Source organism: Caulobacter endophyticus, assembly GCF_029543245.1.
Lineage (GTDB): Bacteria > Pseudomonadota > Alphaproteobacteria > Caulobacterales > Caulobacteraceae > Caulobacter > Caulobacter endophyticus_A.
Map to the genome: position 1 here is coordinate 112,294 of NZ_JARQWV010000002.1, position 57,486 is coordinate 169,779.

At 69.9% G+C, this 57,486-nt stretch carries 43 protein-coding genes and 2 pseudogenes (1 of these 45 only partly in view); 21 read left to right on the forward strand and 24 right to left on the reverse strand.

Annotated elements, in window-relative coordinates:
- On the reverse strand, positions 1-2,115 hold the 5' portion of the coding sequence (locus P7A99_RS02565) for a helicase-related protein (RefSeq protein WP_277792378.1). The gene continues 450 nt to the left of window position 1, outside the view; the window shows 2,115 of its 2,565 coding nt (coding positions 1-2,115); it begins with the start codon at positions 2,113-2,115; its stop codon lies beyond the left edge, outside the window.
- 140 nt (positions 2,116-2,255) lie between these two features.
- Between P7A99_RS02565 and P7A99_RS02570 the strand changes: the two genes are divergently transcribed.
- Positions 2,256-2,849, forward strand: a complete 594-nt coding sequence (locus tag P7A99_RS02570; protein WP_277792379.1) for a hypothetical protein — start codon at positions 2,256-2,258, stop codon at positions 2,847-2,849.
- Between the two features lie 138 nt (positions 2,850-2,987).
- Positions 2,988-5,243, forward strand: a complete 2,256-nt coding sequence (locus P7A99_RS02575; protein WP_277792380.1) for an ATP-binding protein — start codon at positions 2,988-2,990, stop codon at positions 5,241-5,243.
- Between the two features lie 46 nt (positions 5,244-5,289).
- Here the strand turns inward: P7A99_RS02575 and P7A99_RS02580 are convergent, their stop codons facing one another.
- Positions 5,290-6,924: an amidohydrolase gene (locus P7A99_RS02580; protein WP_277792381.1), complete on the reverse strand. Its 1,635-nt coding sequence runs from the start codon at positions 6,922-6,924 to the stop codon at positions 5,290-5,292.
- A gap of 78 nt (positions 6,925-7,002) precedes the next feature.
- Between P7A99_RS02580 and P7A99_RS02585 the strand changes: the two genes are divergently transcribed.
- Complete coding sequence (locus P7A99_RS02585) at positions 7,003-7,587, forward strand: methylated-DNA--[protein]-cysteine S-methyltransferase (protein ID WP_277792382.1); 585 nt, start codon at positions 7,003-7,005, stop codon at positions 7,585-7,587.
- Positions 7,588-7,638: 51 nt separating this feature from the next.
- Here P7A99_RS02585 and P7A99_RS02590 read toward each other — a convergent pair whose 3' ends face one another.
- The gene (locus P7A99_RS02590) at positions 7,639-9,582 is read right to left on the reverse strand and encodes an alpha/beta hydrolase family protein (protein ID WP_277792383.1); all 1,944 of its coding nucleotides are present in this window, start codon (positions 9,580-9,582) and stop codon (positions 7,639-7,641) included.
- 473 nt (positions 9,583-10,055) lie between these two features.
- Here P7A99_RS02590 and P7A99_RS02595 point away from each other — a divergent pair, with 473 nt between their 5' ends.
- Positions 10,056-13,109: a TonB-dependent receptor domain-containing protein gene (locus P7A99_RS02595; protein WP_277792384.1), complete on the forward strand. Its 3,054-nt coding sequence runs from the start codon at positions 10,056-10,058 to the stop codon at positions 13,107-13,109.
- A gap of 226 nt (positions 13,110-13,335) precedes the next feature.
- On the opposite strand, the gene P7A99_RS02600 is transcribed toward P7A99_RS02595, so the two are convergent.
- The 7 genes and pseudogenes from P7A99_RS02600 to P7A99_RS02630 form a co-directional block, all read right to left on the reverse strand.
- Positions 13,336-13,704, reverse strand: coding sequence for a response regulator (locus P7A99_RS02600; RefSeq protein WP_101714994.1), 369 nt, complete (start codon positions 13,702-13,704; stop codon positions 13,336-13,338).
- A gap of 5 nt (positions 13,705-13,709) precedes the next feature.
- A complete protein-coding gene (locus P7A99_RS02605) occupies positions 13,710-15,332 on the reverse strand; it encodes an HWE histidine kinase domain-containing protein (RefSeq protein WP_277792385.1) in 1,623 nt (540 codons plus the stop codon).
- A 159-nt stretch (positions 15,333-15,491) separates the two neighbouring features.
- Positions 15,492-16,607 carry a 3-dehydroquinate synthase gene (gene aroB / locus P7A99_RS02610; protein WP_277792386.1) on the reverse strand — a complete coding sequence of 372 codons (1,116 nt, stop codon included), beginning with the start codon at positions 16,605-16,607 and terminating at the stop codon, positions 15,492-15,494.
- 4 nt (positions 16,608-16,611) lie between these two features.
- A complete protein-coding gene (locus tag P7A99_RS02615; protein WP_277792387.1) occupies positions 16,612-17,187 on the reverse strand; it encodes a shikimate kinase in 576 nt (191 codons plus the stop codon).
- 141 nt (positions 17,188-17,328) lie between these two features.
- Positions 17,329-17,466 (reverse strand): annotated as a pseudogene (locus P7A99_RS02620) (hypothetical protein); the annotation flags it as partial.
- Positions 17,467-17,470: 4 nt separating this feature from the next.
- Complete coding sequence (locus tag P7A99_RS02625; RefSeq protein ID WP_277792388.1) at positions 17,471-18,727, reverse strand: carbohydrate porin; 1,257 nt, start codon at positions 18,725-18,727, stop codon at positions 17,471-17,473.
- Positions 18,724-21,162: a membrane-bound PQQ-dependent dehydrogenase, glucose/quinate/shikimate family gene (locus P7A99_RS02630; RefSeq protein WP_277792389.1), complete on the reverse strand. Its 2,439-nt coding sequence runs from the start codon at positions 21,160-21,162 to the stop codon at positions 18,724-18,726. Before P7A99_RS02630 ends, P7A99_RS02625 begins: the two co-directional genes overlap by 4 nt.
- A gap of 230 nt (positions 21,163-21,392) precedes the next feature.
- Here P7A99_RS02630 and P7A99_RS02635 point away from each other — a divergent pair, with 230 nt between their 5' ends.
- The 5 genes from P7A99_RS02635 (at position 21,393) to P7A99_RS02655 (ending at position 27,980) form a co-directional block, all read left to right on the forward strand.
- Positions 21,393-22,865, forward strand: a complete 1,473-nt coding sequence (locus P7A99_RS02635; RefSeq protein ID WP_277792390.1) for a hypothetical protein — start codon at positions 21,393-21,395, stop codon at positions 22,863-22,865.
- Positions 22,862-23,794, forward strand: a complete 933-nt coding sequence (locus P7A99_RS02640; RefSeq protein WP_277792391.1) for a site-specific tyrosine recombinase XerD — start codon at positions 22,862-22,864, stop codon at positions 23,792-23,794. Before P7A99_RS02635 ends, P7A99_RS02640 begins: the two co-directional genes overlap by 4 nt.
- 89 nt (positions 23,795-23,883) lie before the next feature.
- Complete coding sequence (locus P7A99_RS02645; RefSeq protein WP_277792392.1) at positions 23,884-25,302, forward strand: purple acid phosphatase family protein; 1,419 nt, start codon at positions 23,884-23,886, stop codon at positions 25,300-25,302.
- A gap of 92 nt (positions 25,303-25,394) precedes the next feature.
- Positions 25,395-25,616, forward strand: coding sequence for an alkylphosphonate utilization protein (locus tag P7A99_RS02650; protein ID WP_116487796.1), 222 nt, complete (start codon positions 25,395-25,397; stop codon positions 25,614-25,616).
- A 294-nt stretch (positions 25,617-25,910) separates the two neighbouring features.
- Positions 25,911-27,980: an ATP-binding protein gene (locus tag P7A99_RS02655; protein WP_277792393.1), complete on the forward strand. Its 2,070-nt coding sequence runs from the start codon at positions 25,911-25,913 to the stop codon at positions 27,978-27,980.
- Here P7A99_RS02655 and P7A99_RS02660 read toward each other — a convergent pair.
- The 5 genes from P7A99_RS02660 to P7A99_RS02680 all read right to left on the reverse strand — a co-directional run bounded on the left by P7A99_RS02660 (position 27,977) and on the right by P7A99_RS02680 (position 31,550).
- A complete protein-coding gene (locus tag P7A99_RS02660) occupies positions 27,977-28,627 on the reverse strand; it encodes a hypothetical protein (protein ID WP_277792394.1) in 651 nt (216 codons plus the stop codon). The two genes, P7A99_RS02655 and P7A99_RS02660, sit on opposite strands and share 4 nt — an antisense overlap.
- Positions 28,624-28,935, reverse strand: coding sequence for a PadR family transcriptional regulator (locus P7A99_RS02665; RefSeq protein ID WP_277792395.1), 312 nt, complete (start codon positions 28,933-28,935; stop codon positions 28,624-28,626). The genes P7A99_RS02660 and P7A99_RS02665 overlap by 4 nt, the downstream gene beginning before the upstream one ends.
- Positions 28,936-28,992: 57 nt before the next feature.
- Positions 28,993-29,940: a phosphotransferase gene (locus tag P7A99_RS02670; protein WP_277792396.1), complete on the reverse strand. Its 948-nt coding sequence runs from the start codon at positions 29,938-29,940 to the stop codon at positions 28,993-28,995.
- A gap of 77 nt (positions 29,941-30,017) precedes the next feature.
- Complete coding sequence (locus P7A99_RS02675; protein WP_277792397.1) at positions 30,018-30,503, reverse strand: VOC family protein; 486 nt, start codon at positions 30,501-30,503, stop codon at positions 30,018-30,020.
- Between the two features lie 159 nt (positions 30,504-30,662).
- Positions 30,663-31,550, reverse strand: coding sequence for a LysR family transcriptional regulator (locus P7A99_RS02680; RefSeq protein WP_277792398.1), 888 nt, complete (start codon positions 31,548-31,550; stop codon positions 30,663-30,665).
- Between the two features lie 120 nt (positions 31,551-31,670).
- On the opposite strand from P7A99_RS02680, the gene P7A99_RS02685 reads away from it, so the two are divergent.
- The 4 genes from P7A99_RS02685 (at position 31,671) to P7A99_RS02700 (ending at position 36,579) form a co-directional block, all read left to right on the forward strand.
- Positions 31,671-32,669 (forward strand): aldo/keto reductase, encoded by a 999-nt coding sequence (locus tag P7A99_RS02685; RefSeq protein WP_277792399.1) that lies wholly within the window; start codon positions 31,671-31,673, stop codon positions 32,667-32,669.
- Between the two features lie 212 nt (positions 32,670-32,881).
- Positions 32,882-33,904 carry a mechanosensitive ion channel family protein gene (locus P7A99_RS02690; RefSeq protein ID WP_277792400.1) on the forward strand — a complete coding sequence of 341 codons (1,023 nt, stop codon included), beginning with the start codon at positions 32,882-32,884 and terminating at the stop codon, positions 33,902-33,904.
- Between the two features lie 189 nt (positions 33,905-34,093).
- Positions 34,094-35,143: an HpcH/HpaI aldolase/citrate lyase family protein gene (locus tag P7A99_RS02695; protein WP_277792401.1), complete on the forward strand. Its 1,050-nt coding sequence runs from the start codon at positions 34,094-34,096 to the stop codon at positions 35,141-35,143.
- A 41-nt stretch (positions 35,144-35,184) separates the two neighbouring features.
- Positions 35,185-36,579 (forward strand): nicotinate phosphoribosyltransferase, encoded by a 1,395-nt coding sequence (locus P7A99_RS02700; RefSeq protein WP_277792402.1) that lies wholly within the window; start codon positions 35,185-35,187, stop codon positions 36,577-36,579.
- Between the two features lie 136 nt (positions 36,580-36,715).
- Here P7A99_RS02700 and argJ read toward each other — a convergent pair whose 3' ends face one another.
- Both argJ and P7A99_RS02710 read right to left on the reverse strand, forming a co-directional pair.
- Positions 36,716-37,927, reverse strand: a complete 1,212-nt coding sequence (argJ, locus tag P7A99_RS02705; RefSeq protein WP_431307637.1) for a bifunctional glutamate N-acetyltransferase/amino-acid acetyltransferase ArgJ — start codon at positions 37,925-37,927, stop codon at positions 36,716-36,718.
- A 308-nt stretch (positions 37,928-38,235) separates the two neighbouring features.
- Positions 38,236-39,216 (reverse strand): peptidylprolyl isomerase, encoded by a 981-nt coding sequence (locus P7A99_RS02710; protein WP_277792404.1) that lies wholly within the window; start codon positions 39,214-39,216, stop codon positions 38,236-38,238.
- 371 nt (positions 39,217-39,587) lie between these two features.
- Here P7A99_RS02710 and secA point away from each other — a divergent pair, with 371 nt between their 5' ends.
- Positions 39,588-42,353: a preprotein translocase subunit SecA gene (secA, locus tag P7A99_RS02715; RefSeq protein WP_277792405.1), complete on the forward strand. Its 2,766-nt coding sequence runs from the start codon at positions 39,588-39,590 to the stop codon at positions 42,351-42,353.
- A gap of 148 nt (positions 42,354-42,501) precedes the next feature.
- Here secA and P7A99_RS02720 read toward each other — a convergent pair whose 3' ends face one another.
- From P7A99_RS02720 to P7A99_RS02735, 4 genes are all read right to left on the reverse strand, one after another.
- Positions 42,502-42,804: a hypothetical protein gene (locus P7A99_RS02720; RefSeq protein WP_277792406.1), complete on the reverse strand. Its 303-nt coding sequence runs from the start codon at positions 42,802-42,804 to the stop codon at positions 42,502-42,504.
- Between the two features lie 64 nt (positions 42,805-42,868).
- Positions 42,869-43,300 carry a carboxymuconolactone decarboxylase family protein gene (locus P7A99_RS02725; protein WP_277792407.1) on the reverse strand — a complete coding sequence of 144 codons (432 nt, stop codon included), beginning with the start codon at positions 43,298-43,300 and terminating at the stop codon, positions 42,869-42,871.
- 108 nt (positions 43,301-43,408) lie between these two features.
- Entirely contained in the window at positions 43,409-43,615 is a 207-nt protein-coding gene (locus tag P7A99_RS02730) for a hypothetical protein (RefSeq protein ID WP_277792408.1), read from the reverse strand.
- 2 nt (positions 43,616-43,617) lie between these two features.
- Positions 43,618-44,580: an acetyl-CoA carboxylase carboxyltransferase subunit alpha gene (locus P7A99_RS02735; RefSeq protein ID WP_058350468.1), complete on the reverse strand. Its 963-nt coding sequence runs from the start codon at positions 44,578-44,580 to the stop codon at positions 43,618-43,620.
- Between the two features lie 284 nt (positions 44,581-44,864).
- Between P7A99_RS02735 and P7A99_RS02740 the strand changes: the two genes are divergently transcribed.
- The 4 genes from P7A99_RS02740 (at position 44,865) to P7A99_RS02755 (ending at position 47,916) form a co-directional block, all read left to right on the forward strand.
- Positions 44,865-45,059 (forward strand): hypothetical protein, encoded by a 195-nt coding sequence (locus P7A99_RS02740; RefSeq protein ID WP_101715015.1) that lies wholly within the window; start codon positions 44,865-44,867, stop codon positions 45,057-45,059.
- Between the two features lie 85 nt (positions 45,060-45,144).
- Positions 45,145-45,558, forward strand: coding sequence for an OsmC family protein (locus P7A99_RS02745; RefSeq protein ID WP_277792409.1), 414 nt, complete (start codon positions 45,145-45,147; stop codon positions 45,556-45,558).
- Between the two features lie 52 nt (positions 45,559-45,610).
- Entirely contained in the window at positions 45,611-46,369 is a 759-nt protein-coding gene (locus tag P7A99_RS02750) for an ABC transporter ATP-binding protein (RefSeq protein WP_277792410.1), read from the forward strand.
- Positions 46,366-47,916: a hypothetical protein gene (locus tag P7A99_RS02755; RefSeq protein ID WP_277792411.1), complete on the forward strand. Its 1,551-nt coding sequence runs from the start codon at positions 46,366-46,368 to the stop codon at positions 47,914-47,916. Before P7A99_RS02750 ends, P7A99_RS02755 begins: the two co-directional genes overlap by 4 nt.
- A gap of 194 nt (positions 47,917-48,110) precedes the next feature.
- On the opposite strand, the gene P7A99_RS02760 is transcribed toward P7A99_RS02755, so the two are convergent.
- From P7A99_RS02760 to P7A99_RS02770, 3 genes and pseudogenes are all read right to left on the reverse strand, one after another.
- Complete coding sequence (locus P7A99_RS02760; RefSeq protein ID WP_277792412.1) at positions 48,111-50,351, reverse strand: sensor histidine kinase; 2,241 nt, start codon at positions 50,349-50,351, stop codon at positions 48,111-48,113.
- Positions 50,352-50,619: 268 nt separating this feature from the next.
- Positions 50,620-52,077: a DEAD/DEAH box helicase gene (locus tag P7A99_RS02765; RefSeq protein ID WP_277792413.1), complete on the reverse strand. Its 1,458-nt coding sequence runs from the start codon at positions 52,075-52,077 to the stop codon at positions 50,620-50,622.
- A 386-nt stretch (positions 52,078-52,463) separates the two neighbouring features.
- Positions 52,464-54,640 (reverse strand): annotated as a pseudogene (locus P7A99_RS02770) (putative bifunctional diguanylate cyclase/phosphodiesterase); the annotation flags it as partial.
- Positions 54,641-54,884: 244 nt separating this feature from the next.
- Here P7A99_RS02770 and P7A99_RS02775 point away from each other — a divergent pair.
- The 3 genes from P7A99_RS02775 (at position 54,885) to P7A99_RS02785 (ending at position 57,362) form a co-directional block, all read left to right on the forward strand.
- Positions 54,885-55,781 carry an EamA family transporter gene (locus P7A99_RS02775; RefSeq protein WP_277792414.1) on the forward strand — a complete coding sequence of 299 codons (897 nt, stop codon included), beginning with the start codon at positions 54,885-54,887 and terminating at the stop codon, positions 55,779-55,781.
- Positions 55,782-55,811: 30 nt separating this feature from the next.
- Entirely contained in the window at positions 55,812-56,195 is a 384-nt protein-coding gene (locus P7A99_RS02780) for a hypothetical protein (protein ID WP_277792415.1), read from the forward strand.
- 126 nt (positions 56,196-56,321) lie between these two features.
- Entirely contained in the window at positions 56,322-57,362 is a 1,041-nt protein-coding gene (locus P7A99_RS02785; protein ID WP_277792416.1) for a beta-eliminating lyase-related protein, read from the forward strand.
- Positions 57,363-57,486 lie beyond the last annotated feature (124 nt).

Sequence of the window (57,486 nt, forward strand, 5' to 3'; positions counted from 1 at the left end):
CCAGCCGCCGGGGTCGAGCGCCCGGGCGCAGGCGATGGCCTCGGGCTTCAGCACGCCGGGGGCGTAGAGCGAGAAGGCGCCGATGCGCACGCCCAGACTTTTCAGCGTGCGGCGCTCGGCCTGGCTGAGCGCCTTCAGCTCGGGATCGAGCGGACGCTTGTCGAGCACGCCGCCGGCTTCCAGCAGACGGTGGGCGACGCCGCGCGGCAAGCCGCGCAGCTCGCCGCCGGCCAGGGCCGCCTGCAATTTGCGCAGGGGCGACAGATGGCGGTCGACCTCGGCGGCCAGGAAGGCGTCGAGGCGGCGTTCGGCCCGTTCACGGGCGGGCGCGGGGCCAAGCTCGCCCAGCAGCCGGGCGCGGGGCGACAGGAGGTCGCCGCCCGAGCGCACGGCGCCGGCCGCCTCGCCGCGCCAGAGGATCGCGCCGTCCGGGGTCAGGGCGAAAGCCTCGTCCGGCTCGGCGGCCAGCAGGCCCAGGCGCCGGGCGATTTCGGGCCCGACCGCGCGCTGGGCGGCGTTGCGCAGGGCGCGCTCCTCCAGCGGCGTCGAGGCCTTCTCGGGGATGAAGGTGACGCCGGTCAGCCGGCCGACGACCTGACCCTCGACGCTGACCTCGCCGTCCGGGGCGACCCCGGCCAGCAGCACCTCGCGCTCGCCCAGCTGCTTCATCAGCACGCTGGTGCGACGGTCGATGAACCGGGCCATCAGCTTTTCGTGCAGGGTGTCGCTTATCTTGTCTTCCAGCTCGCGGGTGCGGCCCTGCCAGTGGGCGGGGTTGGACAGCCAGTCGGGGCGGTTGGCGATGTAGGACAGGGTGCGCACGCCCGACAGCCGCGCGGCCAGGCTGTCGATCTCGCCGTCGGTGCGGTCCAGCGCCTTGAACTGGCCGTTTATCCAGTCTTCCGGCAGGCGCTTGCGGCCGGTGGTCAGGTCGTCGAACAGGGTCTTGACCATCCGCTGGTGGTCGTCGTCGGTGGTCTTGCGGAAGTCGGGGGTCTGGCAGACGTCCCACAGCTTCAAGAGGGCCGAGCGGTCGGTCTTGCAGCGGGCGACGACGTCCTCGTGGGCGGCCAGCTTGCGCAGGGTGCGCTCGTCCAGAGCCTCCTGCGAGAGGGTCAGGCCGGTGCGGTTGGGCGGTTCCGACAGCGAGCGCAGCAGGCCCTGGAGCGAGCCGAAGTCGAGGCGGGCGTTGCGCCACTCGGCGGCCCCCACCGGCTGGAAGCTGTGCTCCTCGACGGCCTGGACCAGGTCCTCGTCCATCTCCTCGCAGTCGCCCGTGACGCCGAAGGTGCCGTCGCGGGTGTAGCGGCCGGCGCGGCCGGCGATCTGGCCGACCTCCTGCGGGTGCAGCCAGCGGGTGCGGCGGCCGTCGAACTTGCGCAGGCCGGCGAAGGCCACGTGGTCGACGTCCATGTTCAGGCCCATGCCGATGGCGTCGGTGGCCACCAGGAAGTCGACCTCGCCGCTCTGGTAGAGGGCGACCTGGGCGTTGCGGGTGCGGGGCGAGAGGCTGCCCATGACCACGGCCGCGCCGCCCCTTTGACGGCGGATCAGCTCGGCGATCGCGTAGACGGCGTCGGTGGAGAAGGCGACGATCGCGGTGCGCCGGGGCAGGCGGGTCAGCTTCTTGGAGCCGGCGTAGGACAGGTTGGAGAACCGCTCGCGGCCGACGATCTCGGCGTCGGGCAGCAGGTGGCGGACCAGCGGGGCCATGGTGGCCGCGCCCAGCAGCATGGTCTCGAACCGGCCGCGGGCGTGCAGCAGGCGGTGGGTGAAGATGTGGCCGCGCTCGGGATCGGCGCACAGCTGGATCTCGTCGATGGCCACGAAGTCGACCTCGCGGCCCAGCGGCATGGCCTCGACGGTGCAGACGAAATAGGCCGCGCGCGGCGGGACGATCTTCTCCTCGCCGGTGATCAGGGCGACGGCCGCCTTGCCGCGCAGCTTGACGATGCGGTCGTAGATCTCGCGCGCCAGCAGGCGCAGCGGCAGGCCGATCATCCCCGAGCCGTGGCCGAGCATCCGCTCGACGGCCAGGTGGGTCTTGCCGGTGTTGGTGGGGCCCAGGACCGCGGTGAGCCGCGACGGGGCGAGGCCAGTGGAACGGTCGCTCATGACCCTCCGAAAGTGGGGCGGGAATCGTGGCGAGGCAAGCTCGGGCTTGGTGGGGGTGGCCGCCTTCGCCCAAAGGTTGCGTTGTCGGCGTAGTCGTGTGAAATGCATGTGAGTGAATGTTCACATTTTGAGGCGATGGAATGTCCGGTGCATCGGTCGGCGCGTCGATCGCGCTTCTGCTGGCGAGCGGCGGACAGCCGCTGTTTCCGCCGTCGCTCTCCCTGAAGGAGGACCGGGCGGATACTTCCTTCGCCTATGCGGCGACGGCCAGCACCGCCGTCGTCGGCGAGGCCTCGGGGCGCCGCTATGTCGACCACGTCGGCGACAACGATCTGCGGGCCGGCGCGCCTGCAGGCGGCTATCCGCTCTGCACGCCCGACACCCTGGCCCGGTTCGTGGGGGACCGGCGGGATTTCTGCATGGTGGCCAAAGGCAGCTGGGGTTTGGGCGACTGTCGCTGGCGGGCCTGGTGCGCACCGGTGATCGTGGCGCCCGAACTGGCCAGGGACCCCCGCTGGGGACCGGTGATCGAACATGCGCTGAGGAAGCCCTGCGCTGTCCTTTCGTCGCCCTACGAGATGACCAAGACCGAGCGGCGGCGCAAGGCCAGGGGTCTGATCTTCAGCCAGCTCGGGTTGTGGCGGGAGATGAAGTGCTCGCCCTTCCGGTCCCGCAGGATTGTCAGACTGGAGTACCAGGAGGCCTACTCGGCCTACTTCGTCCACTATCGCTGAAGCGGGGCGAGCTGTTGGTCTGGCCGGGCCCCAGGATGCGACGATCCGCCGCCCGGGCCGTAAACCATGCTGGACGGCGTGACCGGCTATGAGGACAGCAGAGTTCCTCCCGCTCGCGCTTATCCCGGCCAAGGACCCATGTTCGCCACGCTTCGGTGTTTGGATCAGCACGACCCGACGCTGGTGATATGGGCGCTTCTCGTCTGCCTGGCCTCGATGGCCGTGGGCGTGCACGCCTATCACCGGGGGGCGACGGCGGCGGGACCGGCCCGCATGGCGTGGGTCCTGCTGACGGGGCTGGTGCTGGGCAGCGGCGTCTGGGCCACGCACTTCATCGCCATGCTGGGCTTCCAGCCCGGACTGCGGCTCAGCTTCGACGAGCCGATGACGGCCCTGTCGTTCGTCGTGGCGCTGAGCGGCCTGGCGGGCGGCGCGGGCCTGGCCATGACCGCCACCGGGTGGGCGCGACGCCTGACCGGCGGGGCGATCTGCGGCGGGGCCATCGCGGCCATGCACTTCGTCGGCGTCTCGGCCATGCGGCTGCCGGCGCTGATGATCTGGCGGGCCGACCTGGTGGTCGCGGCGGTGCTGATCGCCGCGTTTTTCTCCGCCCTGGCCTTCGCCGGCCTGCGGCGCGAGAGCGGCCTGCGCGGGCGGGCGGCCTCGATCCTGCTGCTGGCGGCCGCCGTCTGCGGCCTGCACTTCGTGGGCATGGGCGCCGTCACCCTGCTGCCGATCGCCGACGTCGAGGCGGCGGGCCGGTTCACGCGCGATGAGCTGGCGCGCTCGGTCATCGCCATGGTGTCGATGATCGTGCTGGCCGGCGGCGGCATGCTGCTGACCCACCGCCTGGCCCATCGCTCGGCCTTCGCCACCCTGCGCTCGGCCCTCAATCGGGCGCCGATCGGCCTGGGCTATTTCGACCGCAACAACCTGCTGCAGGTGTGGAACGCCACCCTGGCCGACTTCGCGCGGCCCTATGGCCTGACCCTGGCGCAGGGCATGAGCCTCTCCGAGATCGCCGAGCGCACGGCGATGGACGCCAAGGCCCGGCAGGCGGCCAAGGCGGTGCTCGATGCGGTCGACGACCAGGTGGGCGAGTGGGTGTCGCCCGACACCTTCAGCTCGCCCGACGGCCGCTTCCAGTCGTTGAAGCTGACGCCGGCCGAGGACGGCGGCTTCCTGCTGATCATCACCGACATCACCGAGCACGTGACGGTGACCGAGCGCGAGATCGAAGCCCGGCGCCTGGCCGAGGGCGCCAGCCGGGCCAAGAGCGAGTTCCTGGCCAATATGAGCCACGAGATCCGCACGCCGCTGAACGGCATACTGGGCATGACCCAGGTGATGTCGCGCGAGGCCCTGGACGAGGCCCAGCGCGAGCGGCTGGAGATCATCGGGGCCTCGGGCGCGGCCCTGCTGGAGATCCTCAACGACGTTCTGGACCTGTCCAAGATCGAGGCGGGCCGGATGGAGCTGAACGAGGCCCCGTTCGACCTGGAGGAGACGGTGCGCCTGGCCCTGGCGCCGTACGCGCCGCTGGCCGCCGAGAAGGATCTGTCGCTGACCCTGACGGTGGACGAGGCCGCAGCGGGGGCGTGGCTGGGCGACGCGCCCCGCCTTCGCCAGATCCTCGGCAACCTGGTGGTCAATGCGGTGAAGTTCACCGACCAGGGCGGCGTGGCCGTGTCCGTCGAGCGGCGCGAGGCGGGCCTGCGCTTCATAGTGGTCGACACCGGCGAGGGGGTGTCGGAGGCCGACCGCGCGCGGATCTTCAAGGCCTTCACCCAGGCCGACGCCTCGGCCACCCGGCGCCATGGCGGCACCGGCCTTGGCCTGACCATCTCGCGCAGCCTGGCCGAGCGGATGGGCGGCGGGCTGTGGCTGGAGAGCCGCGAGGGCGAGGGGGCGACCTTCGGCGTCGACCTGCCCCTGGTCCCGCTGGCCAAGGCGGCGGCGACGCAGGTCGTCTCGTCCGCCGCCCCCGCGGTCCCGCAAGGCGCACTGCGCATCCTGGCGGCCGAGGACAATCCGGTGAACCAGACCGTGCTCCAGGCCCTGCTGGCGCCGTTCGAGGTCGAGCTGACCCTCGCCGCCGACGGCCGCCAGGCCGTGGCCGCCTACGAGGCCGATCCGGCCATCGACCTTGTGCTGATGGACATCCAGATGCCCGAGCTCAACGGCCTAGCCGCCGCCGAGGCCATCCGCGCGTTCGAGGCCGCGCACGGCCTGGCCGCCGTGCCTATCATCGCGGTGACCGCCAACGCCATGCCCCATCAGGTCGAGACCTATTTCGCCGCCGGCATGACCGGCTTCGTCGCCAAGCCGCTGAACCTCGCCGACCTGCTGGCGGCGATCGAACAGGCGACGAGCCCGAAGGCGGACGCGGCTTAGGGGGTCTATTACCCCTCCCCCTTGATGGGGGAAGGGAGAAGGCGCCCTACCGCCCGAAAACCACCTTGCCGTCGACCACCGTCAGGATCGGCTGGGCCTTCAGGATCTCGGCTTCCGGCACAGTCATCAGGTCGCGGTCGAAGGCGGTGAGGTCGGCGGCCTTGCCGGGCTCGAGCGTGCCGCGCTGCTGGTCGGTGAAGGCGGCATAGGCCGGGGCCCAGGTCAGCATGCGCAGGGCTTGCTGGCGGCTGACGGCCTCTTCGGGATGCCAGTCGGCGTTGGAGAAGCCGGTCAGGCTCTTGCGGGCGACGGCGGCGTAGAACTCGATGCGCGGATCGCCGACCTCCACGGGGGCGTCCGAGCCGGCGGCCACGACCGCGCCGCTGTTGAGCATGTCGGCCCAGGCATAGGCGCCCTTCAGGCGATCCTTGCCCAGGCGGGCGGGCGCGAAATAGAGGTCGCCGATGGCGTGGCTGGGTTGCATCGAGGCCACCACGCCCATCTTCGAGAAGCGCGGCAGGTCGGCGGCGTCGACCACCTGGGCGTGCTCGATGCGCCAGCGGCGGCCGGTGTCGGAGCCCAGCACCTCGCCGAACCAGTCCAGCACCATGCGGTTGCCGCGGTCGCCGATGGCGTGCATGGCGACCTGGGCGTTCACGGCCCGCGCCTTCTGCATCAGGGCCAGGCCCTGTGCATGCTCGGTGAGGACGAGGCCCAGGCCCTCGGCGTCGCTGTAGGGCGCCAGCAGGGCTGCGCCGCGCGAGCCCAGCGCGCCGTCCATGTATAGCTTGATCCCGCGCAGGCGGATCAGGCCGGTCGGATCGGCGCTGGGGCCGGTCTTCAGCACCTCCTCGGCGCCGGAGGGATCCATGTAGTTGTCGACCCGCAGGAAGAAGCGGCCCTCGGCGGCCAGCTGGCGCAGCTGGTCGAGGTCGGCGGCCTCGACGCTCATGTTGCCGAGGCCCGTCCAGCCGCGGCCGGCGTAGAGCTGGCCGGCCGTCTCCAGCGCCTGGCGCTTGAGGGCGGGGGAGGGCGGCGGGATGACGCCCTCGACCAGGGCCTGGGCGTGGTCGACCAGCAGGCCCGTGGGCTCGCCCGTCTCGTCGTGCAGGATCTGGCCGCCGGCCGGGGCCTTGGTGTCGCGGCTCACCCCGGCCTTGGCCAGGGCGGCGCTGGAGGCGACCGCGGCGTGGCCGTCGGCGCGGCCCAGGACGATGATCCGCCCCGGCGCGGCGCGGTCGAGGTCGGCGCGGGTGGGAAAGCGCTTCTCGGGCCAGTGGGTCTCGATCCAGCCGCGGCCGTAGATGGGGGCGTCGCCCGGATGGGCCTGGGCGTAGGCGCGGACGGCCGCGACCAGGGCCTCGACGGAGTCGGTCCTGTCGAGGTTGAGGGTCAGTTCGCGCAGACCGATGCCGGTCAGGTGGGCATGGGCGTCGACGAAGCCGGGATAGGCCGCGCCGCCCTTCAGGTCGATGTCGCGGACGTCCTTGGCGGCCTTGGCGCGGGCGGCCGCCAGCGGGCCGACGAAGGCGATGGTCTTGTCGCGGGTCAGTACCGCTTCGGCGGGCGGGGCGCCGGTCACGCCGGTATGGATCGGCCCGCCGTGGACCAGGATATCGCCGGCCAGGGCCGGAACGGCGGTCAGGGCGAGGATGGCGGCGAGAGGGGCGATGCGGCGCAAGGGCGGTCTCCGAACTTCAGCGTGGAAAGGTAGAAGGCGCCGCTCGCGTCCGGCAATAGCGGTGCTAATCTGTCGGGGATGGGACAGGGCTTCATGCTTTTCGAGACGGCGATCGGTCGCTGCGGCCTGGCATGGGGCGCGGGCGGGCTGATCGGCGTGCAGTTGCCCGAGGCCGCGCCCGGCGCGGCCTGGGCGCGGCTGCGCAAGCGCTATCCCGACGCCAAGGAGACCGCGCCGCCCCCCGAGGTGGACGAGGCGGCCGACCGCATCATCGACCTGCTGGCCGGCAATCCCGGCGGAGGGCGCGACGACCTGTCCGACGTGGCGCTGGATCTGACCGTGGTGCAGCCCTTCAATCGCCGGGTCTACGAGATCGCCCGCGCCATCCGCCCGGGCGAGACCTCGACCTACGGCCAGGTGGCCAAAGCGATGGGCGAGCCGGGCGCCATGCGGGCGGTGGGAAAGGCGCTGGGCGAGAACCCCTGGCCGATCGTGGTGCCCTGCCACCGGGTGCTGGGCGCCGACGGCAAGATTGGCGGCTTCAGCGCCGACGGCGGCGCGACCACAAAGGCCCGTCTGCTGACCATCGAGCGGGCCAGGGTCACCGACGTTCCGACCCTGTTCGACATGGACTTCTCGGTGGCCCCGCCCAAGGGGCGCTGAGCCAGGCGCGAAGAAAAAGGGCGGCTCCTTCGAGCCGCCCTTTCCGTTCGATCACTCGTCCGCGATGACGGCTCCGCCGAACTGGCACTGCTTCTGGAAGAACCGCTCGATCTCGGTCAGCTGAACCTCCATCATGTCGGGGGTCATGGTGATGTAGCCATGGCCCATGTCCTTGATCTCCATCCACTTGTAGGGCTTGCCGGCGTTCTTCAGCCCGTTGATGAAGCGCAGCGAGTCCTTGATGTCGACGTTCTCGTCGCGGTCGCCGTGATAGAGGAAGATCGGGATCTTGGCCTCGCCGGCGTTCTGGATGGCGTCGAGGCCGTCCACCGAGGGCTTCTGGCGCTCGCGCAGGATGCGGCTGTTGCCGGTGGCCTTCTTCATTTCCGACAGGCTGCCGCCGGCGCCCGAGACCGCGCACCGATAGATGCCGTTGGGCCGGATGGTGGCGGCCAGGGCCGCGTAGCCGCCGTAGGAATAGCCGAACATGGCGATGCGGGTGGGATCGGCCAGCTTCTGGTCGATCAGCCACTTGGCGCCGTCGTCCTTGTCGTCCTGCATCTTGCCGCCCCATTCCTTGTCGCCGGCGCGCCAGAGCTTTTCGCCCCAGCCCATCGAGCCGCGGAACTGGGGCTGCAGCACGACATAGCCGCGCGAGGCGAAGTACTGCACCCAGCCGGCGGGATCCCAGTCGAGCTGGTCGCGCGACCACGGCCCGCCGTGCGGATGGATGATCGTGGGGTGCGGGCCGGGGCCGAAGCTGGCCGGCGGCGTCGTCAGGAAGGCGGGAATGGGCAGGCCGTCGCGGGCGATGTACTGGACCAGCTTGGTCTGGCCCAGGCTGTCGGTCTTGACCCACGGGCGCGAGCTGCCCAGCAGGGTCAGCTTGCCGGTCTTGTCGAGCAGGTAGTACTCCGGCGGCAGTTTGGGACCCGAGCGCTCGACGATGACCACCTCGCCGTCGCGCGACCAGTCGACGATCGAGACGTCGAAATCGGACGAGGTGTTGAACCGCGTCTTCAGCTCGGTGTCGGGGTCGGTCCAGCTCACGGCCTCGGTCTTGACGCCCAGCGCGGTGCGGGCGGCCTTGAAGCGGGCGCCGATCTTTTCGTTGACCCAGTAGATGGCGCCGCGCGCGTCATTGTAGCCGACGCCGAGCAGCTCGCCGTCGTTGCTCAGGATCACGTTGCCGGCGTCGAACAGCTTGTGCTCGAACAGGGGCTCGACGACCTTCTTGGCCGCGATGTCGTAGACGTAGACGCCGCGCTTGCCGTTGTTCACGACCATCGACACGTAGGCGATGTTCGGGTCGTTGCTGAAGCCCAGCAGGTTGTTGAAGTTGCGGTCGCGGGCATAGGACCGGAAGTGGTCCTCCCAGGCGCCGGTGGTCGGGTTCTTGATCTGCTGGACGAAGTAGGCCTTGCCGCCATCGTAGCCGAGCTCGGTACGGCCGCGGATCTCGCCCTTGGCGTTGGTGATCAGCCCGTCATAGCGGAAGTAGTCGGTGTGATCGATGCGGCTGGGCGTGTTGGTGTAGATGTTGACCTTGTAGATATCGCCTTCCCGGCCCTTGCGGCGGTCGAGCACCAGAACGTTCTTGGGATCCTTCGGCAGGTCGTCGATGACCTCGGCGTTCTCCAGCGCCCGCACGACCTGGTCCGCCTCGCTCTTGGCCACGCCGGTCGTGCCCAGCGGATTGATCCACGACTTGCCTTCCAGGTCGGTGATGTAGGTCTTGCTGATGTGGCCGTAATAGGCGTCGAAGCCGGTCTCGGGGATCGCGCCGATGGTCAGGGTCTGCATGGCCATGACCCGCAGGCGGTCGTTCTTCACGAACTCCACGCTCTTGAAGGTCATGGCGGTCGATCCGATGATCGTCGGCGGCTGGTCCAGCGCGTCGGTCCGCCAGACCGAGATGTTGACCTTGACCCCGTCGCTGGAGGTGAGCGCGGCTATGTGCTTGCCATCGGGCGAAAGAACGACGTCCGATATCATAGCGTAACGGGTAAGATCTTTCGCGCTGGGCGCTTGGGCGGGAGCCGGCGCGGGAGCCGCGAGCGCCGCGACAGGACCCGCGGACAGGGCCGTGGCCCCCAGCACGGCGGCCATTGTAGAATTCATCAAACGCTTGGAAAGCAACAGGATTCCCCCGAATCTGCATGAGCGCGCGCAACAGACGCGCGCAGCGTGGGGTTGATGTTTGCAGCGTCTCCGCTTTCCCCTCAACCCCTGCAATTGCTTGGGGCGGCCAGCAGTTTCATCCAAGGATCATCGTTCTTCGAGGTCGCTTCCGCCGCCACTGTGGGCAAAACTGTGTCGTATTTGCTACGATCACGGACATCCGCGTCACAATTTGGCCAAGTCCGTTGAGGTGGGTCGCAAACCTGTTACGGTTTGCCCAACCGACGGTATGGGATGTGTCGTCGGCGAAAAGCAGTGCGGGGGCAGCCCGCGGGGGAATTTCATTGATGACGTTTGATAAGAGAAATCTGCTTGCGACCACGGTGATCGCGGGTATCGCGATGCTGGGCGCCGTTTCGGCCGCCTCGGCCCAGACCAGCGCGCCCAAGCCGGCCGAGCCGGCCGCCAACGAGGTCGAAGAGCTGATCGTCACCGGCTCGCGCATCAAGCGCTCTGAATTCAACAGCGCCTCGCCCGTGACCGTGATCACCAGCGAAAGCGCCGAACTGCAAGGCCAGGTCGACACCGCTTCGATCCTGCAGAGCTCGATCCTCGGCGCCACCGCCCAGCAGATCAACAACAACTTCACCGGTTTCGTCACCACCGGCGGCAACGGCGCCAACACCCTGTCGCTGCGCGGCCTGGGCGCCCAGCGCAGCCTGACCCTGATCAACGGCCGTCGCGCCGGTCCCGCCGGCATCGGCGGCACCGTCGGCCCGTTCGACCTGAACGTCATTCCGAGCTCGGTCGTCGACCGCACCGAAATCCTGACCGGCGGCGCCTCGTCGATCTACGGTTCGGACGCCATCGCCGGCGTCGTGAACATCATGACGAAGCGCAACAGCGACGAAGGCGAGATGGCGGTCTACGCCAACGTGCCGTTCAGCAAGGGCGGTGAAGTCTACCGCGCCAACATCTCCAAGGGCTGGACCTTCAGCCGCGGCTACGTGAACGTCGCCGGCGACTACTACCAGTCGAACGGTCTGCGCTTCAAAGACCGCGACTACCTGAACTGCCCGCAGGACTACACCTTCGATCCGACCACCGGCGCCCGTCGCGACCTCGTCATGCCCGACGGTTCGTACAAGTGCCTCAACACCCTGACCGGCATCTACATCCGCGGCACCGCCCGCTACATCCCGGACACCACCGCCGTCTCGAACGGCTGGGACCTGAACGGCTTCCGCCGCGTCAACGGCGGTCTGGCCGCCGTCACCGCCGACCTGCGTACGGATCTGGCCGGCGTCCAGTCGGCCTACTCGATCACCTGCGGCAGCAGCACGACCGGCAACTGCGCCAGCCCGCTGGCCTTCGCCCGCGCCAACCAGGCGCTGCAGACCACCGACTCGCCGCTGCAGGGCTACCGCCACGCCGTGTCGCCGGTGACCCGCAAGTCGATCTTCGTCTCGGGCGGCTTCGACCTGACCGAGAAGACAGAAGTCTACGGCGAACTGCTGCTGAACCGTCGTGAATCCGAGCAGCGCAGCATTCGCCAGATCGGTCCGACGATCAATGCGGCCAACCCGGGCAACCCGTTCAACATCGTCAACAACCCGAGCTACGTCGGTCCGACCGGCGCGCCGCTGGCGGCTTCGGCGTTCTCGCCGATCTTCGTGCTGCCGGTCACGCGTGACCAGAGCGTCGACTACGCCCGCGTCGTTCTCGGCGTCCGCGGCGTGCTGCCGGAATCGCTGCCGGTTCTCGGCAACTGGGACTGGGACATCTATGGCCAGTACTCCAAGTCGTCGGGCGACTACGGTCAGGACTTCATCTACAACGACCGCCTGCTGGCCGTTTCGGGCGCCGCCCGATGCAACCAGGCGCTGGTGACGATCTCGGCCAACATGCCGAACGCCACCTGCCCGACCAACGTCAACCTGGGCAAGGTCTCGACCGTCGCCGGCAGCTACCTGACGCCGGAAGAGTACGCCTTCCTGAACGGCTACGAGCAAGGCCACACCGAGTACGTCTACCAGTACGTGGAAGGCTCGATCAGCGGCGACCTGTTCAAGCTGCCCGCCGGCATGGTCGGCGCCGCCGTCGGCTTCCAGCTGCGCAAGGAAAGCCTGGACGACGTCCCGGGCTACAACAGCCGCAACAGCAACTACAACGGCGCCGCCGCCTCGGCCGAAACCCACGGTTCGGACGAAGTGAAGGAACTCTTCGGCGAACTCGAAGTGCCGCTGCTGAAGAACCTGCCGTTCATCGACAACCTGACGCTGAACTACTCGGCTCGCTACTCGGACTACAAGTCGTACGGCTCGAGCAGCACCTACAAGGCCGGCCTGAAGTGGAACATCAACTCCACCTGGGCCCTGCGCGCCAACAAGGGCACCTCGTTCCGCGCTCCGGCGCTGTACGAACTGTACCTCGGCTCGTCGACCAGCTTCCTGGCTCAGAGCACCGACCCCTGCTACCAGTACGGCACGACGGCGGGCGTCACCGACCGCCAGAAGACCAACTGCGCGGCTCTGGGCATCGCTCCGAACTCGACGCACGGCCTCGCCGGCTCCTACACCATCTTCGCCAAGGGCGGCGTTGGCTACCTGGAAGCCGAAGAGTCGGACAACAAGTCGATCGGCATCGTCTTCACGCCGAGCTTCATCGACCTGAACGTCTCGCTCGACTACTCGGAACTGACGGTCAACAATCAGGTGCAGCGCTACGGCGCTTCCAACATCCTGGACTCGTGCCTGGATGCGCCTGACTTCCCGACCAGCTCGTACTGCAGCCTGATCACCCGCAACACCGACGTCAATTCGGCCACCTTCGGCGCCGTTCTGACCGTGTCGGACGCGTACCTGAACGTGGCCAAGCAGTGGAACAACGCCATCGACCTGAGCGCGGTGTACCGTCACGAGCTGCCGCACGGCACCCTGACCGTCACGGGCCAGTTCACCTGGACCCTCGACTGGTACACCCAGCTGACGGGCGGCGCTCCGGCGTTCAAGAACCAGGGCTTCACGGGTTACCCCGACTTCGCGGGCCGCACCGGCGTCGCGTACAACCAGGGTGACTGGACCGTGACCTGGGCCACCCAGATGATCGGCAAGACCTCGGACGTCGACGACGCCATCAGCGGCTACGGCACGGACCTCATCGCGTACCGTGACCAGACCGCCTACGTGAAGCGTCACATCGAGTTCAACGCCACGCACGACATCTCGGTCCGTCGCAAGTTCGACGACATCACCGTGATCGCCGGCATCAACAACGTGTTCGACGAGCAACCGCCGTTCTACTCGACGTCGTCGGCGAGCCGCTTCTCGAACATGCGTCTGGCCTCGTCCTACGACATCCTCGGCCGTCGTATGTTCGTGAACGTCAGCAAGAAGTGGTAAGAAAACCAGTCCTCTAAGAGGGTCGGGAAGGGCGGCGAGGGCGACCTCGCCGCCCTTTTTCTTTGTCCGTTCGGGGCCTTGCCGCGCCCTCAATCCGTGCAGCCCCCCGCGAAGGCGGGGAAGCTCGGTGAAAGCTGCGCGCGAGGACTGATGCATGAACGAAAACAGCCGCCCGGGGCGACCCGGGCGGCTGTCTGTGTCTTGAAATCCGATGTGTGTCGGGCGGTCAGGCGACCTGGGCGGCCAGCCCTTCGAGCACGCGGCGCAGGTCGGCCTCGCGGAAGGGCTTCTGCAGCACCGCCGAACCCTTGTGCGGTTCGGTCAGGCCCGCCTCGCCGTAGCCGCTGGCGAAGGCGAAGGGCACGCCGCGGGCCTTCAGGGCGTCGGCGACCGGGAAGATCGGGCGGCCGCCCAGATTGACGTCGAGCAGGGCCGCGTCGATCTCGGCCGAGCCGGCCAGGCGCAGGGCCTCCTCGATCTCGGCGGCCGGGCCCACGACCTCGCAGCCGAGATCGCCGAGCATGTCCTCGACCAGCATCGAGACGAGGGCCTCGTCTTCGACCACCAGTACCTTCAGGGCGGCGAGGGTCTTCATCTGTTTCACGGCTCCAGGGCGGCGAGGGGCAGCGTCATGGCGCAGACCAGGCCGGATTGATCATAGGCGAGACGGACCACGCCGGACAACTCGCCGGCGAGGCCCTTCTCCAAAAGGCGGGCGCCGAAGCCGCGACGGCTCGGCGGGGTGACGCTTGGCCCGCCGCGTTCGGTCCAGCGCAGGACCAGGCGACCCGGCGCCTCGGGCGGGGCGATCGTCCAGGTGACGGCGACGCGGCCCTCGGGAGTCGACAGCGCGCCGTACTTGGCGGCGTTGGTCGCCAGTTCGTGCACGGCCATGCCGACGGCGACGGTGGCCTTGGGATTGAGCCGCAGGTCGCGGTCGTAGTCGAACTCCAGCCGTTCACGGCCGGCGAACGCCTCGAGCTCGGCGTCGACGATCTCGCGCAGGCTGGCGCCCTCCCAGTTCTGCTCGGTCAGCAGGTTGTGGGTCTGGGAGAGGGCGATCAGCCGGGCCTCGAAGGCCTCGCGGAAGGCGGGCAGGTCCTCTGCGGCGCGCAGGGTCTGGGCGGCCATCGACTGGACGGTGACCAGGGTGTTCTTGACCCGGTGATTGAGCTCGTTGAGCAGCAGCCGCTGGCGCTCCTCGGCCCGCTTGCGCTCGGTGACGTCCAGCGACACCCCGGCCATGCGCCGCACGCCGCCGCCGATCACCGGGGTCTCGTCGCGCACGGCGGCCCGGCCGCGGGCGTGCACCCAGCGCGTCTCGCCGCTGGGGATCACCACGCGGTACTCGATGTCATAGTCGCCGCCCGTGCGGATGGCCTCGTCCATGGCCGCCAGCATCCGTTCGCGGTCGCTGGCGTGGATGGTCGCCACCAGGTCGTCGAAGCCGAAGTTCTGGTCGGGCGTGCGGCCGTAATTCGACTTGCAGATGTCCGAAGCGTCGTAGGCGCGGGTCTCGACGTCGAGCTCCCAAGAGCCCAGCCGGCCGGAATCGAGGGCGAACTTCAGGCGCTCCTCGGTGCGCCGGCGCTCGGTGAGTTCGCGATCGCCCGCCTCGCCCGCGCGGCTCCATTCGATGGCGACGGCGGCCTGGGCGGCCAGGCCGACGATCACCGTCTCGGCTCGCGAGTCGAACCGGCCGGGATCGCGATGGCCGAAGAAGAGGCCGCCCAGCACCAGGCCGTCGGCGGTCTTGACCGGGGCGGCCAGATAGCTGCGCACCGGCAGGTGGCCCTCGGGCATGCCCTTGCGCGGAACGTTCTGGCCATAGCGCGGGTCGGCGGTGACGTCGTCCGAACGCACCACGCCCGTGCCGTCGAAGGTGGGGGCGAAGATCGCCGTCTTGCGGGGCATCGGGAAGTCGGCGAACGCCTCGGGCGGCGCGCCGGCCAGGCCGTAGAGCATGTAGCTCTCTCCGGCCTTGTCGACGACGTTATAGAAGAAGGCTCCGAACTGGGCGCCGATCAGCTCGACGCCGCCGTCGATCACCGCCTGGACAGTCTCGCCCAGGCTCTGGTGCGCGCCGATGGCCGCGGCGATGCGACTGAACGCCTGGTTACGGCGCACCTCGTCGGCATGCGCGGCCTGCGCTTCGGCCAGCCTTCGGCGGAGATCGGCAATCTCCTCCGTCGCGGACACGGCGTCGGCCTCCAAAACGGTCACCTAGGCTCCCCCCTAGACCCCTGCGCGGACACTCCGGCGCGTCGTCCTCAACGCGCCGGAACCGCAGCGGTTCCGCCGATCGTAAACAAGCTTGGCTTTTAGGGAAGCGGTGACGTGAAACGCTTGTCTCGCCCCGACGCGATAGGGAGGCGGATGGCCTCAGCCCGCCGCGCCCTCGGCCAGCAGGAAGGCGCGCAGCGGGGCCGGATCGACGCCCTTGGCGACGAAGGCCTCGCCGATCCTGCGCACCAGCACGAAGGTCAGGGCCCCGCCCTCGGCCTTCTTGTCCTGGCCCATGTGGGCGATCAGGGCGTCGGCGCCGAAGGGCTGGCTGCGCACCTCGGCCAGGGTGGTCGGCAGGCCCGAGGCCTTGATCGCGGCCACGGCGCGGACGGCGTCCTGGGCCGGGCACAGGCCTTGCGAGGCCGAGAAGCGGAAGGCCTGGGCCATGCCCACGCCGACGGCCTCGCCGTGCTTGAGCGCGTCGCCGAAGCCCATCTCGGCCTCGATCGCGTGGCCGAAGGTGTGGCCGAGGTTGAGGAGGGCGCGGCGGCCGGCCTCCTTCTCGTCCTCGGCGACGATTTCGGCCTTCATTTCGACGCTGCGGCCGACGGCGCGGACCAGGGCTTCCGTGTCGCGTTCGAGCACGGCGTGGACGTTCTTTTCCAGCCACTCGAAGAAGTCGAAGTCGCCCAGCAGGCCGTACTTGATCACCTCGGCATAGCCGCAGGTCAGCTCGCGGGCGGGCAGGGTGGCCAGCACGTCGAGATCGGCCAGAACGAGGCGCGGCTGGTGGAAGGCGCCGATCAGGTTCTTGCCGCGCGGGGTGTCGATGGCGGTCTTGCCGCCGACCGAGCTGTCGACCTGGGCCAGGAGGGTGGTGGGGATCTGGATGAAGTCGACGCCGCGCTTGTAGATCGCCGCCGCGAAGCCGGCCAGGTCGCCGATCACGCCGCCGCCGAAGGCCACGATCATGTCGCCGCGTTCCAGGTTCAGGGCCAGCAGCTGGTCCGACAGGTGGGCCAGGCCTTCGAAGCTCTTGGTCTCCTCGCCCGGCGGCAGCACGATGACGTCGACCGCGGCGCCGGCCTTCTCCAGCGACACCGACAGCCGCTCGACATGGTGCTCGCCGACATTGGCGTCGGTGACCACGGCGCAGCGCTTGCGCTTGGACAGGAACGGCAGCACGTGCTCGCCGGCCTTGTCGATCAGGCCCGTGCCGATGACGACGTCATAGGCGCGATCGCCCAGGCCCACGGGAACGGTGCGGATCACGGTCTTACTCTCCGGTGGCGGACGCGGCGGCGAGGCGGCCCTGCAGGGCGGCGATGACGGCTTCGACGGCCACCATGTGGGGCGTGTCGCCGGTCTCGACGGTCAGGTGGGCCTCGCCATAGGCGGGATAGCGGGTGACGGCCTGCTCGCGCAGGACGTCCATCGGGTCGCGGTTCTTCAGCAGGGGGCGGCCGTCCTTGCGGCCGACGCGGCGGGCCAGCAGCTCCAGGTCGGCCTTCAGCCAGATGGCGATGGCCTTGTCCTTGATCAGGGCGCGGGTCTCGGCGTTGACGAAGGCCCCGCCGCCGGTGGCCAGCACATGCGGCGGCTCGTCCAGCAGGCGGGCGATGACCCGGCGCTCGCCGTCGCGGAAGGCCTCCTCGCCCATCTCGGCGAAGATTTCGGGGATAGAGCGGCCGGCGGCGCGCTCGACCTCGTTGTCGGCGTCGCGAAACGGCAGGTCCAGGGTGTTGGCCAAGCGCCGGCCGACGCTGGACTTGCCCACGCCCATCAGCCCGACCAGCACGATGGTCCGGTCACGGAGGTCTGGATAGCGGGGCGGAGCGAGTTCGGCGGTCATGGTCGGCTTCCCCGATACACGACCCGCGCCCGCGCCGCCACGCTTGGGACTGCGGTTATTCCTGGGGCGGGCGTTAGTTTTGGGGGAGGGGGCGGTGCTGGGGAGGTCTACATTCCCTCGCCATGGCCGGGAAGGCGCGGCCCCTCTCCCATAGGGAGAGGGAGGGGCCCGCCGCGAAGCGGTGGGAGGGTGAGGGGTTACGAGGTCGGACGATGTGCCGGCGCTCCGTCGAACGCCGTAACCCCTCACCCCGACCCTCTCCCTATGGGAGAGGGAGATCCCTCTAGAACTGCGCCTTCACCTGCGCGCCTACGGCCAGGGCGTTGGGGGTGTCGCGATAGCCGAAGGCGCCGGGCTCGATGACGTACTGCACGTCGGGGCGGACGGTCAGCCAGCGAGTCGCCTGCCAGCCGTAGCTGAGCTCGATCGCGGTCTCGCCGACCGGTAGGGCGCCGTAGTCGACCGGCGTGGCGGCGGCGTCGACATAGGCCTGGCGCAGGCGTGGATTGAGCCGGGCATGGACCACGCCAAGGGCGATGGTGTCAGCGTCGCGGCCGCGGAAGGTTCCAGTCTTCACCAGGCCCGCCTCATACCAGCGGGTGATCGGGGCGGAGGCCTTGGGATTGCTGGTGAACTGGCCAAACAGCGACAGGCCCCGGTTTCCGCTTCCCTCGCGCCAGATCATCTGGTCGGCCAGCAGGTAGACGCCGTAGCGGCCCTTCACCGTTCCGGTCTCGCCCTGCCGCGTGACGCGCGAGCTGTCGTAATAGGCGCCCAGCTTGTAGTGGCCCGGCAGGCCGCCCTTTCCGCCGCGATCGTATTCGACCTCCAGCGGCAGCATGACGCCGGTCGAGCCCGAGGCGAACGGCCGCCAGGCGTTACGCTTGTCGTTGAGGGCCGGGTTCACCTGGTAGACGCCGGTGCGCACGAGGACGTCGGGACGCACGGCATAGCGCGCCGCCACGCCCCAGCGGGCGTTGGGATAGTTGTACCAGCCACTGTCGCCCGACATCGACAGCGGGTGGGCGCAGAAGGCGGCGTTGACCAGGTTGCAGCCGATGGCCATGCCGCCCAGGTCGTTGCCCATGGCGAAGAAGCCGGCCCGCAGGTCCAGCCGCCCGCCGTCCAACTGCTGCTCGATGGAGAGCTCGGTCAGGCGGGTGTACTGGCCGCCATAAGCCTCCTGGATCGGCAGCCGGTTGCCGACCACGTCGGACGATACGCCCTTGCCGCGCCGGTCGTTGAAGGTCAGGTGCAGGATCCCGCCCGACCAGCCGGCCAGCTTGTCGAGGTCGAAGTCGGCGCCGACCCGGATCTGCTGGGTGTAGCCGCCGCCGCGCCGCAGGCCGCCGTCCAGCACGCTGAAGGTCTCCGAGACGTAGTCGCCCCGGAAGATGATCCCGTCTTCGGCCAGGTCGGTGCGCTGCCCGCCCCAATCGCCGGTCAGGGTGGTGCGTTCGCCGGCGAGGGCGGGCGAAGCGCAGGCCAGGGCCGCCGCGAGGCCCGCGGCGGCGCCCAGCCGTTCGATCAACCCGCTCATTTCAGCGCGTAGGCGATGACGTAGTCGCCGCGATCGGGCGACTGGCGCGCGCCGCCGGCGGTGATCACCACGTACTGCTTGCCGGTCTTGGGCGAGCGATAGCTCATCGGCCCGCCCTGGCTGCCCACCGGCAGGCGGGCCTTCCACACTTCCTTGCCGGTGCCTGAGTCGAAGGCGCGCAGATAGTAGTCCTGCGTGCCGGCGAAGAAGACGAGGCCGCCTTGTGTCGCCAGGCTACCGCCCAGGGTGGGCAGGCCGATCGGCATGGGCAGGCCCATCTTGATCCCCAGTGGGCCGGTGTCGCGTACCGTGCCGACCGGCACCTGCCACTTGATCTTCTGGGTGGTCATGTCGATGGCGGTCATCGTGCCGTAGGGCGGGGCCTGGCAGGGAATGCCCAGCACCGACAGGAAGCGGTTCTTGTCGACCGAATAGGGCGTGCCCTTCAGCGGCACGGCGCCCATGCCGGTGTTGACCGCCTCGCCGCCGCCGGCGGCCGCGACCTTGCTGGTGTCCTGCGGGATCATCCGCACCCACAGGCCAAGGCGCATGTCGTTGACGAAGATGGTGTTGGTGGTCGGGTCGGTCGACAGGCCGCCCCAGTTCATGCCGCCCAGCGAGCCGGGGAAGCTCAGCGACTTGTCGGTGCCCGGCGCGGTGTAGAGGCCTTCGTAGCGCATGCCCTTGAAGGCGATGCGGCACAGAAGCTGGTCGAAGGGCGTGGCGCCCCACATGTCGGCTTCGGTCAGGGTCTGGGCGCCGATCTGCGGCATGCCGGTCGAGCGCGGCTGGCTCAGGGCATAGGGCTCGCCGGGGATGTCGGCGGCCTTGACCGGCGTGTTCTCGACCTTGGTCAGCGGCTGGCCGGTGGCCCGGTCGAGCACGTAGAGCTGGCCGGCCTTGGTGCCGAAGACGAGGGCGGGGGTGGTGCCGCCGCCGGCCTTGGGGAAGTCGATGAAGCTGGGCTGCATCGGCACGTCGAAGTCCCACAGGTCGTTATGGACGGTCTGGAAGACCCACTTCTCGCGGCCCGTGGTGGCGTCCAGCGCCAGCATCGAGGCGCCGTAACGGTGGTCGAGCGCGCTGCGGGTCTTGCCGTAGAGGTCGACCGAGGCGCTGCCCACCGGCATGAACACGGTGTTGGAGGCCGGATCGTACGACATCGACGACCAGACATTGGGGGTCGAGCGGGCATAGGTCTTGCCGGCCGGGGGCGCGCCGGTGATCGACGGATCGCCCGGATCGAAGGCCCAGCGCAGGGCGCCGGTGATCACGTCGAAGCCGCGCACCACGCCGCCGGGCATGTCGACCTGGACGTTGTCGGCGATGCGGCCGCCGACGACGATGGTCGTGCCGGCCAGGGTCGGGGCGGCGGTCAGCTGGTACTGCGGGTCGGGCGCGTCGCCCAGGCCCGCCTTCAGGTCGACGCGGCCGGCGGTCCCGAAGTCCTGGCAGGCCTTGCCGGTGTCGGCGTCGAAGGCCATCAGCACGGCATTGATGGTGTTCATCAGGATGCGGCGACGGCAGGGCGCGCCTTCGGGCACGGCCGCCGTCTGGACGGGCGTCGCGCCGGCGGCGGTCGGCTGGAGCAGCGGCGCGCCGGCGTCGAAATAGGCCAGGCCCCGGCAGCGCATCCAGACCGAGGCCTTGGCGTCGACGATGGTCTTCCACTTTTCGCGGCCGGTGTCGGCGTCCAGGGCGATGACGTTGTTGTGCGGGGTGCAGATGTAGACGGTGTCGCCGACCTGCAGCGGGGTGTCCTGGTCCTCGGCGCCGTTGCCGTCGCTGACCGCCACGTCGCCGGTGCGGTAGGTCCAGGCGACCTTCAGGCCCTTGACGTTATCGCGGGTGATCTCGTCCAGCGCCACGAAGCGGCTGGCGCCGGGGGTGTTGCCGTAGGCCTCCCAGTTCTTCTGGGCCTTGGCCGGGGCGACCGGGATCAGGCCGCCGGCCGTTCCGGCGAAGGCGACGGTGGGGTGGGGGAAGAACATGGCGGTGAAGCCGGCGCCCGCGCCCAGGGCCAGCACCGCGCCGGTCGCCAGGGCGGGAACGAGGGCCGAGGGCCTGCCGCTGGCCCGCGCCATCAGCGGATAGGAGAAGGCCACCACGGCCGCGCCGACGCTCAAAGCCAGCAGGCGCGAGATCAGCGGCCAGAACGCAAAGCCCGATTCCCACAGCGCCCAGACCACTGTGGCGACGAACACCGCGCCGAACAGCAGGGCGCCGCTCGCCTTGGCCCGGCCGATCTGCACCCCGGCCGCGACCAGCGCCAGGCCGGCCAGCACGAAGTAGGGGCTGCCGCCCAGAACCAGCAGCTTGCCGCCGCCGATCAGGAAGAAGAGGCCAGCGGCGACGATGACCGCGCCGAGCAGCAGCAGCCACAGCCGCGCCAGCGGACTGACGGCTTTACGGGTGTCGGACAGGGTGGAGGGCATGGGGTCTCCCGTGGATGATCGACGCGGCTCGACCACTCCCGTCCGAACTGATGGACGTATGGAGCCCCCCACGGGCTCAAGCTCACGCTAGGTAAGCGTCACATTCGCGCTGTGAACCCAAACCCGGCCGCCTGCAAGCTTTTCTGGCCGATCAAGGTTACGCCCTTTGGCCGCGCAATCGCCGTCCAACCGTCTTCTGCCTGCCGCGCTTCCTTGCCATAGTAGGGCTCATGGCTTCCTCCCCGCGTTCCCCGCTGGCGCTCGCCGCCGTCGTTTCCGTCCTCGCCGTCGCGACCGCGCAGGCCCAGGACGTGGCCGTGTCCACGCTGGCGCCCCCGGACCTGTTCTCTAACCCCGCCGCCGACACCGGCCTGCCGGGCGACCTGTGGAAGGACGCCTCGCCGGGCCTGATGCGCGAGACCCTGCCCAAGCTGGGCGCTAAGCCGCTGTCGCCGGCCTTCGCCGACTTCGCGCGGCGGGTGCTGGCCACCGGGGCGCGGGCGCCGGCCGGCGTGGGCGACGATCCCGAGATGGGCGGGGCGCGAGCCATGGCCCTGGTCGCCCTGGGCGAGGCGGCCGGCGCCAAGCGCGTGCTCGACCGCACGCCGGGCCTGGACCAGAACGCCGCCCTGGCCATGGCCGCGGCCGAGGCCAACCTGATCGCCGGCGACGACGACCGCGCCTGCGCCGTGGCCGACGCGCTCAGCGCCGATCGCGGAACCGGCTACTGGCTGCGGCTGCGGGCCTTCTGCCAGGCGCGGGCCGGCCAGACCGCCGAGGCCCAGCTGACCTTCAACCTGGCCCAGCAGCAGGGCAAGGACGCCGACTACGCCCGGTTGATGCCGGCCCTGCTGTCGGGCGCCGCGCCGACCGGCGGCGCCAACCTGCGCACAGGGATCAACTACGCCCTGTCGAAGAAACTGGGGCTGGACATCCAGGCCGGCGCGGCCACCGCCACTCCGGCCACCCGCGGCCTGCTGGCCCCGCCGGCGGCGGACCTAGCGGCCGCGCAAAGCTCCGACTGGGCGTTCCTGAAATCGGTCAAGCCCGGCGCGGACTTCGCCGCCGCCGCCCGCGCCGCCGCGCCGCTGATCGCGGCCATGGTCGCCGCCGACGCGCCGCTCACCGATCCAGGCCTCTTCCTGCGCGCGGCCCTGACGGCCGGCGACGTCAAGACCGCCCAGGCCATTCGCGGGAAGATGACCGGCGACGCCATCCCCGGCGTCGGCAATCAGGACCTGGCCCTGTTCGACGCCGCCTTGGCCGCAAGCTCGGGCGGCTCGACCGACCAGGCGCTGGACCGGCTGGTCGAGCTGGGCGCCAATGGCGGCGCCAAGTCTCCGGCCCAACCGGCCGCGGTGGTGCTGCAGGCCCTGGGCGGGGCGCTGAGTCCCGAGGACCGCGCCACCTTCGCCGGTTTCGAGGCCGGCAAGTCGACGGCCTCGGCCGCGCGCCTGGCGCTGCTCGATACGGCCGCCGCGGCCGGTCGCAAGGGCGAGGCCGCCGTGCTGGCCCTGTCGGTCGCCGCCGACGCCGGGACGGCCGGCCCCTCGGCCGCCGATCGCGCCCGCATCGTCACGGCGCTGAACCGCGCGGGTCTGTCCGCCGACGCCCGGGCCCTGGCCGTGGAGGGCCTGCTGCCCGCGCCGCCGGCCCCGCCGGCCGCCAAGCCCGCCGCCAAGCCGGCGCCGAAGAAGAAATGAGCGGCCCCAAAGCGGGCGGAAAAGCCGAGGGCTGGGTCGAGGCCTTCCTGGAGATGATGGCCGTCGAGCGCGCGGCCGCCGCCAACACCCTGCGCGCCTACGAGAGGGACCTGGCCGACGCCCGGGGCTTCCTCGGCCGCACGGGCAATGACCTGGACGTCGCCGACGCCGAGGCCGTCGAGGCCTATTTCCAGGACCTGGGCGCGCGCGGACTTTCACCGGCTACCGCCGCCAGGCGGCGCTCGGCCGTGCGGCAGTTCTACCGCTTCGCCCTGGGCGAGGGCTGGCGCACGGACGATCCGTCCCGCCGCGTGGTCGCGCCCAAGGCCGGCCGGCCGCTGCCCAAGGTGCTGTCGCGGGCAGAGATCGACGCCCTGCTGGCGGCCGCCTCAGAGAAGGACGGCGCCCAGGGCCTGCGGCTGTCGTGCATCATCGAGTTGCTCTACGCCTCGGGCCTGCGGATCAGCGAACTGCTGGCCCTGCCGCTGTCGGCGCTGGCGCGCGATCCGGCCTTCCTGATGGTCAAGGGCAAGGGCGGCAAGGAGCGGCTGGCCCCCCTGAACGACGCGGCCCGCGCGGCGGTGAAGGCCTATCTGGAGGGAAGGCTGCAATTCCTGCCAAAGGGTCAGAAGGACAGCCCGTGGCTGTTCCCCTCGCGCGGCAAGGGCGGACGGCTGACGGCGCGGCGGGTGTCGCAACTGCTGGAGGACGCGGCGATCGCCGCCGGCATCGACCGCGAGAAGGTCAGCCCCCACGTGCTGCGCCACGCCTTCGCCACCCACCTGCTGGAGGGCGGGGCGGACCTGCGGGTGATCCAGACCCTGCTGGGCCACGCCGACATCGGCACCACCCAGATCTACACCCACGTGGCCGGAGAGCACCTGGCCGAGGTGGTGCGCACCAAGCATCCGCTGGGGAAGAAGGGCTAGGGGCGGGCGACCTTCGTCAATCTGTCATGGAACCCGGGCAGTAGCGCGGGGCGGCGACGGTGGGGTCGTCAGTCGACGGAGGGAAAGTCATGGCCTTGCGGAAACTTCTGGTCGGCGCGGCGGCGATCGGGCTCGCGGCGCTGTCGATGACGTCGGCCCTCGCCCAGGAGGCCGCCCAGCCTATCCCGCGCTCGCCGGGCCTGCCGTTCAAGCCCAAGGGCCTGCCCGACCGTATCGTGCTGACCGCCGGCGCGGATCCCTCGCGCGAGATGGCCGTGGCCTGGCGCACCGACCCGCGCCAGGCGAGCGCCGAGATCCAGCTGGCCCCAGCCATCGACGGCCCCAGCCTGGCCTTCCACGCCAGGACGCTTTCGGGGACCAGCAAGGCGATCGACAGCGCCAACGGTCCGGCCCTCTATCACCAGGCGCGGCTGACGGGCCTCTCGCCGGATACAGCCTATGTCTACCGCGTGAAGGGCGCCGAGGGTTGGAGCGAGTGGCTGCAGTTCCACACCGCCGCGGCGACGTTCCGCCCGTTCCGCTTTCTCTATCTGGGCGACACCCAGAACGGCATCCTGCCGATCGGTTCGCGGGTGATCCGCCAGGGCTTCCAGTCGACCGCCGCCCCGGCCCTGGTGCTGCATGCCGGCGACCTGGTGGCCCAGCGCGACGACCTGGACCACGACGACGAGTGGGGCGAGTGGACGGCGGCCGGGGCCTATAACTTCTCGACCGTTCCGCAACTGCCGGCCACCGGCAACCACGAATATGTCGACGTGACCAAGGCCGACGGGACCGAGAGCCGCAAGCTGGGTCCCTACTGGCCGCTGCAGTTCGCCCTGCCGGACAACGGCGCCGAGCCGGTGAAGCAGACGACCTACTATGTCGACTATCAGGGCGTGCGGTTCATCATCCTGGACGGTACGGCCGCCCTCAACCTCGGCGCGCTGGAGGCCCAGACCCGCTGGCTGGACCAGACCCTGGCGGCCAGCAAGGCCAAGTGGAACATCGTCACCTTCCACCAGCCGATCTTCACCTGCGCCCGCCCCAAGGACACCGAAGAGCTGAAGGCCGCCTGGAAGCCGGTGTTCGAGGCCCGCAAGGTCGATCTGGTTCTGCAAGGCCACGACCACTGCTACGCCCGCCTGACCAGCGAGGCCGGCAAGGCCGACGCCGCGCGCCGCCACAAGGCGGGCCAGCCGCAGGGTCCGGTCTATGTGGTCTCCGTAGTCGGCTCGAAGATGTACGCCCTGAACGACCGCGCCCTGACCCAGCCCGACAAGGTCGCCGCAGACACCGAGTTCTACCAGGTGATCGACGTGGGCGCCGACAAGCTGGGCTTTGCGGCCTACACCGCCAGCGGCAAGCTCTATGACGCCTTCACCCTGAAGCGCGGCAAGGACGGCGCCAAGACCCTGGTCGAGAGCACCGAGTCGATGCTGGCCCAGCGGGTCTGCACCGGCGCCACGGGGCCGGACGGCGCGCCTTGCCTGGGGCGGGCGAAGTAGGGGCGGCGAAACCGCTTAGACTTTTTTCCCGACGCGCTCTAAGAAGCCCGTACTTTTTGTGCGGGCTTGTCTTGAAGCCCAGGGAGCCTTCCATGTCCGACGAAACCCGCGATTCCAACGGCGCGATCCTGGCCGACGGCGACAACGTCACCCTGATCAAGGACCTGAAGGTCAAGGGCTCGGGCGGGGTGACCCTCAAGCGCGGGACCCTGGTCAAGAAGATCCGCCTGACCGGCGATCCCGACGAGATCGAGGCCAATGTCGACAAGGTGAGGGGCCTGGTGCTGCGCACCGAGTTCGTCAAGAAGGCGTAGGATCGGGGGAAGGGGGCGTCGGCGTCCCCCCCCTTTTTCTCCGAGCTTCCCCGCGAAGGCGGGGATCCAAGCGGCGCCGGCGGGATCTTGCACGGGCCGCGCTCCATCTCCGGACCTCAGCTTGGGTCCTCGCCTTCGCGGGGATTGGGCGGTGGAGAGCGGGCCAGGAATGACGAACTCGCCACGTTCGCTCCCGTCGCCAGAAATTCCCGTCTCGTCTTAACCGTTTAGCCGGGGTTGGGCGCGATCCTGCCGGCGATTTCGTCGGGGGACGAGGGGATCGCGAGTACGCGTATGGTGGCTTTGAAACGGTTCGAGGGCGATGGGCGCCAGACGCGTCTGCTGTTGGCGTTGATCTTCGCCTACGCCGTCACCATCGCCTATTGCGACCTGCTGACACGCGGGCCGTCGGGGATGGCCACCCTGTGGCCCTGCAACGGCCTTTTGGCCGGCGGCCTTGTCCTGCTGACGCCGCGCCGCAGCCTGATCCTGCTGGCTCTATCCACCGTCTGCCACGTCCTGCTGGACCGCCTCGGCGGCACGGCCCCGGCGATGACGGCGCTGTTCACGGTGCTCGACACCATCGAGGCGGCGGTGATCGCGGTGGTGCTGCGCAAGGCCTTCGACGGGCCTCCGAGGATGAAGAACCTGACCCAGGCCCTGAAGGTGGTGGGGCTGGCCCTGCCGGTCACCGCCGTGCTGGCCGTGGTCGGGGCCTTCGCCAGCGCCCCGATGCTGAGCGTGTCGCTGCCGGTGCTGGTCAAGAACTGGATGTTCGTCAACGCCCTGGGCATGACGGCCGGCCTGCCGATCGCCCTGATCCTGTTCGACCCGCACATCCAGCGCGGCTTCGAGCGGCCGGTCTGGGAGAAGATCGCCTGCTACGTGATGGTGGCGGTCGCGGCGCTGATCGCCTTCGGGCGGCCGGGCCACACCCTGCCGTTCCTGGTATTTCCGGCCGGGGTGCTGGTGGCCTTCCGGCTGGGTCCCAAGGGCGCGGCCTGGACGACGGTGATCGTCGCCGCCATCGCCGCGCCGCTGAGCGTGCTGGGCATCGTCGCCGAGGCCGCGACCCGCGCCCAGGCGTCCGAGCGGATGCACGCCTTGCAATTCCTGGTCAGCGCGCTGCTGTTCACCTGCCTGGCCGCCGCCCTGGCCCTGGCTAACCAGCAGCGGCTCAAACAGCTTCTGGTGCGCCGCCAGGCCCTGGCCCGCAAGGCCCAGGCCCGCGCCCAGGCCGCCAGCCAGGCCAAGACCGAGTTCCTGGCCACCATGAGCCACGAGATCCGCACGCCGCTGAACAGCGTGCTGGGGTTCACCCGCCTGCTGGCCGACCGCGACGACCTGGCGCCCGAGGCGCGCCGTCACGTGGGCCTGATCGACGGGGCCGGCGGCGCGCTGCTGACCCTGGTCAACGACGTGCTGGACTTCTCGCGGGTCGAGGCCGGCCGGGTGGAATTGCAGGCCGAGCCCGCGCGCGCCGAGGCGGTGCTGGGCGACGCCGTCGCCATCGTAGCCCAGGACGCTCGAGCCAAGGGCCTCGCGCTGGAGATCGAGATCGCGGGCGATGCGGAGCGACATCACGGTCTCGACGCCGACCGCCTGCGCCAAGTGCTGCTGAACCTGCTCAACAACGCCGTGAAGTTCACGCCGGCCGGCCGGGTGACCGCGCGTCTGGCCGTGACGCCCGGCGAGGCCGGCGACCTGCTGCGCATCGAGGTCGTCGACACCGGCATCGGCGTGCCGCTCCAATTGCGCGACCGGCTGTTCCAGCGCTTCAGCCAGGGCGACAGCTCGGTGACCCGGGCCTTCGGCGGCGCGGGCCTGGGCCTGGCGATCAGCAAGGCGCTGGTCGAGCTGATGGGCGGGCGCATCGGCATGACCGCCAACCCCGAGCAGGGTTCGACCTTCTGGATCGAGCTGACGGCGCAGGTTTGCGAGGCCGCGCCGCGGTGCGTGGCGGCGGCCGGGGGGCGGATCGCCTCGGCTCGTGTGCTGCTGGTCGACGACCACCCGATGAACCGCGAGATCGGCGGCGCCTTCCTGGCCCTGGCCGGCTGCGAGGTGATCACCGCCGAGAACGGCCGCGAGGCGGTGGAGATGGCCTCGGGCGGCGGCTTCGACATCGTGCTGATGGACATCCACATGCCGGGCATGGACGGCCTTTCCGCCACCCGGGCCATCCGCGCGCTGCCGGGGGCGGCCTCGGCCGTGCCGATCATCGCCATGAGCGCCGACGCGCTGCCCCAGCAGATCGCCCAGTGCCGCGAGGCCGGAATGGTCGACCACGTGGCCAAGCCGATCCAGAAGGACGTGCTCTACGCCACCGTCGAGAGCTGGCTGGCCGAGCCCGAGGCGGCCTAGGCGGCCGCCGTCCGGGGGCGCGTCCAGCGGTCCAGGCCGTGAAGAGACAGTCCCGCCGCCAGCAGCAGGCCGAAGGCGGCGATGTTCAGCCAGGCGAAGCCCAGATGCGACGGGGCGGGCCAGAACGCCATCAGCAGGGCGCTTCGGGCCGTATGGGCCAAGGCGCCGACCAGGACGGCGACAAACAGGCCGCGCGTGCGTCCCCTGACCACGAACCAGGCCGCGGCCGCGAAGCTGAAGCCCATGATGAGCGTCAGCATGAAGTTCCACGGTTGGAACTGCATCAGGCTGTCGATCGCCTGCTCGGCGGAGACGCCGCGGAACATCCCCCGCCGGCCGGCCCATCCGTCCATCCCGCTGAGTTTCAGGTCTGCCAGGGCGAGCAGCCAGTAGCTGGTCGGGAGTACGTGGAAGGCGGCGGCCAGCATGGCCAGGGCGGCGACGAACAGGCGAACTGAAGTCAGGGCGATGCGCATGGGGTTCATCCTTCGGCGATAGGCGGCGAGCACGCAGCCGGCGGCGAAGGCCAGGGCCTCGTCCGGAGCGTCGATGGCGGACAGTTCGGCCTTCATGCCCGCGGCCCAGTCGCGCTGGGCGGCGGGTAGGACGGCGGCGGCGTGGTCGAGCAGGCGCTCGGCGAGGCTCATGGGCGCACCGCCGAGGGTTGGAGCGGCACGGCGCCGGGCTGGGCTTGCGCGCGCTGGCGGGCCAGGGCGACGCCGTTGGCGGTCAGGCGATAGGCGTGACGGGCGGGACGGCCTGGCTGGAGGGGCTGGCGCCACTCGGCCTCCAGATAGCCCTGGTCGGACAGCCGCATCAGCAGCGGATAGAGCGTGCCCGACTTCAGGCCCGTCTCCTTGGACAGGTCGTAGCCGTAGCGCCAGGCCTGGGGCTGGGCCAAGAGGGCGGCGAGCACGCCGATCGTCTGTCGCGAAATGTTGGGTGCGCGGGTCATGTCGCCATTAGCGATATATGTAGAGTTTTAGTCAAGCGCGATCGTAACGACGTTCTTTCATGCCGCCGCGTCGAGGCGCGCGAGGCCGTACTCCAGCCGTCCTTCCCAGGTTTCCAGCAGCAGCTCGCCCTCGCCGAGGGCGGCGTGCAAGTGGGCCAGCGGCCAGCAGGCCTGGCCCTCGGAGAGGCGGGCGTCCGGGCGCTCGCCGGCGGCCAGGGTCAGGAACATCACGGCGTAGAACAGGTGGCTGACCCGCCGGGCCAGGGCCAGGCGCGCCCGCTGGCGGTCGGTGGGCGGGGCGCCGAAATAGACGGCGAGCAGGCGGTCGGCGGCCTGCGGCGAGGGCGCGAACAGGTTGGCGATCGCGGCCAGGTCCACATAGCGATCGGTCAGGAAGGCGGCCTCCCAGTCGACCAGCCAAAGGCGGCGCCCGTCGCTGAGGATGTTGCGGGGATTGAGGTCGTTGTGGCTGGAGACCGGCTCGACGCCGGCCGCGCGGCTGGCCGCGCTCAGGCATGACCACAGCGCCGCGGTCCGGTCGCGGGTTCCGGCAGGCAGCAGCGGCCTGGCCAGCAGGCTTTGCACCAGGCCGTCCAGGGCGTCGACATAGTCCGTCAGGGGCGGGAAGGCCGGGGTCTCGTGCAGCAGGCGCACCGTGCGGGCCAACTCGTCCAGCAGGGCCGGGCCGCCGCCGGGAAAGTCCGACAGCGGCTGGGCTTCAATCCACTCGACGATGGTCACGCCGCTTTCCGGGTCGGCATGGCGCAGGCGGGGCGAGAGCAGGGCGTCGGCGGCGATCTTCTGGCAGGCCTGGGCGCGGGCCGGGTCGCGCACGGCGTCGCGGGCAGGGTCGACCCGCAGCGCATAGGGGATCCCGCCGACGCGGATGCGCCAACTGCCCGCCCCCGAGAGCCCGCCGGTCAGGCGGGTCTCGGCGTCGACGACATCGGTAGCGAAGGTCGCCCGCAGGGCGCGGGCGACGGCGGGGATCCGGGCGACGGACATCGGGCGGCCTCTCGAAAGTGGCCGCTTAATTTACCCGGATAGAAATGTGAGTCAATATTATCCGGGTTAAATTGACGTCATTCGCCGCGCGCCGCCTTTTCCAGGGTCGGCACGTCGATCTTGACCATCTGCATCATCGCCGCGAACACCCGGCCGGCGACGGCCTTGTCGGGTCCGGTGGTCAGCTCGATCAGCTGGCGCGGGGTGACCTGCCAGGAGAGGCCGTAGCGGTCCTTCAGCCAGCCGCAGGCCGAGGGCTGGCCGCCGCCGGCCAGCAGGCTGTCCCAGTAGTGGTCGACCTGCGCCTGGCCGTCGCAGTCGATCGACAGCGAGATCGCCTCGGTGAACTTGAAGTGCGGCCCGCCGTTCAGCGCCACGTGCGGCTGGCCGTCGAGCTCGAAATAGACCGTCGACACCGACCCGCCCGGCCCGGCCGGCGGCGGCACGTCGTCGGGATAGCGGTTCACCGACACGATCCTCGAGTTGGGAAAGATCGAGACGTAGAACTCGGCGGCCTCAAGGGCCTGCGTATCGAACCACAGGAACGGCGAGATCTTCGGCATGGCGTTGCTCCTCCTGCGCAGGCCTCGGCGGCCGCGTCTTCCCGAGGACGAAGGAACGCCCGCCATGCCGACAGGGTCGAGGAGAAATTTCGATCCCTATCTTCCCGTCGTTCCCGCCACGAGGGCGGGAGTGACGGGCGGCTTGTGAGCGGAGGGGGCCTACCCCCGCATCCAGTCGATGAAGGCGCGCAGGGCCGGGGAGAGCTGGCGGCGGCTGGGGTAGTAGAGGAAGAAGCCGGGGAAGGGCTCGCACCAGTCCTCCAGCAGAGACATCAGGCGGCCGGCGGCGATGTCGTCGGCGACGGCTTCGCGGAACGGGAAGGCCAGGCCCGCGCCGGCGCGGCAGGCCTCCAGCATGACCACGCCGTTGTCGGTGAGCAGGGCCGGCGGCGGTGTGACGACCACCAGGCGGCCCTTGCGCTCGAACTCCCACGGATAGGGCTGGCCCGAGGCGCGGCGGACCAGCAGGCAGCGATGGCCGCTCATCAGGTCTTCCGGCTTGGTCGGGGCGCCGTGGCGCTCGATGTAGTCGGGGGTGGCGACCAGGGCCTGGGACAGCTCGCCGCCCAGGGGCACGGCGATCATGTCGGCCTGGAGGCGCTCGCCCAGCCGCACGCCGCAGTCGAAGCCGCCGGCGACGATGTCGGCCAGGGCGTCCTCGCAGACGATCTCGACCCGCACGTCGGGGTAGGCGTTCATGAAGCCGCCCAGGCGCGGGGCCAGCAGCATGCGGGCGGCCGTGCTGGCGACATTGACGCGCAGGCGGCCGGCCGGGCGGTCGCGGAACATCGCCACCTCGTCCAGGGCCGCGTCGATGTCGGCCAGGGCCGGGCCGAGCCTGGCGAGAAGCCGCTCGCCAGCCTCGGTGGGGGCGACGCTGCGGGTTGTGCGGTTGAGCAGGCGTACGTCGAGGCGGGCCTCGAGATTGCGGATCGTGTGGCTGAGGGCCGAGGCGGTGACGCCCAGCACCTGGGCGGCGGCGCGGAAGCTGCGGCGTTCGGCGACCAGGGCGAAGACGGCGAGGTCGGGCAGGGGGCGCGTGGACATTGCTGAGAGATGCTCAGGAGTGCGTTGAGACCGCAAGCGGTTATCGTGCGCCCCGCCCGGACCCATCTCCCCGTCGTCGCGGCGTGGCCGCGACCGAAATTCCCGAACAAGGAGCTGCCCATGAAGACGCGCAAACTCGGCGACGGCCTGGAGGTCTCGGCCCTCGGTCTCGGCTGCATGGGCATGAGCTGGGCCTATGGTCCCGCGCCCGACAAGCAGGTGATGTTCGACCTGATGGCCAAGGCCGTCGACCTGGGCGTCACCTTCTTCGACACCGCCGAGGTCTATGGCCCCTATGTAAATGAGGAACTGGTCGGCGAGGGGCTGAAGCCCTTCCGCGACAAGGTCGTGATCGCCACCAAGTTCGGCTTCGACATCGCCCCCGACGAGGCCGGCGTTCCGCGCATGCGCGGCGTCAACTCGCGCCCCGACAACATCCGAGCCGTGGCCGAGGCTTCGCTCAAGCGCCTGGGCGTCGAGGTGATCGACCTCTTCTACCAGCACCGCGTCGACCCCAACGTGCCGATCGAGGACGTGGCGGGAACGGTCAAGGACCTGATCGCCGAGGGCAAGGTCAAGCACTTCGGTCTGTCGGAAGCCGGCGCGGCCACCATCCGCAAGGCCCAGGCGGTGCAGCCGGTGGCGGCGTTGCAGAGCGAGTATTCGCTGTGGACGCGCGGGATCGAAGCGCAGGTGCTGCCGACCATCCGCGAACTGGGCATCGGCCTGGTGCCCTACAGCCCGCTGGGCCGCGGCTTCCTGACGGGCGCGATCAAGGCCGGCGACGGCTTCGGCAAGGACGACTTCCGCTCGACCCTGCCGCGCTTCCAGGGCGAGGCCATCGCCAAGAACCAGTCGCTGGTCGAGGCCCTGGTCGAGCTGGCGTCCGAAAAGGGCGTGACCCCGGCCCAGCTGGCCCTGGCCTGGCTGCTGTCGCAAGGCGACGACATCGCCCCGATCCCGGGCACGACGAAGGCGGCCCGTCTGGTCGAGAACATCGGCGCGGTCGACGTCGTGTTGTCGGCGGATGATCTGGCCAGGATCGCCGCGGCGGTGCCGGAGACGGAAGTCGAGGGCGCGCGGTATGCGGAAGCGGGCCTGGCGATGGTGGGCAGATAAGCTGATCCTTCTCCCCTTGCGGGAGAAGGTGTCGCCGCCAGGCGACGGATGAGGGGTCTCTCAGACCTGAAACGCCGCGACGGCTGAATGGCCGTCGCGGGTTTTCTGTTGGTGCGACCCCACACCCCATCCCCCCGTTCGCGGGGACCACCCACTCCCGCAAGGGGGGGGGGACTTGAAGACGGCTACCGCCCGCGCTCAAACTCCACCCCATGAGCGACAATCCCCTGCAGCGCCTGGACGCCCTCGAGCTGGTCAAGCTCGGCAAGTCGGCGATCACGGTGGGCGGGCTGGCGACGGGGATCGTCATCGTCGTGGCGGCCCTGCTCGCCGCGCGGCTGGCGGCGGCGGGGCTGCGGCGGCTGCGGGCGCGGGCGGCCGACAGCGCGCCGTCGCTCTATATCGTCGAGAAGCTGACGACCTACGGCCTGGTGCTGGTGGGCTTCCTGGCGGCCCTGTCGACCATGGGCATCGACCTGACCTCGCTGACGGTGTTCGCCGGGGCGGTGGGCGTCGGCGTGGGCCTGGGTCTGCAAGGGGTGATCAAGGACTTCGCCTCGGGCGTCAGCCTGGTGTTCGAGCGGCTGGTGGCGGTGGGCGACTTCGTCGAGCTGTCGAACGGCGCGCGGGGCGTCGTGCACGAGATCGGGCCACGCGCCACGCGCATCCGCACCAACGACGCCACCGACGTGATCGTGCCCAATTCGGTGCTGGTCAACGACCAGGTGATCAACTGGACCCTGCGCGGCACCACCCGCCGCATCCGCGTGCCGTTCGTCACCGCCTTCGGGGTCGACAAGGAAGCGGTGCGCGAGGCGGTGCTGAAGGCCGCCCGCAGCGTGCCCTTCACCAGCGCCGACGACGCCGTGCGCCGCACCCAGGTGTGGCTGGTCGGCTATGGCGAGCATGCCCTGAAGTTCGAGCTGATCGTCTGGCCGACGGTGGAAGCGGTGCGGCGGCCGGCGGCGATCTTCGCGGCCTATACCTGGGCCATCGACGACGCCTTGCGCGAGGCCGGGATCGAGATCCCCTATCCGCAGCGCGACGTGCGCCTGCGGGGGCTCTTTGGAGAAGAGGGCGAGGACGCCCGCGCCGCCCTGCGCCTGGAGCCGAAGGCGGCCCGCAAGGCCCGCGGCAAGACGGCGACCCACGTCTCGCAGAACGACGCCGCCGACGAACTGGGGCGGGAAGATCCGGACGAGGCGCCCCCGCCCTCTAGAACCCCTCCCCCTTGATGGGGGAGGGCAGGGGTGGGGGTGGATACGGCGGTGGAGGCTTGGCGCTGCCGCCAGCTCAGCAGGTCACCCCCATCCCCGACCCTTCCCCCATCAAGGGGGAAGGGAGAACTGTTCGCACCCTTGACCCCCTCGCGCCCGCGCCGCAGTCTTCTCGCAACTGCGAAATAAGCACTAGGGAAGACGCGCATGAAGACCGCCCGAGGCTTCTTCAAACCCCTGGCCATCGGCGCGCCGGCGCCGTGGCGCGAGCTGCCGGCCCGTGTCGAGCGGATGATCCACTTCGTGCCGCCGCATCTGGAGAAGGTGCGGGCCAAGGTCGGCGAGATCGCGCCGACCGTCGACGTGATCCTGGCCAACCTGGAGGACGCCATTCCCGCCGACGCCAAGGGCGCGGCCCTGGCCGGGACCATCGCGATGTCGCGCGAGGTCGACTTCAAGGGTCTGGGCGTGGGGCTGTGGGTGCGGATCAACTGCCTGAACTCGCCCTGGCACCTCGACGAGGTGGCGACCCTGGTCGAGAAGGCCGGCGACAGGATCGACGTGATCATGGTCCCCAAGGTCGAGGGGCCGTGGGACATCTTCTACATCGACCAGCTGCTGGCTTCGCTGGAGGCCAAGCACGGGGTCACCCGGCCGGTCCTGCTGCACGCCATCCTTGAGACCGCCGAAGGGGTGATGAACGTCGAGCTGATCGCCGGCGCCAGCCCGCGCATGCAGGGGATCTCGCTGGGGCCGGCGGACCTGGCGGCCAGCCGGGCGATGAAGACCACCCGGGTCGGCGGCGGCCATCCGGGCTATCGGGTGATAGAAGATCCGCATGCGGACGGTTTGGCCCGCGCCAGCGTGCAGCAGGACCTCTGGCACTACACCTTCGCCAAGATGGTCGACGCCTGCGCCGCCCACGGCATCAAGCCGTTCTACGGCCCGTTCGGGGCCATCGACGACCCGGTCGCCTGCGAGCAGCAGTTCCGCAACGCCTTCCTGATGGGCTGCGCGGGGGCCTGGAGCCTGCACCCCAGCCAGATCGCCATCGCCAAGAGCGTGTTCAGCCCCGATCCGGCCGAGGTGGCCTTCGCCAAGCGGATCCTGGAGGCGATGCCCGACGGCTCGGGCGTGGCGATGATCGACGGCAAGATGCAGGACGACGCCACCTGGAAACAGGCCAAGGTGATGGTCGACTGCGCGAAGCAGATCGCGGCCAAGGACGCCGAGTACGCGGCGCTCTACGGGTTCTGAGGCTTTCCTTCGCAGGGCGTCTGCCGCAAGACTGGCCGGCGATGTTCGACAACCTGATCCTCGACACCGACAGCTACAAGGCCAGCCACTGGCTGCAGTATCCGCCCGCCACCACGGGCGCGTTCTTCTATGTGGAGAGCCGGGGCGGGCGCTACGACCGCACGGTCTTCTTCGGCCTGCAGGCGATCCTGAAGACGGCGCTGGCCAACCCCGTCACCCACGCCATGGTCGACGAGGCCGCGCAGTTGCTGGCCGCGCACGGCGAGCCCTTCAACCAGGCCGGCTGGCGGCGGATCGTCGAGGTGCACGGCGGCCGCCTGCCGGTGCGCATCCGGGCCGTGCCGGAAGGGACCGTGGTCCCCACGCACCAGGCGCTGATGACCATCGAGAACACCGATCCGGAGTGCTTCTGGCTGCCGTCGTACCTGGAGACCCTGCTGCTGCGCGTCTGGTACCCGGTGACCGTCGCCACCACCAGCTGGGGCGTCAAACAGACCCTCCGCGCGGCGCTGGAGAAGACCTGCGACGATCCCGAGGGTCAGCTGCCGTTCAAGCTGCACGACTTCGGGGCGCGGGGCGTCTCCAGCAAGGAGAGCGCGGCGATCGGGGGCCTCGCCCACCTCGTCAACTTCCTGGGCAGCGACACCCTGGCGGCCGTGCAGGCGGGGCGAGCCTGGTACAACGAGCCGATGGCCGCCTTCTCCATCCCGGCCGCCGAGCACAGCACCATCACCAGCTGGGGCCGCGATCGCGAGGCCGACGCCTATCGCAACATGCTGACGAGCTTCGGCAAGCCGGGCGGCCTGTTCTCGGTGGTGTCCGACAGCTACGACCTGTTCGAGGCGGTCAGCCGCATCTGGGGCCGTGAACTGCGCGACGAGGTGATCGCCAGCGGCGCGACGGTCGTGATCCGTCCCGACTCCGGCGACCCGGTCGAGATCGTCGCCGAGACCCTGAGGCGCCTGGATGAGGCCTTCGGAAGCACGCTGAACGCCAAGGGCTACAGGGTGCTGAACCACGTGCGGGTGATCCAGGGCGACGGGGTCAATCCGGTCAGCATCGCGGCGATCCTGGAGCGGGTGATCGCCGACGGCTTCAGCGCCGAGAACCTGGCCTTCGGCATGGGTGGCGGCCTGTTGCAGCAGCTGGACCGCGACACCCAGCGCTTTGCGTTGAAGTGCTCGGCGGCCAAGGTCGACGGCGTCTGGATCGATGTCAGCAAGAACCCGGTCACCGATCCGGGCAAGCGCTCCAAGGCCGGGCGGCTGATGCTTCAGAAGAGCGAGGCCGGCGAGTACCGCACGGTGGCCGTGGCCGAAGGCGAAGTCGCGCCCGAGGGCTGGACCGACGCCATGGTCACGGTGTGGGAGGACGGCGTGCTGCTGGTGGATCACACACTGGCTGAGGTGCGGGCCCGCAGCGAACTGAGGGGGTGACCCCTCTCCCGTAGAATCCCCGCGAAGGCGGGGACCCAGGTGCTTTCTGAAATGCGCCGTGCTCGACGATAAAAAGCCTGGGCCCCCGCTTTCGCGGGGGTTTTACGGTTGTGGGTAGGCGCGCGAAGGCTCAGCCTTACGAGCGATAATCGCCGTTGATGGCCACGTACTGCTTGGTCAGGTCGCAGGTCCAGACGGAGGAGCTGCCCTTGCCGACGCCGACCTCGACGGTGACTTCGAGCTCCTGGTTCTTCATGTAGGCGCTCATGGCCGCCTCGTCGTATTCGGCCGAGACCAGGCCGTCGCGAGCGGCGTAGAGCTCGCCGAACTTGACGCTGATCTTCTCGCGGTTGACCGGTTCGTCGGCGCGGCCGACGGCCATGACGATGCGGCCCCAGTTGGCGTCCTCGCCGGCGAAGGCGGTCTTGACCAGCGGGCTCTCGGCGATGGTGCGGGCGATCTTGCGGGCCGACAGCGGGCTCTCGGCGCCGTTGACGGTGATCTTGACGAACTTGGTGGCGCCTTCGCCGTCGCGGACCAGCTGCATGGCGAGGTCCAGCAGCACGCCTTCCAGCTTTTCCCTGAAGTCGGCCAGGCGCTTGTCGCCGGCCCGGCTGATCTTGGGCGCGCTGGACTGGCCGGTGGCGAACAGCAGCAGGGTGTCGTTGGTCGAGCGGTCGCCGTCCACCGTCACGCAGTTGAAGGTGGTGCGGGTATAGAGGCTGACCAGGGTCTGCAGGGCGGCGGGCGCGATGGCCGCGTCGGTGGCCACGAAGGCCAGCATGGTGGCCATGTCGGGCGCGATCATGCCCGAGCCCTTGGCGATGCCGGCGATCTTCACTTCATGGCCGTCGATCGTCGCCGTGGCGTAGGCGCCCTTGGGGAAGGTGTCGGTGGTCATGATCGCCGAGGCCGCTTGGGCCCAGCCGTCGGCGGTGAGGCGGGTCTCCACCTCGCGCAGGTTGGAGGTGATCTTGCTGTCGTCGAGGATGACGCCGATGACGCCGGTCGAGGCCATCATCACGTCGCGCTGGCGGCAGTCGAAGCGCTTGCCCACGGCGGTGGCCACGCGGCGCACGGCGTCGGCGCCGGGCTTGCCGGTGAAGCTGTTGGCGCAGCCGGCGTTGACCACCAGGGCGCGCACGTCGGCGCCGCCGGTGGCGGCCAGCTGGCGCTTGCACCAGTCGACCGGGGCCGAACCCACGCCGTGGCGGGTGAAGACGCCGGCGCCCGAGGTGCCCTCGGCGAAGCGCATCAGCAGGAGGTCGGGGCGCTCGTGCTTGTAGAAGCCGGCGCGGCCGGTGGCGATCTCGACCCCGGCGATCGGCGGGATGACCGGGAACGGCACGACCAGCGGCGAGACGGCCAGGCCCGGCTTGCCCGGGGCGACCGGCGGCGGGGCGACGACCGGCGCGGCCTGGGCGGGCGTCTCGCCGGCCGACTTCTGGGCGCGGCGCAGGCCGGCGCGCTTCAGGGCCGAGGCCAACGGGTCGAGGGCTCGGTCCAGGGCGTGGCCGACGGTGGCGCCGACCTGGCCGACGATCTCGGCGGGCGTGGTGGTGGCGGGCGCCTTCTCGGCGGCTTTCGGCGCGGCCTTGGCCTTGGTCTTGGCGCTGTCGGCGGCCTTGTCGGTCGAGGTCGTGGTGGGCTTGCGGGTCATTTCTTCTGGGCCGAGTTCTGGGCCGGAGCCGAGGCGGGCGGGGCGTTGTCGAGGTCGGAGCTGGGGGCGGCGTCGCCCTGCGGCGCGGAGGCCGGCTCCTGCGGGGCGCCGGGGATGTCCTGGCCCTTGCCGACCAGCATCTCCACCTTGGCGCCGCCGCGCAGTTTCTCCAGCAGGTCGCGGACCTGGTCGTAGGTTAGGAAACGCACGATCTGCGGACGGGCTTCCTCGAGGCTCAGCGGCGCTTCCTGGCGCTTGTCCTCGACGCGCATCACCACCCAGCCGCCGTTGATGGCGAACGGGCCGACTAGGTCGCCGACCTTGGAGTCCTTCAGGGCCACGGCGTAGGGCTCGGGCATGATGTCGACGGTGAAGTAGTCGAGGTCGCCGCCCTTGAAGCGCGTGGCCTCGTCCTTGGATCGTTCCATGGCCAGGGCGTCGAACGAGGCGCCGGTCGCCAAGAGCTTCTTGACGCTTTCGGCTTCCGCCTGGGTGGGCACCAGGATCTGGCGGGCGCGGATCTCTTCGGACTGCTTGGCCAGCTTCTGCTGCTCGCCGTAGAGGCCGCGGATGTTGTCCTCGGTCACGGCCTTCTCGACCATGCCCTCGACCAGCATGTCGCCCAGGATGCGCTCGCGGGCGGCGGCCAGGCGGCGCTGGGCCACCGGATCCTTGTCGAGCTTGCGCTCGATGGCCTCGGCGGCCAGCAGCTTCTGGTCGATCACCTCGTCGAGGACGCGGCGGAACAGGTCGGACGAGACGTCCAGCGGTTCGCCCTCGCCGATCAGCCCTTGCGCCACGGCCTCGCGCTTGACGTCGGAGGCCCAGACCGCGTGGCCGTCGACCCGGGCCACGGCCGTGTCGCCCGGTTCGGGCGGACGCTCGTCGACGCCGCCGCGGCCGCAGGCGGCGACCAGCAGCGCCAGGCCGAGCACGGCGGCGGTCAGAATGGGGCGAGCGGAACGGACGGGGTTCATCGGGCGCGGATCTCCGCTGGTCTTATGAAATGCGCTCTAGAGCGCGTCAGGCCAAAGGGAAAGCCGTTTCGGCGGCTAGAGGCTTCTAAACTTCGCGCGCGAGGATGCGGTTCTCGGAACCCGGCGGCGCGACGAGGGTTTGCATCGCCGCCGAGCGGGTTTCGCCCAGCGGGTGAAAGCTTGTCCGATCGGGCTTTTCGACGCCCCGGCGGGCCAGGCCTCGCGTTGACACTGGGGGGGGCGGTGCTTAAGTCTCGCGCGCGCGCCGTTTTCAGGGGTTCTGCGATCTCGGCGCACCGTCATTACCGTAGTGAAGGCCGATAAAGCCTTAGCGCCGGCCACACTAAGTTCTCGCTCCGGATCCTTTCTGCATGCTCGGCTTCGCCAAAAAGCTCTTCGGTTCCTCCAACGAACGCAAGGTCAAGACGCTGCACGGCCGCGTCGCCAAGATCAACGCGCTCGAGCCGCAGATGGCCGCGCTGTCGGACGAGGCGCTGAAGGCCAAGACCCAGGAATTCAAGGACCGCCTGGAAAAGGGCGAAACCCTCGACGACATCCTCAACGAAGCCTTCGCCGTCGTGCGGGAAGGCTCCAAGCGCGCCCTGGGCATGCGCCACTTCGACGTGCAGATGATCGGCGGCATGGTGCTGCACTTCGGCGGCATCTCCGAAATGCGCACCGGTGAAGGCAAGACGCTGGTCGCTACCCTGCCGACCTATCTGAACGCGCTGGCCGGCAAGGGCGTGCACGTCATTACCGTCAACGACTACCTTGCCACCCGCGACGCCGAGTGGATGGGCCAGCTCTACAACTTCCTGGGCCTGTCCTACGGCATCATCGTCAACGGTCTTTCGCAAGGCGACCGCCAGCGCGCCTACCGCGCCGACATCACCTACGGCACCAACAACGAATTCGGCTTCGACTACCTGCGCGACAACCTCGTCTATGACGTCAACGAGATGGTCCAGCGCGGCCACCACTACGTGATCGTCGACGAAGTCGACTCGATCCTGATCGACGAAGCCCGCACCCCGCTGATCATCTCGGGCCCGACCGAGGACCGCAGCGAGTTCTACAAGACCATCGATCTGCTCGTTAAGGAGCTGATCAAGGACAAGACCACCTACGACCACGACGAAAAGCAGAAGCAGGTCATCCTGACCGAAGAGGGCCAGGAGAAGATCGAGGAGATGCTGATCTCCGGCGGTCACCTGGCGGAAGACACCGCCGGCCTCTACGACGCGGCCAACATCTCGGTGGTCCACCACGTCAACCAGGCCCTGCGGGCCAACGTGCTCTACACGCGCGACAAGGACTATATCGTCAAGGGCGGCGAAGTCGTCCTGATCGACGAGTTCACCGGCCGCATGATGACCGGCCGCCGCCTGTCGGAAGGCCTGCACCAGGCCATCGAGGCCAAGGAAGGCGCCGACATCCAGCCCGAGAACCAGACCCTGGCCTCGGTGACCATCCAGAACTACTTCCGCCTCTACACCAAGCTGTCGGGCATGACCGGCACGGCTTCGACCGAGGCGCAGGAATTCGACGACATCTACAAGATGGGCGTCAGCGAAATCCCGACCAACCGCGTCATCCAGCGCATCGACGACGACGACGAGGTCTACCGCACCGAGGCCGAGAAGAACCGCGCCATCCTGGTGCAGATCGCCGACTGCCACGTGCGCGGCCAGCCGATCCTGGTCGGCACCGTGTCGATCGAGAAGTCGGAAGAACTGTCCAAGCTGCTCGACGAGTACGAGTGGGACGTCGACGGGAAGAAACGCAAGGGCATCCCGCACCAGGTGCTGAACGCCCGCTTCCACGAGCAGGAAGCCGGCATCGTCGCCGACGCCGGCGTGCCCGGCGCGGTGACCATCGCCACCAACATGGCCGGCCGCGGCACCGACATCCAGCTGGGCGGCAGCATCGACATGCGCCTGTCCAAGTGGAAGATCGAGCAGCGGGGCCTGGGCATCGAGGTCTCGCCGGAAGCCGAGGCCGAGCACCGCGCCGAGATCGAGGCCGAGATCGCCGACGCCAAGAAGGCGGCCCTGGCCGCCGGCGGCCTGTTCGTTCTGGGCACCGAGCGTCACGAAAGCCGCCGCATCGACAACCAGCTGCGCGGCCGCACCGGCCGTCAGGGCGACCCGGGCCGTTCGAAGTTCTTCCTGTCGTGCGAAGACGACCTGCTGCGCATCTTCGCCGGCGAGCGCCTGGACGCGATCATGCGCACCTTCGGCGTCCAGGACGGCGAGGCGATCACCCACCGCTGGCTGAACGCCGCCATCGCCAAGGCCCAGACCCGCGTCGAGCAGCGCAACTACGAGATCCGCAAAAACCTCCTGAAGTACGACGACGTCGTCAACGACCAGCGCAAGGCCGTGTTCGAGCAGCGCCAGGAGTTCATGGAATCGAGCGATCTGTCGGAAGTCATCCACGAGATGCGCCACGACGTGATCGACGACCTGGTCGCCCGCCACGTGCCGCCCAAGGCCTATGCCGAGCAGTGGGACATCGATGGGCTGCATGAACGCGTCCAGGCCGTGCTGGGCATGGACCTGCCGCTGAAGGAGTGGGCCGCCGAGGAAGGCGTCGACGACGAAGCCTTCCGCGAGCGCATCACCAAGGCCGCCGACGAGTACGCCGCCCAGCGCGAGGTGATCATCACGCCCGAGCAGATGCGCCAGGTGGAAAAGAGCTTCCTGCTGCAGATGATCGATCTGCAGTGGCGCGAGCACCTGATGCACCTGGACCACCTGCGCAACGTCATCGGCCTGCGCGGCTACGGCCAGCGCGACCCGCTGAACGAGTACAAGACCGAAGCCTTCAGCCTGTTCGAAAAGCTGCTGGGGGATCTCCGCACCAACACCACCCGCTGGCTGATGACGGTCGAGATCGCCTATGCCGAGCCCGAGCCGCTGCACACGCCGGAAAACCTGATCCCGGTGCACCTGGATCCGCTGACCGGCGAGAACGCCGCCGTGGCCGGCGCCATCCCCGAAGGCCTGTCGCCCGACCAGCGCGAGGCCCTGCCGGTCTCGTCCCTGCCGGAAGGCTGGGAACGCACCAACCGCAACGGCGCCTGCCCCTGCGGTTCGGGCAAGAAGTTCAAGCAGTGCCACGGCTCGCTGGTCTGACGACCGGCGGGTTCGCCAGAGCCTGAAACGACGAAGCCCGCCCTGGGAGACCAGGGCGGGCTTTTTCGTGGGCGGGGCGCCACCCCAAACTCCGTCTTTCCCCGCGAAGGCGGGGAAGCTCGGTGAAAACGAAGAGAATGTGTGGGCGTCAGTCGGCCTTCGGCGCCCCCAGGTCCATGCCCAGCGTCGGGCCGATGCCGTCGGGGTGGTCGCCGAAGGGGTTGCGGCGGGCGTTCGCGAGCTTGGCCAGACGCTGGCGCAGGTCGTCGTCGACGCGGACGATGTCGTCGATGGCGGCGGCCTGCTCGGCGCTCGCTTCGGAGCCGTCGGGTTCGGCCAGCACGCGCTCTATGGCGGCCAGGAAGCGGGCCTCCTCGGGCGTGCCGGACGGCGGCGGGGTCTCCAGCCAGGCCAGCACGGTCTCGAGCGCGTCTTCGAAGGTCTGGGCCATGCGGGCGTCTCCTCTAGCGGGGAGCTTGGGCAACGCCTCGCATGGCGGGTTGTTCAACGCCGGCTCAGTGGGCCGAGACGCCCAGGCGGTTCCAGAGGTTGATCATGGCGACCAGGGCGGTCAGGGCGCTGGCTTCGACCTCGCTGTAGTGGGCCCGCAGGTCGGCGCGCAGCGGGGCCAGGTCGACCTTGGCCGGCAGCTGGGTCAGGGCTTCGGTCCAGGCCAGGGCGGCCTTCTCGGCGGGGTCGTAGTCGGCCACGTGCCGCCAGACCGTCAGGCGGTCGAGGCGCTCGTTGGTCTCGCCGTCGTCGCGGGCCTCCTTGGAATGCATCTTCACGCAGAAGGCGCAGTCGTTGAGTTGCGAGGCGCGCAGCTTGACGAGGTGCAGCAGGCGAGGGGCGACGCCGCTGGCGGCCACCGCCTGCTCGGCGGCGATGAAGGCCTGGTAGGCGGCGGGGACGTTCTTGTCGTGGCGGAAGGCGGCGGTGTCGCTCATGGTCCTGATCCTCGTTGCGGCCTTGTGAAGGGGCTTCGAAGATCAGGACGAGACGAGCGCCCGTCTTGTGACATGGCGCTCGAAAAAAGCAGGCGCGCCGGGCTTGCCTCAGCCGGCCTGGTCGGTCGACCGTCTGACGGCTTTCCAGGCGAGGAAGCCCAGAAAGCCTGCGCCGATGACCAGGCTGGCGACCAGGGCGACGGGCGCGGGCGCCGCGTCGGCCAGTACGTCGAGGCCGGTGCCGACTCCATCGTCCAGGTGGGAGGAGGACTTGCGCTTCTTGCCGGCCAGGAACGGATGGCGCTTTTTCAGCACCCTTACTGCAGCCCCTCGCGGCCGATGGCGTAGAAGCGCTCGGCGCGCTGGCGCTTCAGTTCGGCGGGGGTCAGGAGCGACAGCTTCTTCAGCTCGTCCTCCACCGCGTCGCCGACGGCCTTGATGGCGGCTTCCGGATCCGAATGGGCGCCGCCGGCCGGCTCTTCGACGATGCGGTCGACGATGCGCAGCTTGATCAGGTCCTGCGCCGTGATCTTCATGTTGGTGGCCGCGTCCTTGGCCCGGGCGCCGTCGCGCCACAGGATCGAGGCCGCGCCTTCCGGCGAGATAACCGAATAGATCGAGTGCTCGAGGATCAGCACGCGGTTGGCGCCGGCCAGGGCGATGGCGCCGCCCGAGCCGCCTTCGCCGGTGACCGTGGCCACCATCGGGGTGCCCAGGGTCAGGCAGCGCTCGGTCGAGCGGGCGATGGCCTCGGCCTGGCCGCGCTCTTCGGCGCCGAGGCCCGGATAGGCGCCGGCGGTGTCGACGAAGGTGACGACCGGCAGGTTGAAGCGCTCGGCCATGTCCATCAGGCGCACGGCCTTGCGGTAGCCTTCGGGGCGGGCCATGCCGAAGTTGTGCTTCAGGCGGGTGGTGGTGTCGTAGCCCTTCTCGTGGCCCATCACGACCACGGGCATGCCGCGGAAGCGGCCAAGGCCCCCGACGATGGCCTGGTCGTCGGCGAACTTGCGGTCGCCGCGCAGCTCGACGAACTCGTCGATCAGGCCCGCGACATAATCACGCAGGTGCGGACGCTGCGGGTGGCGGGCGACCATCGTCTTCTGCCAGGCGTCGAGGCCGGCATAGGCTTCCTTGCGCAGAACCTGCACGCGCTCGCGCAGGGCGCCGATCTCGCTGTCGAACGCGCCAGGACCCGCCGTCTCGGAAAGCTTTGAAAGCTCTTCGATCTTGGCTTCCAGGTCGGCGATGGGTCGCTCGAAATCGAGATAGTGCGCGGCCATGAGTCTCTTAACGTCGCCGTTTGCGAAAGGTGGCGAACCTAGTGCGTGATGACGCCAAGGGAAAGCGCATTCACGCGGATTTGGAACCACGGTTTCAGCGGTGGATTCTCCTGGGGACGGGATTGGTCCCCAGCCAAGTTCCGTCCGTGAACCGAACCCCTATGGTGAATCGAACGCCGATCATTATATTGGGTTCTCAAGAGCCGGCTGCGGAAGTCAGCTGGCGCTGCGGCCCCGCCCATCGAACATGGACACGGCCCGCCTGATGAGGACGCATCGTTCCCATGCAGGTGTTCACCTTCTTCTGCGTCGAGCGTGATGGCTCGGTTCCCCGTTTCGATGTCACGGCCTGCGCCGACGACAACGCCGCACGCGTGCGCGCCGGCGAATTGTTCGACATGCATCGCGGCTGCAACGAGGTCGAGGTCTGGCGCGGGGCCACGCACCTCTTCAAGGTCGGGGCCGGCGCGGCCGCCTGAACCTTCACGTTCGCGCGGATTCGACCAAGCGAACGATCGGGCAAGGCGCCACATTGGCGTTCTCGACGCACGCAGGATCCTCGCTATGACCGACATCGCCCGCCCTTCCGCCATCGCCGACGACAGCGGCCACGGCGGCGTGCAGATCCTGGTCACGGCCGGCCCCTCGCGGTTCGCCGGCGACCTCAAGCCCGCCGAGGGCGGCCTCGACACCGGCCCCAATCCGCATGACCTGGTCGCCGCGGGCCTGGCGGCCTGCACCACCCAGACGCTGCGCCTCTACGCCAAGCGCAAGGGCTGGGCCCTGGGCGCGGTGCGGGTGGAGACCACCTGGCGGCGCCTGCCCGGCCAGGTCCCGGCCGACGTCTTCGACCGGGTGATCAGCCTTTCCGGCGACCTCGACGCCGAGCAGCGCCAGCGCCTGCTGGAAATCGCCGAGGCCTGCCCGGTGCACAAGATGCTGACCGCCGGCGTGAAGATCGAGACGCGGGTGGCTTAGGGCGCGCCTTGCGCCCTCCGCCCAATCGCGATCACATGCCCGCCGTGATTGCATGGGGGCAGCCAGCGTGACCGAAGCCTTGATCGTCCGGGGGCTGGACAAGACCTTCGCCAAGCCCGCCGTGCGCGAGCTGGACCTGACGGTGCACCCGGGCGAGCTCTATGCGCTGCTGGGGCCCAACGGCGCGGGCAAGACCACGACGCTGCGGATGGTCGCGGGCCTGACCAAGCCCGACAAGGGCTCGATCAGCATTTTCGGGATCGACGCCCTGGCTGATCCGGCGGCGGCCAAGGCGGTGACCGCCTGGGCGCCGGACGAGGCGATGATCTACGACCGGCTGACCCCGCTGGAATATCTGGAATTCGTCGCCGGCCTGTGGAACGTCGAGCCCAAGCACGCCAAGACGCGGGCGTTGGAGTTGCTGGAGACCCTCGGCCTGGCGTCCGAAGCGCGGCGGCGATGCGAGGGCTTCTCGCGCGGCATGAAGCAGAAGGTGGCCCTGGCCGGGGCGCTGATCCACGATCCTCGCCTGCTGATCCTCGACGAGCCGCTGACCGGCCTGGACGCGGCCTCGGCCCGACTGGTCAAGGACATGTTGCAGGCCCGGGTGGACGCCGGCGGTACGGTGATCCTGACCACCCACATTCTCGAGGTCGCCGAGCGCATGGCCGACCGCATCGGCATCATCGCCGGCGGCCGCCTGCTGGCCGAAGGTACGCTGGACGCGCTGAGATCGCAGGCGGGGCAGGGCGGCGGCGACACCCTGGAGGACGTCTTCCTGCAACTGACCGCCGACGGAGCCCCCGCGTGAGCCTGCTGCGCTCCGGGTCCATCCCCTGGCTGCTGGCCCACGAGATGCGGCTGGGTTTTCGGGCCATGACCGGCAAGAAGGCCATGGGCGGCGTCGGGGCCATGGTCGGCCTTTCGTTCCTGGCGCTGCTGATGCTGACCGGCGGGGTGATCATCGGCCTGGCCGCGCGCAGGTTCGACGTGCCGGTGATCCCGCTGTCGGCGGCCATCGCCCTGGCCTGCTGCGCCACGGCCTTCACCCTGATGCTGTCCCAGACCCTGGCGGCGGCCAGCGAGGCGCTGTACGAGCGTGGCGATCTGGATCTGCTGTTCTCGTCGCCGATCCCGCCGCGCACGGTGCTGTTCGTCCGCGCCCTGGGCGTGGCGGCGGGCGTGCTGACGGTGTTCCTGATCTTCGTCACCCCGCTGCTGGGGCCGGCGGTTTTCCTGGGCCATCCCGAGTGGTCGGGCCTCTTCGGCATGCTGGCGGCGCTGGCGCTGCTGGCGACCGCGACCGGCCTGACCCTGGCCATGGCGCTGTTCAAGCTGATCGGCCCGCGCCGCACGCGCACCGTCGCCCAGGTGTTGGCGGCCCTGACCGGCGCGGCCTTCTTCCTGGCCAGCCAGATCCAGACCTTGCTGGGCAAGCGGGCCAGTGAAAGCCTGTTCCAGTCGCTGGCCCGCGACGCCGCCGAGGGGCGGGTGAAGATCCCGCCGGTGGGCTACTGGCCGCTGAAGGCGATGCTGGGCGAGCCCCTGCCGCTGCTGGTCATGCTGGCGATCGGCGCGGCCGCCTTCATCCTGTCGGCCCTGTCGCTGGGCAAGCGCTTCGCCGACGCCGCCGCCGCGACGCAAGGCGCCGAGACCTCGGCCGCCAAGCCTGTCAGAGGGCGCGACCGGGCCTTTGCCCGCGGGGTCTTCGCCGCGACCCTGGCCAAGGAGCTGAGGCTGATTCTGCGCGACGCGAGCCTGCTGTCGCAGGTGCTGCTGCGGGTGCTCTACCTGGTGCCGACGGCGGTGATCCTCAGCCGCAACGCCGGTCATGGCGATGGCGGGGCGGCGCTGGCGGGCGGTGCGGGCGTGGTGGTGTTCCTGGCCGGGCAGGTGGCCGGCAGCCTCTCGTGGATCACCTTGTCGGCGGAGGAGAGCCCCGACCTGCTGGCCGTGTCGCCGGCCGCCACACGCAGCCTGCGCCGCGCCAAGCTGGCGGCCGCCCTGCTGCCGGTGGCGCTGCTGCTGGCGGTTCCGCTGGCGGTGCTGCTGTGGCTGGCGCCGGTGACGGCGCTGTGGACCGCGCTGGGCGCGGGCCTGTCGGCCTGGTCCTGCGGCCTGATCAACGTCTGGCACCAGAAGCCGGGCAAGCGGGCCGACTTCAAGCGCCGCCGCGGCGCCTCGTGGTTCGCGACCCTGGCCGAGGTGGTGGTCTCGGCCCTGCTGGCCGGCGCGACCGGCCTGGCGGTGGCGGGGCTGTCGGCCTGGGCGGCGATCCCGCTGGCCTGCGCGGGCCTGGCGATGCTGGCCCTGCGCCGCAGCGACGAGCAGATCGCCAAGGTGCTGCGGATGGCGTGACCCCCTCAGTCGCTTCGCGACAGCTCCCTCAGAGGGAGAGCATCTTGGCGCTCCAGATCCTCCCCCTCCGGGGGAGGTGGCCCGGAGGGCCGGAGGGGGGACGTTTTCAGCTGCTATTGAAGTGGCCGATTTCGCAGCGACTCCCCTCTCCGTCGCCTGCGGCGACACCTCTCCCACGGGGAGAGGGTCTTTGATCAGCAGTCCAGCAGCGCCGTGATCGCGCACTCCACGCCCTCAGGCTTGAAGTCGATGCGCGCTTCGCCGGACAGTTCCGAGGCCAGACCGCGTTCGATCAGGCGCGAACCGAAGCCGCGGCGGGTGGGGGCGATCACCGGCGGGCCGCCGCTTTCGCGCCAGCACAGGGAAAGACGCGGCACGCCGCTGTAGTCGACGCTCCAGCTGATCGTCACCTGGCCGCCCTGGCGCGACAGGGCGCCGTACTTCACCGCGTTGGTGGCCAGTTCGTGCAGGGCCATCGACAGCGACAGGGCCGGGCGGGGCGACAGTCGCACCGAGGGCCCGTTCAGCACGAAGCGGCCCTCGCCGCCGTGCAGGGCGACCAGCCGGTCGACCACGTCCAGCAGGTCCGCGCCCTCCCAGTTCTCGCGGGTCAGCACGTCGTGGGCCTCGGACAGGGCGATGATGCGGGCGGTGAAGGCTTCCTGCGCGGCCGGCAGCGAGCGGGCGGCGTGGAAGGTCTGGCCGGCGATGGCCTGGATGGTGGCCAGCGAGTTCTTCACGCGGTGGTTCAGCTCGTTGACCAGCAGCCGCAGGTGCAGCTCGGCCCGCTTGCGGTCGGTGACGTTGACGGTGGTGCCGATCATCCGGATCGGCTTGCCCTCGGCGTCGAAGAAGGCCTTGCCCTTGGCCGACAGCCAGCGCTCGACCCCGTCCTCGCGGCCGATGACCCGGAACTCGACGTCGTAGTCGGCGCGGATGCGGCCATCCAGGGTGCGGCGCAGGGCCTCGCGCACCGCGTCGCGATCGGACGGGTGGAGGTTGGTGTAGAAGTCGTCGCGCACGACGGGCGTGCCCGGCGCCACGCCGAACATGGCGTAGCAGCGGTCCGACCAGGTCAGTACGTCGTTCCTGATGTCGAGGTCCCAGGTGCCGACGTCGGCGGCCTCGATGGCCAGGCGCAGGGTCTCTTCCTGCGAGACCAGCCTGCGGGCGGCCTCCTTGCGTTCGGTGACGTCCGAGCCGACGCCGACGAAGCGGGTGCAGGCGCCGTGCTCGAAATAGGCGCGCCCGAACACCTCGATCCAGCGCAGGGCGCCGTCGGAGGGGCGGACGATGCGGTACTCGATGTTGATCAGCCCGTCGCCGGCCGGATGGGTGGCTTCGGCGACGGCCGCCAGCACGCCGTCGACGTCGTCGGGATGCAGCAGGGCCAGGAAGGCGTCGAAGTCCTGCGGGCCGGGTTCGGGCACGCCGAACATTTCGCAGGATCGCTTGTCCCAATAGCGCTGGCCGGTGCTGGGATTGTGGTCCCAGCGGCCCATGCCCGCCGCCTCCATGGCGATGTCGCGGTCGAGGCGGGCCTCCAGCAGCTGGCTTTCCATCCGCTTGCGCTCGGTGATGTCGAACACCACGCCGGCGTTGCGGTCGGCCTGGCCGTCGGCGTCGAGATAGCAGTGGCCGCTGGCCGCCACCCAGCGCACCGAGCCGTCGGCCTGCACCAGGCGGTACTCGTCGGCGAAGTCGCCGCCGGTCTGCATCGCCGCCAGGGCGATCTGGCGCACCCGCTCGCGGTCTTCGTCGTGGACGGCGGGGGTGAAGCGCTGGGCGGGCAGGCCCTGAGCGGCGAAGGCGGGATCCACTTGGTGCAGTTGGGCGTAGCGGGCGTCGCAATAGACCCGGTTGGCCTTGATATCCCACTCCCAGGCGCCGACGCCGCCGGCGGCGTCCAGGGCCATGTCGTAGCGAGCCCGGGTGGTGCGCAGCTCCTTTTCGGTCTCGACAGCGCCGGTGATCTCGACGGCCGAGATCAGCACCCCGCCGACGCCGGAGGGGGCGGTCTTGTCGGGCACCGGGCTGTAGCTGACGGCGAAGTGGGCCAGGCGCGCCCCGCCGGCCTCGCGCTGCACCTGAAGGGGCATGCGCTCGAGCGCATAGCCGCCGCTCTGGCCCGACAGGATGTCCTGGTGGATGCCCAGCAGGGTGGCGCGGAAGGCGTCGGAATGCTGGGTGAACGGGCGACCCAGGGCGTCGGGATGACGCTCGCGCAGCGAGGGCGCGTAGGCGTCGTTGTAGATCAGGATCAGTTCGGCACCCCAGCGCAGGGCCATGGGGAAGTTGGTGGCCATCAGCATGTCGACGGCCAGCGCCAGGCTGGGCGACCACGCGTCGCGCGACCCCAGCGGGGTCTTCGACCAGTCGAAAGCCTTAACGCGCTCGGCCATGTCCCCGCCGGCCAGCTGCGTGAACGCAGGCAAGCTCCGCCCTTCGCCCTGCGGCATGGCGTTTTGTCCCTCCCACCGGCTCCCCTAAAGCCGGGTCCGGGCAAACAATGGCCAGACGGCCAAGCGGGTTGCAAGGGCAGGGCGCGACCCCTGCGCGCAAGCGTCGCAGGAAGCTCGGCTCAAGGGTGTGGTTTTCGCGGAGCGGGCGAGCCGGCTCGACCTTGGGGCGCGCCGATCCGGGGGCGCGCGCAGAAAAAAGGCCGCCTCGGAAGGAGGCGGCCTTTCCTGGGAGTCTGGCTCCTTAGTCGATGGGGCTCCAGCGGGTCTCGACCTGCTGCACGCCGCGCTTGGGGCCGCGGAAGTCGCCGCCGCCGGCGGCCGCCTTGCCCTGGCCCTGGCCGCCGCCCTTGCCGCGACCGCCGTTGCGGCCCTCGCCACGACCCTGGGCCTGCTGGCCGCCGCCTTGGCCGCCCTTGCCCTGGGCGTTCTTGCCCTGGCCGCCGCCGTTGCGGTTGCGCTTGCGGCGCAGTTCCGACGGCACGTTGTTGCGCGGGTCGGCCTTGCGCGGGTCGACGTACTTCTCGGCCGGGGCCAGCTTGTCGGCGACGGCCGCCGCGGCCGCCAGGGCCTTGTCGTTGCGGCGGTCGAAGGACGGAATCTTCTGGCGGGTGGCCTTCTCGATGTCCTTCAGCAGGCTGCGCTCGTCGTCCGAGCAGAAGCTGATGGCGACGCCGTCCTTGCCCTTGCGGGCGGTGCGGCCGATCCGGTGGACATAGGCCTCCGGCACGTTGGGCAGCTCGTAGTTGAAGACGTGGCTGATGTCGTTGACGTCGATGCCGCGGGCGGCGATGTCGGTCGCCACCAGGGCCTTGACCTCACCGGCCTTGAAGGCCGCCAGGGCGCGCTCGCGCTGGCCCTGGGTCTTGTCGCCGTGGATCGAGGCGCTCTCGATGCCGGCGGCGGTCAGGTACTTGGCCACCCGGTCGGCGCCGCGCTTGGTGCGGGTGAAGACGATGGCGCGCTCGACGCTGCGGTCGGCCAGCAGTTCGGCCAGCAGCGGACGCTTGCGCTGGGCCTCGACATAGATCAGCGACTGCTCGATGCGCTCGACCGTGGTGGCCTGCGGGGTGATCGAGACCTGGGCCGGGTTCTTCAGCAGTTCGCCGGCCAGCTTGCCGATCTCGCCGGGCATGGTGGCCGAGAAGAACAGGTTCTGGCGGTCCTTGGGCAGCTGGCTGGCGATCTTGCGGATCGGCACCACGAAGCCGAGGTCGAGCATCTGGTCGGCCTCGTCGAGGACGAAGATCTCGACGCCGCCCAGGGTGGCGCTCTTCTCGCCCAGGTGGTCCATCAGGCGGCCCGGGGTGGCGACCAGCACGTCGACGCCGCCGGCCAGGGCGCGCATCTGCGGGCCGTACTTCACGCCGCCATAGACGGTGGCGACCGACAGGCCCAGGTGCGCGGCGTAGGCCTTGAAGTTCTCGGCGATCTGGGTGGCCAGTTCGCGGGTGGGGGACAGGACCAGGCAGCGGAAGCCGCGGCGCGGGGCCGGACGGCGGTCCTCGGCCAGGCGGTGCAGGATCGGCAGGGCGAAGGCGGCGGTCTTGCCGGTGCCGGTCTGGGCGATGCCCAGCAGGTCACGGCCCTTCAGCACGATCGGAATGGCCTGGGCCTGGATCGGGGTAGGCTGGGTGTAGCCCTTGTCGGTCAGAGCCTTGAGGATCGGCTTGGCCAGGCCAAGGTCGGTGAATTGAGTCACTGCGGACGTATCTTTCATACGGCCGCGAGACGGCGCGCGCGGTCCTCGCACGGCTCGCCTGGCGGCGGGTCGGTGGGGAGCGCCCCGCGTGATACGGGCGGTCTATGAGAAGCTTTCAGGGCGCTCGACAGGCTGAACCCAGAGGGGTCCGTCACGCGGCTGGAGCACCGATAGCGCCGATGGGCGCGAGGCTCATATCGTATATTGCAGGTGCGAAGTCAAGGGAGGCGCTCGGGGAGGGCCTTGGTGCGCAAGGGTTTGCGGGGGCGTGGGAGGCGCCGGCCGCAAGATGCTCCCCCTGGAGGGGGAGCTGTCGCGGAGCGACTGAGGGGGAAGTTGCTGCGGCGTTTCAGAAGCCGCTTCCCCCTCCGGCCCTTCGGGCCACCTCCCCCTTCGGGGGGAGGGTCTCGACTACCGCCGCCGCCGAGAACGCCACCACGTCCGACAGGCCGCGCGGCGCCGTCTCCACCCCCAGCAGCGCGGCGATCTCGACCGCCGGCTTGGGGCGGCTGATGAAGTAGCCCTGGATCTCGCCGCAGCCCTGGCGGCGCAGCTCGTGCAGCTGTTCCTCGGACTCCACGCCCTCGGCGGTGGTGGTGATGCCCAGGCTGGCGCCCAGGTCGAGCACGGCCTTGATGATCGCCAGGGCGTCGGCGTCGTCGAGGATGTCGCGCACGAAGGTCTGGTCGATCTTGATCTTGTCGAACGGGAAGCTGCGCAGATAGCTCAGCGAGCTGTAGCCGGTGCCGAAGTCGTCCATCGAGATGCGCACGCCCAGCGCCTTCAGGTCGTGCAGTATGGCCATGTTCGAGGCGCTGTCCTGCAGCAACACGCTCTCGGTGATCTCCAGCTCCAGGCGCTCGGCGGCCAGGCCCGAGGCGGCCAGGGCCTGGACCACGGTGGCGGCCAGGCGCCGGTCGCGGAACTGGGCGGGCGACAGGTTCACCGCCAGGCGCACGTGCTGCGGCCAGCGGGCGGCTTCGTCGCAGGCGGCGCGCAGCACCCAGTCGCCCAGGGCGCCGATCAGGCCGATCTCCTCGGCCAGCGGGATGAACTCGCCGGGCGAAACCATGCCCCGCTCGGGATGGAACCAGCGCAGCAGGGCCTCGCAGCCGGTGACGCGGTCGGCCTCCAGGTCGAACAACGGCTGGTAGAACAGCTCGAACTGGCCTTCGGACAGCGCCTTGCGCAGATCCAGCTCCAGGGCGCGGCGGGCCTGAAGCTGCTCGTCCATGGCGCGTTCGAAGAAGTGGAAGGTGCCCTTGCCGTCGGCCTTGGCGCGATAGAGGGCCATGTCGGCCTTCTTCAGCAGCTCGTCGCAGTCCAAACCATCGTCGGGCGAGACGGCGACGCCGACGCTGCCGCCGATCACCACCTGGTGGCCCAGCAGGTCGAACGGCGCCTCCAGGGCCTCGACGATGCGGGCGGCCAGGCGCGTGGCGCCGGAAAGGTCGGTCAGGCCCATCTGTACCACGGCGAACTCGTCGCCGCCCAGGCGGGCCACGGTGTCGCCGTCGCGCACGCAGGCCCGCAGGCGCTCGGCGGCGGCCTTCAGCAAGGCGTCGCCGACGGGGTGGCCCAGGGTGTCGTTGACCACCTTGAAGCGGTCCAGGTCGACGCAGTGCACGGCCACCAGGTCTTCGCGGCGCGCGGCGCGGGCCAGGGCGTCCGACAGGTCCTTGTGGAACAGCAGGCGGTTGGGCAGCTCGGTCAGCGGGTCGTAGTGGGCCAGGCGGGCGATCTGGGCCTCGGCCCGCTTGCGCTCGGCGATGTCTTCCGAGACGCCCAGCAGGTATTCGGGACGGCCCTCGGCGTCGAGGATGGCGATCTTCTTGGTGCGCAGGATGGCGGTGGAGCCGTCCTTGCGGGGGATCAGGTCCTCCTCGATGACCTTGACCTCGCCCGAGCGCACCACCTCGGCGTCGCGGGCGTGATAGATCGCCGCCTGCACCGGATCGAAGAAGGCCTCGTCGGTGCGGCCGATCATCTCCTCGCGGCTGTAGCCCAGGATCTTCTCGCCGGCGCGGTTGAGCAGGACGTAGCTCTGGTCGGAGGCGCGCTTGACGAACACCATCGACGGGATGGCCTCGACCACGGCGGTCATGAAGGTGCGGGCGCGCTCCTCGTCGGCCTTGGCGTCGGCCAGGGCGTCGAGGTTGCGGCGGTTAGTCTCGCTGGCGGCCTGCAAGAGCCCGATGACGGTGCCCACGCCCAGATAGCGCCCGCCGTCGGTGACGATGAAGCCGCGCAGCAGGTCGCTGGCCCGGTAGGACAGGCTGTCATTGGTGAAGGCGGCCAGTTCGACCTCGGCCTCGACCACCAGCGGCTCGCGGTCCATCAGCACTTCGATCGGGCGGTTGGCGTAGAGGGCGCGGCCGTACTCGGCGGCCATGCGCAGGAAGAAGGCGTTGCGTTCGACCAGGCCCACGGGGCGGTCGTCGGCGTCCAGCACCGGGATGATCAGGGTGTCGGGCTCCTCGCGGAACCGCTCGTAAAGCGTCTTGCCGAGGTCTTCCGCCCGCGCCGGGGCCAGGGAAGAAACGGTGTCGCGCAGGGTGAACATCGGGAATACGCCTCCACTCGCGAGGGTGAATGGCGGTTTCACACCTAACGAGGTGCTAAACTTGACCGTGAGGACTATCGGTTTCGCGAAAACTTCACGGCTGCGTCACAGTCATTTCGGGCGCGTTTACTGTGACGGCGCCGCGCGAATACTCAGTGGGCTGACGATCGCGATTTGCGCGCCCCGCGGCATGGTCAAGTCGGGTCGCAAGGCCTAGTTAGGGCCCGTCCGAGGAGTACCCCCAATGCCCAGTTCCCTGCCGCTTCGCCATTTCCTGCTGGCTCTCGCGGTGGTGGCGGTGTGGGGGACCAACTTCGTGGTCATCCGCCAGGCGCTGAACCACCTGCCGCCGCTGACCTTCGCGGCCCTGCGCTTCACCTTCGTGCTGCTGCCGCTGGTGTTCTTCGTCAAGAAGCCGGCGGTGTCGTGGCTCAATCTGGCCGGCTACGGCCTGCTGATCGGGGCGGGGCAGTTCGGCCTGCTGTTTGTGGCCATGAAGGGCCACATCTCGCCGGGTCTGGCCTCGCTGATCCTGCAGACCCAGGTGTTCTTCACCATCGCCCTGGCCATGCAGATCAATCGCGAGCGGGTGCGGGGCTTCCAGGTGGTCGCCCTGCTGCTGGCGATCGCCGGGATCCTGATCATCGCCCTGCACGGCGGCGGTTCGGCCACGCCGCTGGGCGTCACGCTGGGCCTGCTGGCGGCCCTGAGCTGGGGCTGCGGCAACATCGTCGCCCGCCAGGCCGGCCCGGTGAACATGCTGGGCTACGTGGTCTGGGCCAGCCTGTTCTCGATCCCGCCGCTGGTGGTCATGGCCCTGTGGCTGGAAGGCTGGCCGGCCATGGTCAAGGGCGTGGTCCATGCCGACCTCGGCACCTGGCTGGCCGTCGTCTGGCAGGCGGTGGGCAACACCATGTTCGGCTACGGCGCCTGGGGCTGGCTGCTGGCCCGCCATCCGGCCGCCACCGTCACGCCGATGGCCCTGCTGGTGCCGGTGTTCGGCATGAGCGCCTCGGCCCTGCTGCTGGGCGAGGGGCTGCCGGCCTGGAAGCTGCTGGCGGCGGGCCTTGTCCTGGCCGGCCTGGCGGTCAACATGCTGTGGCCTAAGATCCGGGCGCTGCGGGCGGCGCCGGCGGCCTGACGGGGAGGGGCGATGCTGCGCAGAAGGTTCATGGCTCTGTTTGCGGCGTTGGCCTGTGGGCCCCGCGCGCTCGCCAGCTCGTTCGGCGACAACTTCGTTCCGGTGTTCTTCTCCGGTGACACGGCCGAGCTGGACGTCGAGGCGTTGAAGGTCCTGGCGCGGGTTCCGGCGCAGTACGCCGCCTCGCGATGGAGCGGCGGCGAGAGGCCGATCGTCATTTCCGGCCATGTGGATGGTGATGAGCTTGGAAGGGGCTTGCGGAAGCTGGCCCTCGAGCGGGCGAAGGCGGTGGCCGATCATCTGGCCCAGGCAGGACTTTCGCGCGCGCTTTTTCGGCTGGAGGCGCCGTTGAAGCCACCCATGTCCACGAGAGGCGTCGAGCCGCGCAATCGCACGGCGCATGTCTTTTGGTAGTGGCCTGGCGTCAGGTGGCGTTCGTCCGGCCTTCGTCGTGAAGCCCCGGTGTCGCGGCGGGTCAGCTCTTGAAATGGCGCCGCCGTCCCGGCATCGAGGCGGCGTTCCTTTTCCGAGTGACCGTCCATGACCTCCGCCCGCTACGATTTCGCTTCCGACAATGTCGCCGGCGCCATGCCCGAGGTGATGGAGGCGCTTGTCTCCGCCAACGCCGGCACGGCGTCGGGTTACGGGACCGACCATGTCAGCCAGGCGGCGGGCGACCGGATCCGCGCCGCGCTGGACGCCGACGCCGAGGTCAAGTTCATGCCGTCGGGCACGGCGGCCAACGCCTTCGCCCTGACCCTGCTAGCCTCACCCCACGAGGCCGTGCTGGCCCACGAGCACGCCCACATCTGCACCGACGAAACGGGCGCGCCGGGCTTCTTCGGCCAGGGCGTGGGCCTGATCGGCCTGCCGGGCGCCTCGGGCAAGATCGAGGTCGCCGCGCTGGAGGCGGCGCTGGGCGAGCCCGACGTCTCCTACCGCCAGCCGGCCGCAGCCCTGTCGCTGACCACGGCCACCGAGTACGGCACGGTCTATTCTGAAGCCGCCCTCAAGGCCCTGATCGATCCGGCCAGGGCCAAGGGCTATGGCGTGCACCTGGACGGCGCGCGGCTGGCCAACGCCGTGGCGGCGGGCTTCGACCTGAAGGCGGTGGGGCGCCTGGGCGTCGACATTCTGGTGATGGGCGGCACCAAGGCCGGCTCGACCCCGACCGAGGCGGCGGTGTTCCTGAACCCCGACCATCGCCGCCGCCTGGACGCGCGGATCAAGCACGCCGGCCAACTGGTCTCCAAGGGACGCTTCCTGGCCGCCCCGTGGCTGGGGCTGCTGGGCGAAAACGGCGACACCGGCCCCTGGGCGGCCCGCGCGGCGCACGCCAACGCCATGGCCCGCAAGCTGGCCGACCTGATGCCCTATCCGATCGCCCATCCGGTCGAGGCCAACGGGATCTTCGTGACCATGAGCGACGCGGCGCTGGAGCGGCTGCGCGGCGAGGGCTGGTTCGTCTACCGCTTCCTCGACGGCTCGGCGCGCTTCATGTGTTCGTGGGCGACGACGAGCGAGATGGTCGAGGAGCTGGGCGCGGCGCTGAAGCGCGTGGCGGTGGTGGAGGGGGTGTAGAAATCCTCCCCCTGAAGGGGGAGGTGGCCCGTAGGGCCGGAGGGGGAAGCGGCCTCTGAGCCGCAGCAGTAACTTCCCCCTCAGTCGCTGAGTTTATCCTCGGGCCGGCCTGCGGCCGGACCCG

Bases quoted from the DNA above. Each gene is read 5' to 3' on its own strand.
- P7A99_RS02570 (WP_277792379.1), top strand. From the start codon at position 2,256: ATGTCCGGTGCATCGGTCGGCGCGTCGATCGCGCTTCTGCTGGCGAGC.
- P7A99_RS02575 (WP_277792380.1), top strand. From the start codon at position 2,988: ATGTTCGCCACGCTTCGGTGTTTGGATCAGCACGACCCGACGCTGGTG.
- P7A99_RS02585 (WP_277792382.1), top strand. From the start codon at position 7,003: ATGGGACAGGGCTTCATGCTTTTCGAGACGGCGATCGGTCGCTGCGGC.
- P7A99_RS02590 (WP_277792383.1), bottom strand. From the start codon at position 9,582: ATGATATCGGACGTCGTTCTTTCGCCCGATGGCAAGCACATAGCCGCG.
- P7A99_RS02595 (WP_277792384.1), top strand. From the start codon at position 10,056: ATGACGTTTGATAAGAGAAATCTGCTTGCGACCACGGTGATCGCGGGT.
- P7A99_RS02600 (WP_101714994.1), bottom strand. From the start codon at position 13,704: ATGAAGACCCTCGCCGCCCTGAAGGTACTGGTGGTCGAAGACGAGGCC.
- P7A99_RS02615 (WP_277792387.1), bottom strand. From the start codon at position 17,187: ATGACCGCCGAACTCGCTCCGCCCCGCTATCCAGACCTCCGTGACCGG.
- P7A99_RS02625 (WP_277792388.1), bottom strand. From the start codon at position 18,727: ATGAGCGGGTTGATCGAACGGCTGGGCGCCGCCGCGGGCCTCGCGGCG.
- P7A99_RS02630 (WP_277792389.1), bottom strand. From the start codon at position 21,162: ATGCCCTCCACCCTGTCCGACACCCGTAAAGCCGTCAGTCCGCTGGCG.
- P7A99_RS02635 (WP_277792390.1), top strand. From the start codon at position 21,393: ATGGCTTCCTCCCCGCGTTCCCCGCTGGCGCTCGCCGCCGTCGTTTCC.
- P7A99_RS02640 (WP_277792391.1), top strand. From the start codon at position 22,862: ATGAGCGGCCCCAAAGCGGGCGGAAAAGCCGAGGGCTGGGTCGAGGCC.
- P7A99_RS02645 (WP_277792392.1), top strand. From the start codon at position 23,884: ATGGCCTTGCGGAAACTTCTGGTCGGCGCGGCGGCGATCGGGCTCGCG.
- P7A99_RS02650 (WP_116487796.1), top strand. From the start codon at position 25,395: ATGTCCGACGAAACCCGCGATTCCAACGGCGCGATCCTGGCCGACGGC.
- P7A99_RS02655 (WP_277792393.1), top strand. From the start codon at position 25,911: ATGGTGGCTTTGAAACGGTTCGAGGGCGATGGGCGCCAGACGCGTCTG.
- P7A99_RS02660 (WP_277792394.1), bottom strand. From the start codon at position 28,627: ATGAGCCTCGCCGAGCGCCTGCTCGACCACGCCGCCGCCGTCCTACCC.
- P7A99_RS02665 (WP_277792395.1), bottom strand. From the start codon at position 28,935: ATGACCCGCGCACCCAACATTTCGCGACAGACGATCGGCGTGCTCGCC.
- P7A99_RS02670 (WP_277792396.1), bottom strand. From the start codon at position 29,940: ATGTCCGTCGCCCGGATCCCCGCCGTCGCCCGCGCCCTGCGGGCGACC.
- P7A99_RS02675 (WP_277792397.1), bottom strand. From the start codon at position 30,503: ATGCCGAAGATCTCGCCGTTCCTGTGGTTCGATACGCAGGCCCTTGAG.
- P7A99_RS02680 (WP_277792398.1), bottom strand. From the start codon at position 31,550: ATGTCCACGCGCCCCCTGCCCGACCTCGCCGTCTTCGCCCTGGTCGCC.
- P7A99_RS02685 (WP_277792399.1), top strand. From the start codon at position 31,671: ATGAAGACGCGCAAACTCGGCGACGGCCTGGAGGTCTCGGCCCTCGGT.
- P7A99_RS02690 (WP_277792400.1), top strand. From the start codon at position 32,882: ATGAGCGACAATCCCCTGCAGCGCCTGGACGCCCTCGAGCTGGTCAAG.
- P7A99_RS02695 (WP_277792401.1), top strand. From the start codon at position 34,094: ATGAAGACCGCCCGAGGCTTCTTCAAACCCCTGGCCATCGGCGCGCCG.
- P7A99_RS02700 (WP_277792402.1), top strand. From the start codon at position 35,185: ATGTTCGACAACCTGATCCTCGACACCGACAGCTACAAGGCCAGCCAC.
- P7A99_RS02710 (WP_277792404.1), bottom strand. From the start codon at position 39,216: ATGAACCCCGTCCGTTCCGCTCGCCCCATTCTGACCGCCGCCGTGCTC.
- secA (WP_277792405.1), top strand. From the start codon at position 39,588: ATGCTCGGCTTCGCCAAAAAGCTCTTCGGTTCCTCCAACGAACGCAAG.
- P7A99_RS02720 (WP_277792406.1), bottom strand. From the start codon at position 42,804: ATGGCCCAGACCTTCGAAGACGCGCTCGAGACCGTGCTGGCCTGGCTG.
- P7A99_RS02725 (WP_277792407.1), bottom strand. From the start codon at position 43,300: ATGAGCGACACCGCCGCCTTCCGCCACGACAAGAACGTCCCCGCCGCC.
- P7A99_RS02735 (WP_058350468.1), bottom strand. From the start codon at position 44,580: ATGGCCGCGCACTATCTCGATTTCGAGCGACCCATCGCCGACCTGGAA.
- P7A99_RS02740 (WP_101715015.1), top strand. From the start codon at position 44,865: ATGCAGGTGTTCACCTTCTTCTGCGTCGAGCGTGATGGCTCGGTTCCC.
- P7A99_RS02745 (WP_277792409.1), top strand. From the start codon at position 45,145: ATGACCGACATCGCCCGCCCTTCCGCCATCGCCGACGACAGCGGCCAC.
- P7A99_RS02750 (WP_277792410.1), top strand. From the start codon at position 45,611: ATGGGGGCAGCCAGCGTGACCGAAGCCTTGATCGTCCGGGGGCTGGAC.
- P7A99_RS02775 (WP_277792414.1), top strand. From the start codon at position 54,885: ATGCCCAGTTCCCTGCCGCTTCGCCATTTCCTGCTGGCTCTCGCGGTG.
- P7A99_RS02780 (WP_277792415.1), top strand. From the start codon at position 55,812: ATGGCTCTGTTTGCGGCGTTGGCCTGTGGGCCCCGCGCGCTCGCCAGC.
- P7A99_RS02785 (WP_277792416.1), top strand. From the start codon at position 56,322: ATGACCTCCGCCCGCTACGATTTCGCTTCCGACAATGTCGCCGGCGCC.